At 68.9% G+C, this 54,916-nt stretch carries 53 protein-coding genes and 1 tRNA gene; 32 read left to right on the top strand and 22 right to left on the bottom strand.

What is annotated here, in order from left to right; genetic code table 11:
* Positions 1 to 60 precede the first annotated feature (60 nt).
* Complete coding sequence (locus VD964_RS13010) at positions 61 to 492, bottom strand: VOC family protein (RefSeq protein ID WP_324869002.1); 432 nt, start codon at positions 490 to 492, stop codon at positions 61 to 63.
* A 130-nt stretch (positions 493 to 622) separates the two neighbouring features.
* Between VD964_RS13010 and VD964_RS13005 the strand changes: the two genes are divergently transcribed.
* Entirely contained in the window at positions 623 to 1,507 is an 885-nt protein-coding gene (locus tag VD964_RS13005) for a LysR substrate-binding domain-containing protein (RefSeq protein WP_324869001.1), read from the top strand.
* Between the two features lie 4 nt (positions 1,508 to 1,511).
* Here VD964_RS13005 and pcp read toward each other — a convergent pair whose 3' ends face one another.
* The 3 genes from pcp to rpoH form a co-directional block, all read right to left on the bottom strand.
* A complete protein-coding gene (gene pcp, locus VD964_RS13000; protein ID WP_324869000.1) occupies positions 1,512 to 2,159 on the bottom strand; it encodes a pyroglutamyl-peptidase I in 648 nt (215 codons plus the stop codon).
* Between the two features lie 13 nt (positions 2,160 to 2,172).
* On the bottom strand, positions 2,173 to 3,033 hold the full coding sequence (locus tag VD964_RS12995) for an urea carboxylase-associated family protein (protein ID WP_324868999.1): 861 nt from the start codon (positions 3,031 to 3,033) through the stop codon (positions 2,173 to 2,175).
* A 126-nt stretch (positions 3,034 to 3,159) separates the two neighbouring features.
* Complete coding sequence (gene rpoH, locus VD964_RS12990; RefSeq protein WP_324868998.1) at positions 3,160 to 4,038, bottom strand: RNA polymerase sigma factor RpoH; 879 nt, start codon at positions 4,036 to 4,038, stop codon at positions 3,160 to 3,162.
* 233 nt (positions 4,039 to 4,271) lie between these two features.
* On the opposite strand from rpoH, the gene VD964_RS12985 reads away from it, so the two are divergent.
* Positions 4,272 to 4,661: a NifB/NifX family molybdenum-iron cluster-binding protein gene (locus VD964_RS12985; RefSeq protein ID WP_324868997.1), complete on the top strand. Its 390-nt coding sequence runs from the start codon at positions 4,272 to 4,274 to the stop codon at positions 4,659 to 4,661.
* Positions 4,662 to 4,672: 11 nt separating this feature from the next.
* Here the strand turns inward: VD964_RS12985 and VD964_RS12980 are convergent, their stop codons facing one another.
* The gene (locus VD964_RS12980) at positions 4,673 to 5,377 is read right to left on the bottom strand and encodes a sensor histidine kinase (RefSeq protein WP_149222947.1); all 705 of its coding nucleotides are present in this window, start codon (positions 5,375 to 5,377) and stop codon (positions 4,673 to 4,675) included.
* Between the two features lie 244 nt (positions 5,378 to 5,621).
* Here VD964_RS12980 and VD964_RS12975 point away from each other — a divergent pair, with 244 nt between their 5' ends.
* Both VD964_RS12975 and VD964_RS12970 read left to right on the top strand, forming a co-directional pair.
* A complete protein-coding gene (locus tag VD964_RS12975; RefSeq protein ID WP_324868996.1) occupies positions 5,622 to 6,674 on the top strand; it encodes an esterase-like activity of phytase family protein in 1,053 nt (350 codons plus the stop codon).
* A gap of 109 nt (positions 6,675 to 6,783) precedes the next feature.
* Positions 6,784 to 7,713 carry a DMT family transporter gene (locus VD964_RS12970; RefSeq protein ID WP_324868995.1) on the top strand — a complete coding sequence of 310 codons (930 nt, stop codon included), beginning with the start codon at positions 6,784 to 6,786 and terminating at the stop codon, positions 7,711 to 7,713.
* 21 nt (positions 7,714 to 7,734) lie between these two features.
* Here VD964_RS12970 and VD964_RS12965 read toward each other — a convergent pair whose 3' ends face one another.
* The 3 genes from VD964_RS12965 to VD964_RS12955 all read right to left on the bottom strand — a co-directional run bounded on the left by VD964_RS12965 (position 7,735) and on the right by VD964_RS12955 (position 10,084).
* Positions 7,735 to 9,540 carry a sensor histidine kinase gene (locus VD964_RS12965; RefSeq protein ID WP_324868994.1) on the bottom strand — a complete coding sequence of 602 codons (1,806 nt, stop codon included), beginning with the start codon at positions 9,538 to 9,540 and terminating at the stop codon, positions 7,735 to 7,737.
* Between the two features lie 125 nt (positions 9,541 to 9,665).
* Positions 9,666 to 9,788, bottom strand: coding sequence for a hypothetical protein (locus VD964_RS12960; protein WP_324868993.1), 123 nt, complete (start codon positions 9,786 to 9,788; stop codon positions 9,666 to 9,668).
* Between the two features lie 116 nt (positions 9,789 to 9,904).
* On the bottom strand, positions 9,905 to 10,084 hold the full coding sequence (locus VD964_RS12955) for a DUF3553 domain-containing protein (RefSeq protein WP_324868992.1): 180 nt from the start codon (positions 10,082 to 10,084) through the stop codon (positions 9,905 to 9,907).
* A gap of 122 nt (positions 10,085 to 10,206) precedes the next feature.
* Here VD964_RS12955 and VD964_RS12950 point away from each other — a divergent pair, with 122 nt between their 5' ends.
* Entirely contained in the window at positions 10,207 to 10,902 is a 696-nt protein-coding gene (locus tag VD964_RS12950; protein WP_324868991.1) for a histidine phosphotransferase family protein, read from the top strand.
* Between the two features lie 6 nt (positions 10,903 to 10,908).
* On the opposite strand, the gene VD964_RS12945 is transcribed toward VD964_RS12950, so the two are convergent.
* On the bottom strand, positions 10,909 to 11,082 hold the full coding sequence (locus tag VD964_RS12945) for a hypothetical protein (RefSeq protein WP_324868990.1): 174 nt from the start codon (positions 11,080 to 11,082) through the stop codon (positions 10,909 to 10,911).
* Positions 11,083 to 11,287: 205 nt separating this feature from the next.
* Here VD964_RS12945 and VD964_RS12940 point away from each other — a divergent pair, with 205 nt between their 5' ends.
* The 5 genes from VD964_RS12940 (at position 11,288) to VD964_RS12920 (ending at position 17,160) form a co-directional block, all read left to right on the top strand.
* On the top strand, positions 11,288 to 14,074 hold the full coding sequence (locus VD964_RS12940; RefSeq protein ID WP_324868989.1) for a chemotaxis protein CheW: 2,787 nt from the start codon (positions 11,288 to 11,290) through the stop codon (positions 14,072 to 14,074).
* A complete protein-coding gene (locus tag VD964_RS12935) occupies positions 14,071 to 14,571 on the top strand; it encodes a chemotaxis protein CheW (protein ID WP_111070250.1) in 501 nt (166 codons plus the stop codon). Before VD964_RS12940 ends, VD964_RS12935 begins: the two co-directional genes overlap by 4 nt.
* 90 nt (positions 14,572 to 14,661) lie before the next feature.
* The gene (locus tag VD964_RS12930; protein WP_014189670.1) at positions 14,662 to 15,027 is read left to right on the top strand and encodes a response regulator; all 366 of its coding nucleotides are present in this window, start codon (positions 14,662 to 14,664) and stop codon (positions 15,025 to 15,027) included.
* 130 nt (positions 15,028 to 15,157) lie between these two features.
* Complete coding sequence (locus VD964_RS12925; protein WP_324868988.1) at positions 15,158 to 16,324, top strand: chemotaxis response regulator protein-glutamate methylesterase; 1,167 nt, start codon at positions 15,158 to 15,160, stop codon at positions 16,322 to 16,324.
* The gene (locus tag VD964_RS12920; RefSeq protein ID WP_149222955.1) at positions 16,321 to 17,160 is read left to right on the top strand and encodes a CheR family methyltransferase; all 840 of its coding nucleotides are present in this window, start codon (positions 16,321 to 16,323) and stop codon (positions 17,158 to 17,160) included. Before VD964_RS12925 ends, VD964_RS12920 begins: the two co-directional genes overlap by 4 nt.
* Positions 17,161 to 17,217: 57 nt before the next feature.
* Here the strand turns inward: VD964_RS12920 and VD964_RS12915 are convergent, their stop codons facing one another.
* The 4 genes from VD964_RS12915 to ctrA form a co-directional block, all read right to left on the bottom strand.
* Positions 17,218 to 17,442: a hypothetical protein gene (locus tag VD964_RS12915; RefSeq protein WP_014189667.1), complete on the bottom strand. Its 225-nt coding sequence runs from the start codon at positions 17,440 to 17,442 to the stop codon at positions 17,218 to 17,220.
* 48 nt (positions 17,443 to 17,490) lie between these two features.
* On the bottom strand, positions 17,491 to 17,709 hold the full coding sequence (locus tag VD964_RS12910; protein WP_324868987.1) for a hypothetical protein: 219 nt from the start codon (positions 17,707 to 17,709) through the stop codon (positions 17,491 to 17,493).
* Between the two features lie 128 nt (positions 17,710 to 17,837).
* On the bottom strand, positions 17,838 to 18,047 hold the full coding sequence (locus VD964_RS12905; protein ID WP_012977930.1) for a cold-shock protein: 210 nt from the start codon (positions 18,045 to 18,047) through the stop codon (positions 17,838 to 17,840).
* Between the two features lie 267 nt (positions 18,048 to 18,314).
* Positions 18,315 to 19,055: a response regulator transcription factor CtrA gene (gene ctrA, locus VD964_RS12900; protein ID WP_324868986.1), complete on the bottom strand. Its 741-nt coding sequence runs from the start codon at positions 19,053 to 19,055 to the stop codon at positions 18,315 to 18,317.
* A 254-nt stretch (positions 19,056 to 19,309) separates the two neighbouring features.
* On the opposite strand from ctrA, the gene fliI reads away from it, so the two are divergent.
* On the top strand, positions 19,310 to 20,647 hold the full coding sequence (gene fliI, locus VD964_RS12895) for a flagellar protein export ATPase FliI (protein ID WP_324868985.1): 1,338 nt from the start codon (positions 19,310 to 19,312) through the stop codon (positions 20,645 to 20,647).
* A complete protein-coding gene (locus VD964_RS12890; protein WP_324868984.1) occupies positions 20,644 to 21,078 on the top strand; it encodes a flagellar export protein FliJ in 435 nt (144 codons plus the stop codon). Before fliI ends, VD964_RS12890 begins: the two co-directional genes overlap by 4 nt.
* A gap of 27 nt (positions 21,079 to 21,105) precedes the next feature.
* Here the strand turns inward: VD964_RS12890 and dnaE are convergent, their stop codons facing one another.
* Positions 21,106 to 24,597 (bottom strand): DNA polymerase III subunit alpha, encoded by a 3,492-nt coding sequence (dnaE, locus tag VD964_RS12885; RefSeq protein ID WP_324868983.1) that lies wholly within the window; start codon positions 24,595 to 24,597, stop codon positions 21,106 to 21,108.
* 134 nt (positions 24,598 to 24,731) lie between these two features.
* Between dnaE and VD964_RS12880 the strand changes: the two genes are divergently transcribed.
* From VD964_RS12880 to VD964_RS12850, 7 genes are all read left to right on the top strand, one after another.
* A complete protein-coding gene (locus VD964_RS12880) occupies positions 24,732 to 25,373 on the top strand; it encodes a hypothetical protein (protein ID WP_324868982.1) in 642 nt (213 codons plus the stop codon).
* An 83-nt stretch (positions 25,374 to 25,456) separates the two neighbouring features.
* A complete protein-coding gene (locus VD964_RS12875; RefSeq protein WP_324868981.1) occupies positions 25,457 to 26,338 on the top strand; it encodes an EamA family transporter in 882 nt (293 codons plus the stop codon).
* A gap of 144 nt (positions 26,339 to 26,482) precedes the next feature.
* A complete protein-coding gene (locus VD964_RS12870; protein WP_324868980.1) occupies positions 26,483 to 28,720 on the top strand; it encodes a hybrid sensor histidine kinase/response regulator in 2,238 nt (745 codons plus the stop codon).
* A 99-nt stretch (positions 28,721 to 28,819) separates the two neighbouring features.
* Entirely contained in the window at positions 28,820 to 29,143 is a 324-nt protein-coding gene (locus tag VD964_RS12865; RefSeq protein ID WP_324868979.1) for a DUF2892 domain-containing protein, read from the top strand.
* Positions 29,144 to 29,351: 208 nt separating this feature from the next.
* Positions 29,352 to 31,154, top strand: a complete 1,803-nt coding sequence (gene ggt, locus VD964_RS12860) for a gamma-glutamyltransferase (protein WP_324868978.1) — start codon at positions 29,352 to 29,354, stop codon at positions 31,152 to 31,154.
* A 219-nt stretch (positions 31,155 to 31,373) separates the two neighbouring features.
* Positions 31,374 to 31,769: a hypothetical protein gene (locus VD964_RS12855; RefSeq protein ID WP_324868977.1), complete on the top strand. Its 396-nt coding sequence runs from the start codon at positions 31,374 to 31,376 to the stop codon at positions 31,767 to 31,769.
* A 123-nt stretch (positions 31,770 to 31,892) separates the two neighbouring features.
* A complete protein-coding gene (locus tag VD964_RS12850; protein WP_324868976.1) occupies positions 31,893 to 32,321 on the top strand; it encodes a hypothetical protein in 429 nt (142 codons plus the stop codon).
* Positions 32,322 to 32,390: 69 nt separating this feature from the next.
* Here the strand turns inward: VD964_RS12850 and VD964_RS12845 are convergent, their stop codons facing one another.
* Positions 32,391 to 33,452, bottom strand: coding sequence for an HD domain-containing phosphohydrolase (locus VD964_RS12845; RefSeq protein WP_324868975.1), 1,062 nt, complete (start codon positions 33,450 to 33,452; stop codon positions 32,391 to 32,393).
* Complete coding sequence (locus VD964_RS12840; RefSeq protein ID WP_324868974.1) at positions 33,449 to 33,907, bottom strand: response regulator; 459 nt, start codon at positions 33,905 to 33,907, stop codon at positions 33,449 to 33,451. The genes VD964_RS12845 and VD964_RS12840 overlap by 4 nt, the downstream gene beginning before the upstream one ends.
* A gap of 298 nt (positions 33,908 to 34,205) precedes the next feature.
* On the opposite strand from VD964_RS12840, the gene VD964_RS12835 reads away from it, so the two are divergent.
* The 4 genes from VD964_RS12835 (at position 34,206) to VD964_RS12820 (ending at position 42,537) form a co-directional block, all read left to right on the top strand.
* The gene (locus tag VD964_RS12835) at positions 34,206 to 34,922 is read left to right on the top strand and encodes a response regulator transcription factor (RefSeq protein ID WP_324868973.1); all 717 of its coding nucleotides are present in this window, start codon (positions 34,206 to 34,208) and stop codon (positions 34,920 to 34,922) included.
* 203 nt (positions 34,923 to 35,125) lie between these two features.
* Positions 35,126 to 36,817, top strand: coding sequence for a hypothetical protein (locus VD964_RS12830; protein WP_324868972.1), 1,692 nt, complete (start codon positions 35,126 to 35,128; stop codon positions 36,815 to 36,817).
* A complete protein-coding gene (locus VD964_RS12825) occupies positions 36,817 to 40,269 on the top strand; it encodes a PAS domain S-box protein (protein WP_324868971.1) in 3,453 nt (1,150 codons plus the stop codon). The genes VD964_RS12830 and VD964_RS12825 overlap by 1 nt, the downstream gene beginning before the upstream one ends.
* 198 nt (positions 40,270 to 40,467) lie before the next feature.
* Positions 40,468 to 42,537 carry a methyl-accepting chemotaxis protein gene (locus VD964_RS12820; protein ID WP_324868970.1) on the top strand — a complete coding sequence of 690 codons (2,070 nt, stop codon included), beginning with the start codon at positions 40,468 to 40,470 and terminating at the stop codon, positions 42,535 to 42,537.
* Positions 42,538 to 42,645: 108 nt separating this feature from the next.
* Here VD964_RS12820 and VD964_RS12815 read toward each other — a convergent pair whose 3' ends face one another.
* Entirely contained in the window at positions 42,646 to 43,386 is a 741-nt protein-coding gene (locus VD964_RS12815) for a ChrR family anti-sigma-E factor (protein WP_324868969.1), read from the bottom strand.
* Positions 43,383 to 44,045, bottom strand: coding sequence for a sigma-70 family RNA polymerase sigma factor (locus VD964_RS12810; protein WP_324868968.1), 663 nt, complete (start codon positions 44,043 to 44,045; stop codon positions 43,383 to 43,385). Before VD964_RS12810 ends, VD964_RS12815 begins: the two co-directional genes overlap by 4 nt.
* A 215-nt stretch (positions 44,046 to 44,260) precedes the next feature.
* Here VD964_RS12810 and VD964_RS12805 point away from each other — a divergent pair, with 215 nt between their 5' ends.
* From VD964_RS12805 to VD964_RS12790, 4 genes are read left to right on the top strand one after another with little or no spacing between them, the layout of a single operon-like run.
* Positions 44,261 to 45,652 carry an NAD(P)/FAD-dependent oxidoreductase gene (locus VD964_RS12805; protein ID WP_324868967.1) on the top strand — a complete coding sequence of 464 codons (1,392 nt, stop codon included), beginning with the start codon at positions 44,261 to 44,263 and terminating at the stop codon, positions 45,650 to 45,652.
* On the top strand, positions 45,652 to 46,500 hold the full coding sequence (locus VD964_RS12800) for a DUF1365 domain-containing protein (protein WP_324868966.1): 849 nt from the start codon (positions 45,652 to 45,654) through the stop codon (positions 46,498 to 46,500). The genes VD964_RS12805 and VD964_RS12800 overlap by 1 nt, the downstream gene beginning before the upstream one ends.
* On the top strand, positions 46,497 to 47,744 hold the full coding sequence (locus VD964_RS12795) for a cyclopropane-fatty-acyl-phospholipid synthase family protein (RefSeq protein ID WP_324868965.1): 1,248 nt from the start codon (positions 46,497 to 46,499) through the stop codon (positions 47,742 to 47,744). Before VD964_RS12800 ends, VD964_RS12795 begins: the two co-directional genes overlap by 4 nt.
* Before the next feature lie 16 nt (positions 47,745 to 47,760).
* Complete coding sequence (locus VD964_RS12790) at positions 47,761 to 48,288, top strand: DUF3833 domain-containing protein (RefSeq protein WP_324868964.1); 528 nt, start codon at positions 47,761 to 47,763, stop codon at positions 48,286 to 48,288.
* Here the strand turns inward: VD964_RS12790 and VD964_RS12785 are convergent.
* From VD964_RS12785 to VD964_RS12775, 3 genes are all read right to left on the bottom strand, one after another.
* Positions 48,251 to 48,712, bottom strand: a complete 462-nt coding sequence (locus VD964_RS12785) for a nuclear transport factor 2 family protein (protein WP_324868963.1) — start codon at positions 48,710 to 48,712, stop codon at positions 48,251 to 48,253. The two genes, VD964_RS12790 and VD964_RS12785, sit on opposite strands and share 38 nt — an antisense overlap.
* Entirely contained in the window at positions 48,709 to 49,521 is an 813-nt protein-coding gene (locus VD964_RS12780; protein ID WP_324868962.1) for an SDR family NAD(P)-dependent oxidoreductase, read from the bottom strand. The genes VD964_RS12785 and VD964_RS12780 overlap by 4 nt, the downstream gene beginning before the upstream one ends.
* 71 nt (positions 49,522 to 49,592) lie before the next feature.
* Complete coding sequence (locus VD964_RS12775; protein WP_324868961.1) at positions 49,593 to 49,847, bottom strand: hypothetical protein; 255 nt, start codon at positions 49,845 to 49,847, stop codon at positions 49,593 to 49,595.
* A gap of 392 nt (positions 49,848 to 50,239) precedes the next feature.
* Here VD964_RS12775 and exbB point away from each other — a divergent pair, with 392 nt between their 5' ends.
* From exbB to VD964_RS12755, 4 genes are all read left to right on the top strand, one after another.
* Complete coding sequence (gene exbB, locus VD964_RS12770; protein ID WP_324868960.1) at positions 50,240 to 51,202, top strand: tonB-system energizer ExbB; 963 nt, start codon at positions 50,240 to 50,242, stop codon at positions 51,200 to 51,202.
* Between the two features lie 5 nt (positions 51,203 to 51,207).
* Positions 51,208 to 51,639: a TonB system transport protein ExbD gene (gene exbD, locus VD964_RS12765; protein ID WP_324868959.1), complete on the top strand. Its 432-nt coding sequence runs from the start codon at positions 51,208 to 51,210 to the stop codon at positions 51,637 to 51,639.
* Positions 51,636 to 52,508, top strand: coding sequence for an energy transducer TonB (locus tag VD964_RS12760; RefSeq protein WP_324868958.1), 873 nt, complete (start codon positions 51,636 to 51,638; stop codon positions 52,506 to 52,508). Before exbD ends, VD964_RS12760 begins: the two co-directional genes overlap by 4 nt.
* A 153-nt stretch (positions 52,509 to 52,661) precedes the next feature.
* Positions 52,662 to 53,939 (top strand): PepSY-associated TM helix domain-containing protein, encoded by a 1,278-nt coding sequence (locus VD964_RS12755; RefSeq protein WP_324868957.1) that lies wholly within the window; start codon positions 52,662 to 52,664, stop codon positions 53,937 to 53,939.
* A gap of 42 nt (positions 53,940 to 53,981) precedes the next feature.
* Here the strand turns inward: VD964_RS12755 and VD964_RS12750 are convergent, their stop codons facing one another.
* Entirely contained in the window at positions 53,982 to 54,560 is a 579-nt protein-coding gene (locus tag VD964_RS12750; protein ID WP_324868956.1) for a hypothetical protein, read from the bottom strand.
* Between the two features lie 217 nt (positions 54,561 to 54,777).
* Between VD964_RS12750 and VD964_RS12745 the strand changes: the two genes are divergently transcribed.
* Positions 54,778 to 54,853: transfer RNA gene (locus VD964_RS12745), tRNA-Asn, on the top strand.
* Positions 54,854 to 54,916: the final 63 nt, after the last annotated feature.

The following is a 54,916-nucleotide window of genomic DNA, read 5'->3' as shown; positions in this document are numbered from 1 at the left end:
CCCGGGGGAGGGTTCTTCCCGTTTGCTTCTTCCGTCTGCTTTTGCCGCTTAGTTGGCGACTTACTTGGCGAACAGCTGCGACATGTCGGCGAAGGCCTTGAACTCCAGGGCGTTGCCGGCGGGGTCGAGGAAGAACATGGTGGATTGTTCGCCCACCTGCCCCTTGAAGCGGGTGTAGGGCTCGATCACGAACTTTACCCCGGCGGCCTTCAGCTTTTCGGCCAGCGCGTCCCAGTCGGCGGGCTGCAGCACGACGCCGAAATGCGGCACCGGCACGTCGTGGCCGTCCACCGGATTGTGGTGGGCCGGAGCGGCGTTGGGGTCTCGCGGCTTCAGATGGGCGACGATCTGGTGTCCGAACAGGTCGAAGTCGATCCACTCGTCGCTGCTGCGCCCCTCCGGGCAACCGAGCACGGTGCCGTAGAAATGGCGGGCGGCGGCCAGATCGTCGACCGGGAAAGCGATGTGAAAGGGCGTCAGCGTCGTCGTCATGGGGGCGTGGCCTTTCGGGAACGGTTGGCACATGGCTGTTGGTGTCCCCAGCAGACCCGATCCCTCCAGACTTGACAAACGAGTTCTCAGGCGGAGATTTATGAGTTCAACTCATGAGTCGGTTCGCCCCATGCCAGACCGCGTCCTGCCGTCGCTCAACGCCGTCCGCAGCTTCGTCGCGGTGGCCCGCCATCTCAGCTTCACCAAGGCGGCCGACGAACTGGCGGTGACCCAGGGCGCCGTCAGCCGCATGATGCAGACCCTGCAGGCCGATCTGGGCGTGGAGTTGATCCGCCGTGTCGGCCGGGGCATCGAACTGACGCCGACCGGGGCCGCCTTCTATGGCGAGGCGTCGGCGGCGCTCGACCGCATCGCGGCGGCTGCCAGGGCGGCCCGTGCGCAGGACGGCGGGGTGCTGCGGGTCAGCGCGCTGCCGACCCTGACCCAGCGCTGGCTGATCCCGCGATTGAAGCGCTTCCAGGCCGAAAATCCGGACATCCAGGTCGAGGTCAGCATCGGCGAGCATCGCGTCGATTTCGCCAAGGAGCGGATCGACGTCGCCATCCGCTATGGCGTGGAGGACTGGCCGGGGGCGGAGATGGCGACGCTGATGCCGGAGACGATGGGCGTCTTCTGCGCGCCCTCGCTGCTGGAGCAGGGGCCGCCGCTGCGCCACCCGGCCGATCTGGCGCATCACCGGCTGCTGCAGCACACCACCCGGCCCGATTCCTGGCGCGTCTATCTCTCCGCCTTCGGATTGACCCTGCCGGAGGCCGCGCTGTCGCTGGCTTTCGAACATTTCTTCATGATCATCGAAGCGGCGTCGGCCGGCATGGGGGTGGCGCTGCTGCCGGTATTCCTGGTGGGCGACGATGTGGCATCGGGCCGGCTGGTCCAGCCGATGGCGGAGACCCTGCGCCCGCGCGGCTGCTACCTGATCGCCCACGCGCCCGGTGCGGAGCGGGCGCGCCGCGTGCGCCGCTTCAAGGACTGGCTGCTGACCGAGGTGGAGTAGGCCGTTACTCCAGGGTGCCCGCCACCTCGTACCGGTCCTCCGCCGTCGTCAGTATGGTCTCCACCGCTATGCGCAGGCCGGCCACCACCTGTTCGATCGCCATCGACGGGGATCCCGGGTGGCGCACCGCCTGTTCGGGGGCCAGCGGAATGTGCAGGAAGCCGACGCGCATGGCCGGGCGCCGGGTAGCCCGCAGATGACAGGCGCCGTAGAACAGATGGTTGCAGACGAAGCTGCCGGCGCTGTGCGACAGGGCGGCGGGGATGCCGGCGTCGCGCAGGGCGGCGGCGATGGCCTTCACCGGCAGGCTGGCGAAATAGGCCGCCGGACCGCCCGCCACCACCGGCGCGTCCACCGGCTGGTTGCCGGCATTGTCGGGAATGCGGGCGTCGTCCAGGTTGACGGCAACCCGTTCCAGCGACAGCTCCGCCCGGCTCTGCGCCTGCCCGACGCCGAGCAGGGCCAGCGGATCCGTCTCCGCCACCGCAAGGTCGAGCGCGTCGAGCGACGCGCCGAACACGCAGGGCATCAGCCTTGCGGCGACGCAGTGGCCCCGGCATTCCCAGCCGTCGAGTTGCCGCACCGCTTCCCAGGACGGGTTGACGGCCTCCCCTCCGAAGGGCTCGAAGCCGGTCAGCAGGATCGTCGGCATCGAGCCCCCTCCGTTACGCCGGGTCCTTCCGCTCCCAGGAGGGCGTCGGCAGCGTCATGCCGTGGTTGCCGCGATAGGCCGCGACCTCCGGGGAAGACCAGCCCTCCAGCAGGGCGGGGTCGAGCCGGTAGACCTCGACGCCCAGCGGGCGGCAGACCTCCAGCGGGTCGCGGGCGTCCGGCCCCCACAGCGGCACGCTGAGGTCGCCGCCGGGGCAGGTGGACAGGGCGCAGAGCAGGTCGATCTCGGCGAAGAATTCCAAGAAGTCGCCCTTTTTGGCCGGGCAGGCCTTCATGAAATATTTGTCCTCGGCGTTCAGCCCGGTGACTTGGAAGACGTTCAACACGTCATGCACGTCGAACTCGGTCAGGCCATAGGGGGCGACGGCGCGGGTCAGGTTGGAATGGCAATGGTGGTGGAAATCCTCGCCCGTCAGCATGCGGTTGACATAGGGATCGCAGCGCGTGCCCAGCAGGTCGTGGACCCGGCCGCCATACTCGTCGATGCCGTAATCGGCCAGCGTGTCGTGGGTGATGGTCGCCAGCGGCCGCAGATAGGGCAGCGTCGACCACAGCCGGTCGAAGGTGCTGACATGCGCCTGCTGGAGCTGCCGCGTGCGCGAGGCCCAAAAGCGTTCGCGCGGGTTGTGACGGTTCCAGATGTTCAGGTCCGCGACCTGCGGCCCCTCGACGGTGACGATGCGGAAGACATGGCCCGCCGGCACGGTCCAGGCACGGCCGGAGCGGATCGGCACCACGAAGCTGTCCACCACTTCCCGCCCCTCGGTCTGCGACCCGATGCGCCCGTAGAAGGCGCGGTCGACGTCGAGCGCAGACCCTTTGCTGGCTTGGTAGGCGGCGGGATAGCTGGGCATTGCGGTCTCCTCTGGGGTTGATCGGGCCGGTCGGGCTGGTCGGCGATCATGGCCAGGGAGGAGCACCGCGAGCAACAGCTGTTCGCACAGCCGCTCTTTGCACAGCAGCTCTTCGGACCGGCCCGCTCAGGCCGCGGCGGCGGCCAGGACGCGGGTCTGGCAGGCGACCTTCTCGAAGGCGCGTTCCTCGATCTGGCGGATGCGCTCCCGGCTGACGCCGTAGCGGACCGACAGGTCTTCCAGGGTCAGCGGGCTGTCCGACAGGCGGCGGCTGGTCAGGATGTCGCGTTCGCGGTCGTTCAGCACGCCCATCGCCTCGTGCAGCAGGGCGCTGCGCTGGCGGGCCTCGCTGCGTTCGACCAGCGAATCCTCGACCGACGGACGCTCGTCGGTCAGCAGATCCTGCCATTCGGCCGAATCGCCGTCGGCGCTCATCGGGGCGTTGAGCGAGGCCATGGGCGCCGACAGGCGGCGGTTCATGGCGACGACGTCGTCCTCCGGCACCGACAGGTCGGTGGCGATGCGGGTCACGCTGTCGGGCTGCAGGTCGCCGCTGCCGTATTCGCCCAGCTTCCGCTTCAGGCGGCCCAGGCTGAAGAACAGCTTCTTCTGCGCGGCGGTGGTGCCGATCTTCACGAGGCTCCAGGACCGCAGGATGTAATCCTGGATTGAGGCCTTGATCCACCACATCGCGTAGGTGGACAGGCGGAAGCCGCGTTCCGGCTCGAATTTCTTGACGGCCGTCATCAGGCCGAGATTGCCTTCGGCGATCAGGTCGGACAGCGGCAGGCCGTAGCCGCGATAGCCGCCGGCGATCTTGACGACGAGACGGAGGTGGCTGGTAACCAGCTTGTGCGCCGCATCGACGTCGCCATGCTCGGTCCAGGCCTTGGCCAGCATGTACTCGTCCTCGGCCGTCAGGACCGGGTAACGGTGCGTGTCGTTGATGTAGCGGGACAGCGATTCGCCGGAATCGGGCGAACGAAGGGCAACAGCGGTGCTCATGTCACATCCTCGTGCAAAGCGATATGACGGGTACAGGACCCCCGAAATGGCGAGTCCAAGCCTCTCCGGCGGAGCAGGCAGGCATATAGTACAAAATCGGTGCTGAAAGTCAAGCTTGGCAGTCGGGTATCGCACCGGGCGCAGCCGCCGATTGACCTTCCTCAGTGCGCGCGAAGCCGGAGCGTGGCAGGACCGAACCGTCGCCGGGCACCATCGCGAAGGAACCGCATGCCATGAAAATCGCTGTCGGCACCAAGGACTTCGAGACCATCGCCACCCATGGCGGCCGCACCCGCCGCTTCCTGGTCTATGAGGCGGAGGCCGGGGGCGACCCGGTCGAGACCGGCCGGATCGAACTGGCGGAGGAGGAGGTCCTGCACCTCTGCGGCGACGGCCGGCCGCACCCGATCGACGCGGTGCGGGTGGTCATCACGGGATCGTCCGGCTCCGGATTCGTCGCGCACATGAAACGCCGCGGCATCGAACCGGTGACGACGACGGAGATCGATCCGGTCCGGGCGATCCGCGGCTGGTTCGCCGGAACGCTGGCCCCTGCCGCCGAACCGGAGCACCCGCATGAGCACCATGACGGCCACCATCACGGCGACGGGCACCGCCACTGAGGGGCTGCGGATCAGACCGGGAAGCTGACGCTGGCGGTCGTGCCGGCGGCGTCGCTGTCGGTGGACAGCGTGTCGCCCAGCTGGCCGGCCAGCGCCTCGGCCAGCATCAGGCCGTCCTCGGCGGTGGTGTCGAAGCCGGCGGGCAGGGCGCGGCCGTTGTCCTCCACCGTCAGGCGGGCACGGCCGCTGTCGCCCTGCTGGCGCACGGTGATGCGGATCCAGCCGTCGTCGGGGAAGGCGTGGTGCAGGCAGCTGGTCACCAGCTCCGCGATGATCAGGCCGAGCGGCATCGCCTCGTACAGGCCGATCTGGATCGGGTCGGAATCGACCGTCACGGGCACGCGGGACAGGGCGCCCGGTGTGCCTTCGCGCACCGCCTCGCACAGGGCGGTGACGTAGCGGCCAAGGTCGACATGGGTGCCGGCGCCGCTCTCGTGCAACTGGCGATAGAGGATCGCCAGCGCCTCGATGCGCACCATCGTCTGTTCGTAGGCGGCGCGGGCATCGGGGTCGCGGATGCGGCCGGCCTGCAGCTTCAGCAGGCTGATCACCAACTGCAGGCTGTTCTTGGCGCGATGCTGGAGTTCCCGAAGCTCGGCTTCCAGCTCCTGGATGCGCGCCGTCAGCCGGTCGGCCGGGGACGCCCCCGACGCGACGCCGTCGCCCGGCTGGTCCGGAGGAGAGTAGGCGGCCTGGGACCGCGGAAGCATCGGCATGGGAACGGACTCGGCTCGGTCATCACAGGTAAGCATCGTCGAAAACATTCGTCAATCTAAGCGCTTGTCCGGCAGGCCCCACCGGTTCTGAGGGAGTAACCCGCCGCGCCTAACCGTTAAGTCCGAGGCGCCATGACGGTCGTGCCGCAACCCGCCGGCCCCGGACGGGCATGCGGATGGGAGCGGGCGGATGCCCGCCGAAAGATAGGTTGTATCCGTCGGTTGCACTGGCAAGAGTGACCGCATGACGATGCGAAAGATGTTGGTCTGGGGCCTGCTGCTGACGGCCCTGTCGGGCGGCTGCGCCGCCGTGGTCGGGGCCGGCGGCGGCTCTCGCAACCCGGAAATTGTCACCGCCAGGGAGGTGCCGCTCGACCGCGGCCGGCCGGAGAAGGCAGCGGTCGGGCCCTTGCGGTTCCTGGGTGGGCTCGAGATCGCCGGGGGTGACCGGGTCGGCGGGCTGTCCGGCCTGTGGGTCGACCCGGCCGGCGAGCGCTTCGTCGCCGTCGGCGACACCGGGCTGGTGGTCGATGGCCGGCTGCGGACCGACGCCGCAGGGCGCCTGGCCGGGATCGCAGAGGTCCGCGCCCGCCCGCTGCCGGTGGAGGAGGGAGCTTCCCGCCGCAAGCGCCGCACCGATGCGGAGGATTTGGCGCGTCTGGCCGACGGCAGCTGGCTGGTCTCGCTGGAGCGCGACCACCGCATTCTGCGCTATTCGGCCGGCGACCACGGACCGGAAGGGACACCGACGCCGATCCCTTTGCCGCCGGAGGCGGAGGACGGCCCGGAGAATGGCGGGTTGGAGGCGCTGACCCGCCTTCCCGACGGCCGGCTTCTGGTTCTGGAGGAGGGCGAGGACGACGGACGGCAGGAGCGCCGCGCCTGGATTACGGGGGTAGGGATTACGGGTGTCGGCTCGCAGAAGGACGCCGTCCCGCGCAACGCGGCGGACTGGCAGCCCCTTGCCTACCGTGCTGCACCCCGCTACCGGCCGACCGGCGTCGCCCCGTTGCCCGACGGCGGCGTTCTGGTGCTTGAACGGCGGGTGTCGCTTCTGGGCGGCTGGTCGTCGCGCCTGGTCCGGGTGGCGCCGCAACAGCTGAGCGCCGGCGCCGTCATCGAGGGGGAGGAACTCGCCCGGCTGGAGTCGCCCCTGCTGAACGATAATTTCGAAGGTATCGCCACGCGCCCCGGACCGGCGGGGGAAACGCTGGTCTACCTGATCTCCGACGACAATTTCAGCTCGCTCCAGCGCACCTACCTGCTGCAGTTCGCCCTGGACGGGCCGTCCTCCTGAAGGCCCCACCGCCTCCGACCAAAGTCGGACGGGGCGAAGCCTGCTGCGGATTTGACAGCACGGCGCCCTTGCGGCTAGCTGCCTCCGGATGCTTGCGGAGGAAACAATCATGGCGGCGAGCGATAAGCTGGGGGCGGGGCGGGCCGCTGCCGCACCGGCGGTTCCGGCGATGATCCCCGGGCTGAGGCAGGCGGCGCTGCTGACCCTGCTGGCGATGCTGGCCTTCGCCGCCAACTCCATCCTGTGCCGGCTGGCCCTGACCCGGACCGCCATCGATCCGGCCGGATTCACCCTGGTGCGGATCGCCTCCGGTGCCGCCAGCCTGTGGCTGATCGCCCGCGCGACCGGGCATGCGAAGCCCGGAGCGGGCAGTTGGCGCGGTGCGGCGGCGCTGCTGGCCTATGCGGCGGCCTTCTCCTTCGCCTACCTGACCATGACCGCGGGGACCGGGGCGCTTCTGCTGTTCGGGGCGGTGCAGGCCACCATGATCCTGGTCGGACTCTACCGTGGTGAACGGCTGGTGGCGCTGCAGTGGGGCGGTCTGGCTCTGGCATTCTGCGGGCTGGCGCTGCTGCTGGCGCCGGGCCTGTCGGCCCCCGATCCGCTGGGGGCGCTGCTGATGGTGGCGGCTGGTGCGGCCTGGGGCGTCTATTCGCTGCTGGGACGGGCCAGCCGCGATCCGATCGCCACCACCGCCGGCAATTTCCTGCGCGCCGTTCCGATGGCGGCGGCGCTGGCCCTGCTGTCGGCGCTGGCCGGGCCGTTCACCGGCGGCGGACTGCGCTGGGATGCGGGCGGGCTGCTCTACGCCGTCCTGTCCGGGGCGCTGGCGTCGGGGGTGGGCTATGCGATCTGGTACGCTGCGTTGCCGGCCCTGACCGCCGCCCGCGCCGCCTCGGTGCAGTTGAGCGTCCCGGTCATCACCGCGCTGGCCGCGGTGCTGGCGCTTGGCGAGCGGATCACGCCGACGCTGGCGGTCTCCTCCGTCGCGGTGCTGGGCGGCATCGCGCTGGTGATCGTCGGAAAGCGGCGGGCTTGAAGGGGGCTTCACCCCGCGAGGTCACACGGGGACCGTCTGCGTCCGTTCCAGCGCCATGAGGTCGGCGGGACGGCTGCGCAGGCGTCCCGGTGGAAAGAGCACGGTGGCGGTGGTGCCGCGCCCCAGCACGCTGGACAGCACGAATCGCCCGTCCTGCATCTCCACCAGCGACTTGACCAGCGGCAGCCCCAGCCCGGTGCCGGCATAGCGCCGGGTGTGGGAGTTGTCGACCTGATGGAACGGCTCCATCACCTGCTCCAACTCGACCGTGGGGATGCCGATGCCGGTGTCGCTGACCCGCAGGCGCAGGCTGCGCGCCGCCCGATCAGCCTCCACCGCGATCCGGCCGCCGGGCGGCGTGAACTTCACGGCATTGGACAGCAGGTTCAGCAGGATCTGCCGCACCGCGCGGGCGTCGGCGTACAGGATGGGCAGGGGATCGTCCAGCTTCGCAGACAGGGTCACGCCCTTTTCGAGCGCCAGCTGCTCCATCTGGCGCAGGCACTCGCCGATCAGGTCCTCCACCGCCAGTTCCTCCTGGTGCAGGACGTATTTGCCCGATTCGATCTTGGTGGTGTCGAGGATGTCGTTGATCAGGCTCAGCAGATGCTGGCCGGACCGGCGGATGTCGCCGACATACTCGGTCTGCTTGGGCGTCATCGCGCCGAAGATGCCGCTTTCCAGCGCCTCCGCGAAACCGATCACCGCGTTCAGCGGGGTGCGCAGCTCATGGCTCATGTTCGCCAGGAACTGCGTCTTGGCCCGGTTGGCGGCGTCGGAGACCTGCTTGGCGGCGATCAGCTCCGCCTCGATCCGATGGCGGGCGGCGATGTCCTGGATCAGCCTGTGCTGGCTGTCGCGCAGCGCCCGCTCGCTGCCCTGCAGGTCGGCCATCGCCCGTTCGCGCCGCCCGGCCTCGCGCAGCAGGGCCAGCATCATCAACCCGATCACCAGCGTGCCGGCGAGGCCGGCGGCGGCCAGCATGACGGCCTTGGACTGCCAGGGGGCGAGCACCGCATCGCGCGACGACGACACCGTCACCACCAGCGGCATTTCGGCCGAGGCGCGGTAGCTGAGGATGCGCCGGGGCCCGTCGGCCGGGCTGTCCAGCAACTCGGTGCCGGCCGGTGCCTCCTTCAGCAGGCGGGCGAACAGCGGCAGATGGCGGGCCGAGCGGCCGATATAGGTCTCATGGTCGGGAAAGCGGGCCAACACCGGCCCATCGGCATGATAAAGCGTCACCACGGCATCGCCGGGAAGTGCCAGCGTCCGGTAGAGGCCGCGGAAGGCCGTCGGTTCCATCACCGCGACCACCACCCCGGCGAAGCGCCCGTCCGGGGCGTTCAGCCGTCGGCTCATGCCGATGAACCAGTTGCCGGAGGTGCGCCCCCGCGCCGGATTGCCGACGAAGACCCCGTCCGCTCCGCCGGCGACCAGCCCGTCGCGGTGAGCCATCAGGTAGTCACGGTCCGACAGGTCGAGGTTGGCGGGGGTCAGCGTCTGGGTGTCGTGAACCAGTCTGCCGTCGGCGGCGACCACCAGCATGGCGCGGATCAGCGGCGACTGGCCGGCCTGACGGCGCAGCAGGGCATGCACGTCGGCATCGCCCCGTTCCCAACTGTCGCCGCGGACGGCCAGCACTTCCGCCACGCCGGCCAGGATTTTCGATACGCCCGAAAAGCTGTCGGTCGCATGGCGCTCCAGCACCAGCGCCATCGCCCCGTTTTCTTCCCGTGCGCGGGTGACGGTCTCGCTACGCTCATGCAGAAGGTCGTAGCCGATCATGGCGTTGAAGCCGACGATCAACGCCACACCGAAGGCACCCATTCCCCCTTTGAGACGCGAGATCAACCGACGGTCCGCCGTGTCCGATCATGGATCGACCGATGCTACACCGCGAACGGCAATGCCGGAAGTCGCCTTTTCGTGGAAGAGGTGATGGGCTTGTTCTCTTAAAGCCGGACGGTGGAGCTGGAGAAGCGCTCTGCGGTCGAATGGCCGATGGAGTTCAACGCCACCGCCGCGCCCAGCACGATCACCGCCGCGGCGGCAAAGCCGAGGATCATGGCCTTCATCTCTGGTCTCCCTCTTTTGGATTCGGCATGCTTGGATTCGGCGCATAAAAGCAAAGCGGCACCGGCGGCGCAATCCGCGGTTTCCCGGAGTCGGAATATCGAATTCCGGGCCGGCGTCAGACCTCGTCCGGATCCACAACCGAGAGCGAGATGACGTCGCTGTCGATCAGCACCTTGCCCGCATGCTCGAAATTCACGGTGATGCGGTTGCGGATGGCCGACTGCACCTGCCCCAGCCCCCAATCGGGCTGGTCGGGATGGCGCACCCAGGCGCCGGGCACCAGCGAATCGTCCATGTCGCGTTCCATCCGTCAGTCTATTGTACATAGGAAATGCGACCGCCTGTGCGGCGGGGCCGGGAAAGTATAGAATCGCCGGCACCGCGCCGTCGCCGTTCCTTTTTTCCGGAGTCTGCCTCGTGACCGAATCGTCCTCCCTCCCCATCAGCGTCGACATCCGCGTCCTGGAACTGCTGGCGTCGAAGCTGTGCCACGATCTGGTCAGCCCGGTCGGCGCCATCCGCAACGGCCTGGAACTGATCGAGGAGATGCAGGAGGACGAGGATGGCGGCGGGGCCGGGGGCGGGTTGGCCGGCGGCTTCCTGGGCGAGGCGGTGAAGCTGATCGACCATTCCTCCGGTCAGGCGGACCGCCGGCTGCGGGTGTTCCGGCTGGCCTACGGGGTGGCCGGGCGCGACCAGAAGGGATTCGGCGACGCCCGCAACGCCGCCGCCGGCTATCTCGAAGGCGGCCGCACCCGGCTGGACTGGCCGGAACGGGTGCCGCACGACATGACGGCCCAGCGCCGCGGCGTGGTGAAGCTGGTGCTGAACCTCATCCTGCTGGCGGACGAGGCGCTGACCCATGGCGGCCTCGTGTCCGTCGCGGCCGACGGCGACGAGACGGCCGGCCGCCTCACCGTGACCGCCGCCGGCCGCCCCGGCACCCTGAAGCCGGATGCCGCCGCGGCACTGGCCGGGACGGCGACGCCCGATGCGCTGACGCCCCGCACCATTCACGCCTATCTCGCCGGACGGCTGGCGGAGAGCGACGGCTTCCGCATCGCCGTCGCCACCGAAAGCAGCGAGCGGCTGGTCTTCACCGCGGAGTGGTGAGGCTCCTTACAGCTGTTTGAAAATCCGCGTTTCCACCACGACCTGCTCCACCCCGCCGGTGGTCTGGTGGGACGTGGTGCGCAGCGTGACGGCCAGATTGTGGCATGCGGCCTCCGCCAGGGCGGCGTTGAGGGTGTCCACGGCGTCGCGCACGGATTGGGCGAGTTCGGTGTCGGTCATCGATCCTCCCTGTGACAATCGGTCCCTTATCCTGCCGGTGGAAGCGCTCGGAAGACTCCCTATCGGAAGAGGTAAGGTTCTCTTAATCAGTGTTTGACAGGCTCCGACCCTACCTGGACTGGAGCGCAACCGGCGGCCCTCAGATGCTGCCCGTTCGAGCCGCAGGCCGGCGCGGACCATAAACATTGGGCCTGGGGAATGCGACATGGATGATCTGCTGTCCGAATTTCTGACGGAGACCAACGAAAACCTCTCGGTGCTCGACGTCGAGTTGGTGCGGTTGGAGCAGAATCCCAACAATCCGGAACTGCTGTCGAACATCTTCCGCCTCGTTCACACCATCAAGGGAACCTGCGGCTTCCTCGGCCTGCCCCGCCTGGAAAAGGTGGCGCACGCGTCGGAGAACGTGCTGGGCAAGTTCCGTGACGGCGAACTGACGATCAATCCGGAAGCGGTTTCGCTGATCCTGCAGGCTCTGGACACCATCAAGAGCCTGCTGGCGGTTCTGGAAGCGACCGAGGCGGAACCGCCCGGCGACGACCTGCCGCTGATCGAGCGGCTGAACCTGTGCGCCGAGGGCAAGCTGGGCGGGCCATCTCCGGCCGCCGCCGCTCCGCCGCCGCCGACCGCTCCCGCGGTCGCGGCATCGGACGACCGGCCGGCGACGCTGGACGAGCTGGAGGCGCTGTGGAACTCCATCCCGGGCCCCAATGACCCGCCGGCCGCGGCTCCCGCCGTTCCGGCGAGCACGGCGGTCGCCACCCGCGCGCCCGAACCGGCCGAGGAGCCCGCCCCGTCGCAGGACCTTGTCGTTCCCGATGCCGAGCCGGCCGCCGCCAAGGTGCCGGCGCCGGTCGCCCCGATGGCCGGCGGTTCGGCCGGCGGCAATGCGGGCGGTGCCGATGCGGGTGCCGAGGCCGCGACCAAGGAATCGGCGGTCGCCGCGCAGACCATCCGCGTGAACGTCGACCTGCTCGAAAACCTGATGACCATGGTCTCGGAGCTGGTGCTGACCCGCAACCAGCTGCTGCAGATCCTGCGGTCGCAGAAGGAGAGCGAGTTCGCCGCCCCGCTGCAGCGCCTGAACCATGTGACGTCGGAGCTGCAGGAAGGCGTCATGAAGACGCGCATGCAGCCCATCGGCAACGCCTGGGCCAAGCTGCCGCGCCTGGTGCGCGACCTGGCGCATGAACTGAACAAGAAGATCGACCTCCAGATGCTCGGCGCCGACACCGAGCTGGACCGCCAGGTGCTGGAGCTGATCAAGGACCCGCTGACCCACATGGTGCGCAACAGCGCCGACCATGGCCTGGAGATCCCGGCGGAGCGCCTGAAGTCCGGCAAGTCGGAGACCGGCCGCATCACGCTGAACGCCTATCACGAAGGCGGTCACATCATCATCGAGATCCAGGACGACGGTAAGGGACTTGCCATCGACCGGATCAAGCAGAAGGCGATCCAGAACGGGATGGCGTCGGAGATCGAGCTGGCCTCGATGACCGACCAGCAGATCATCCAGTTCATCATGAAGCCGGGCTTCTCCACCGCCGCCAAGGTCACCAACGTGTCGGGCCGCGGCGTCGGCATGGACGTGGTGAAGACCAACATCGAGAAGATCGGCGGCACGATCGAGATCAAGTCGGCCCAGGGCAAGGGGTCGACCTTCGTCATCAAGATCCCGCTGACGCTGGCCATCGTCTCGGCCCTGATCGTGGAATGCGCGGGCGAGCGCTTCGCCATCCCGCAGATCAGCGTGGTCGAGCTGGTGCGTGCCGCCGCCGACAGCGAGCACACGATCGAGCGCCTGAAGGGCACGCCGGTGCTGCGCCTGCGCAACCGCCTGCTGCCGCTGGTCTCGCTGCAGCAGCTGCTGCGGCTGGACGACAGCGAGGACGCCAAGAAGCCGGCGGACGAGACCTTCATCGTCGTCACCCAGGTCGGCACCTACACCTTCGGCATCATGGTCGACCGCGTGTTCGACACCGAAGAAATCGTGGTGAAGCCGGTGGCGCCGATCCTGCGCCACATCGAGATGTTCTCGGGCAATACCATCCTGGGCGACGGCTCGGTCATCATGATCCTGGACCCCAACGGCATCGCGTCGGCCACCGGCGAAATGGCGATGGGCGAGGCCGCCGGCAAGGAGACCACCGCGGTCCAGACCCAGCGCCAGGAGGACAAGATGGCGCTCCTGCTGTTCCGTGCCGGCGAGGGCGCGCCCAAGGCGGTGCCGCTGTCGCTGGTCGCCCGCCTGGAGGACGTCGATCTCGCCACGGTCGAGATGTCGAACGGCCTGCCGGTGGTTCAGTACCGCGGCAAGCTGATGCCTCTGGTGCCGATCGACCCGAACTTCGCGCTCGCCAACGAAGGCCGCCAGCCGGTGCTGGTCTTCGCCGACGGCGACCGCTCGATGGGCCTGATCGTCGACGAGATCGTCGACATTGTGGAGGAGAAGCTGAACGTCCAGCTGGCCGCGGAGCGTCCCGGCCTGATGGGGTCGGCCATCATCGCCGGCAAGGCGACCGAGGTGATCGACGCCGGCTTCTTCCTGACCCAGGCCTACAAGGACTGGTTCGGCTCCTCCGCCCAGGAGGGGTTCGAGGAGGAGAAGCTGCAGCGTGTGCTGCTGGTCGACGACAGCCCCTTCTTCCGCAACCTGCTGACGCCGCTGCTGTCGGTCGCCGGCTACGACGTGACGGCGGTGGAGAATGCCGGCGACGCGCTGGCTCTCTGCGAGGCGGGCGAGGACTTCGACGTCATCGTCTCCGACATCGAGATGCCGGGCATGAGCGGCTTCGACTTCGCCGAGGCGGTTCGCCACGGCAGCCGCTGGCAGGGCGTGCCGATGGTGGCGCTGTCCAGCCATGCCAGCGCCCGTGACCTCGACCGCGGCCGGATTGCCGGCTTCAACGACTATGTCGCCAAGTTCGACCGTGACGCGCTGCTCTTCGCGCTGCAGCAGACGCTGACCGACCAGAAAGGTGCCGCATGAGCAACGCCAAGCTGCCGTCCACCGTCCGGAAGTCGAAGGGCGACGACATCGTCGTCTCCGGCAACCAGGACTATGTGACCATGACGATCGCCGACCAGATGTTCGGCATCCCGGTCCTTCAGGTGCAGGACGTGCTGGGCCATCAGCGGATCACCCGCATCCCGTTGGCCCCGCCGGAGGTCGCGGGATCGCTGAACCTGCGCGGCCGCATCGTCACCGCCATCGACGTCCGCCTGCGGCTCGGCCTGACCGGCCGGCCGAAGGACAAGCCCGGCATGTCGATCGTCGTCGACCTGCGCGGCGAGCTGTACAGCCTGATGGTCGATTCGGTCGGCGAGGTGCTGAGCCTGACCAAGGAGGACTTCGAACGCAACCCGGCGACGCTGGATCCGCGCTGGCGCGAGGTCTCTACCGGAATTTATAGGCTGAACGGCCAGTTGATGGTTGTGCTGGACGTGCCTCGTCTGCTCAACTTCACAACCATCGAGACGGCCTGACGGTCCGCGGCGTCTTCCCGTCGGGGAAAGGCGCCGCTCCTTCCGGCCGGCTTTTCCGCCGACGAACAGATGACCTGAGGCCCTGCCGCAATGAAATCCTGCCTGGTGGTCGACGACAGCCGCGTGGTCCGCAAGGTCGCACGCAAGATCCTTGAAGAGCTGAACTTCACCTGCACCGAGGCGGAGGACGGCAAACAGGCGATGGAGGCCTGCGCGGCACAGATGCCCGATGCCATCCTGCTGGACTGGAACATGCCGGTGATGACCGGCATCGAGTTCCTGCGCCGGCTGCGCAAGATGAGCGGGGGCGAGCAGCCGAAGGTGGTCTTCTGCACCACCGAGAACGACCTCGCCCACATCCAGGAGGCGCTGTCCGCGGGGGCCAACGAGTACATCATGAAGCCCTTCGACAGCGACATCATCCAGACCAAGTTCGCGCAAGTCGGCTTGCTGTGATCTCCTGCCCGTGCCGGACATGACCGTCCAGCACACGGCCGCCGGGGCATGGGCCGGTCGGGACAGGCTCCCTGTCTGAACGCTGGACAAGCCGCGTTGAACCAGTCGAGTTGAAAGGCGAATCGCCGATATGTCGGACAGTTTTGGCAGAGGCCCCCTCACCACCGCGCGACCGGCCAATCCGGATCCCGTCCGGGTCATGGTGGTGGACGACTCGGCCGTCATCCGCGGCCTGCTGACCCGTGCGCTGGAAGGAGACCCGGACATCCGCGTCGTCACCTCCGTGGGCGACGGTCAGATGGCGGTGAATTCGCTGCAGCGCAACTCGATCGACGTCATCGTTCTGGACATCGAGATGCCGGTGATGGACGGGCTGACCGCCATCCCGAAGCTGCTGGCGGTGGCGCCGCAGGTGAAGATCATCATGGCCTCCACGCTGACGCTACGCGGGGCCGACGTCTCCATCCGCTGCCTGTCGGCGGGTGCGGCCGATTACATTCCGAAGCCGACCTCCACCCGCGAGATCGGCGGGGCGGAGGACTTCAAGCGCGAGCTGGTCGCGAAGGTCAAGGCGCTGGGCGCCGCGGCGAAGCGCGCCGGGTCGCGCACCCGCGGTGAAATCCGCCCGCTGACCCCGGCGGCTCCGGTCGGGCTGCTCAAGCGCGAGGTCGGGCCGATCACCACCCGCCCGGCCCCGGTCGGCGCCATGGCGGTGAAGCCGGACGTGATCGCCATCGGCAGTTCCACCGGCGGCCCGCAGGCCCTGTTCGAGGTGCTGTCGCACCTGAAGGCCGGCATCAGCCAGCCGATCCTGATCACCCAGCATATGCCGGCGACCTTCACCACCATCCTGGCCGAGCACATCACCCGCCAATGCGGGATCGATGCGCGCGAGGCCAAGGACGGCGAGCCGATCGTGCAGAACCGCTGCTACATCGCCCCCGGCGACTTCCACATGCTGGTGGCGCAGCGCGGCGGGGCCAACGTGATCACGCTCAGCAAGGATCCGCCGGAGAATTTCTGCCGCCCGGCCGTCGACCCGATGATGCGCTCGATCCTGAAGGCCTTCGGCGGCCGCAAGATCCTGGCCTGCATCCTGACCGGCATGGGGCAGGACGGGCTGAAGGGCTGCACCGACGTCGTCAACGGCGGCGGCATGCTGATCGCCCAGGACGAGGCGTCGAGCGTGGTCTGGGGCATGCCGGGTGCCGTGGCGCAAGCCGGCATCTGCAGCGCCATCCTGCCGCTCAAGGAAATCGGTCCCCACATCCGCAAGCTCGCTTCGAGGGCAGCATGAGAGTCGAAGATTTCGACATGTTCTCCACGCTGCTCAAGCAGCGTTCCGGCCTGGTCCTCACCCGCGACAAGGCCTACCTGCTCGAATCCCGGCTGATGCCGGTGGCGCGCAAGTGGAACATGAAGGGCCTGGAGGAGCTGGCGACCACCGTCCGCACCCGCAAGGACGAAGCGCTGCTGCGCGACATCACGGAAGCGATGACGACCAACGAGTCGTCCTTCTTTCGCGACCAGAAGCCTTTCGACCAGTTCAAGCAGCTGGTGTTGCCGAAGCTGATGGAAGCGCGGGCGGCCAAGCGCAGTCTGCGCATCTGGTCGGCCGCCTGTTCTTCGGGGCAGGAAGCCTATTCGCTGTCGATGATCCTCAACGACGAGGCGGCGAAGCTGGCCGGCTGGCGCATCGAGATCGTAGGCACCGACATCTCGGCCGAAATGGTGGAGCGGGCGAAGTCCGGCGTCTACACCCAGTTCGAGGTGCAGCGCGGACTTCCCATCACCATGCTGGTCAAGCACTTCAAGCAGAACGGCGACAAGTGGCAGATCAGCCAGCAGCTGCGCCAGATGGTGTCGTTCCGCGAATGGAACCTGCTGGGCGATTTGTCGGCGCTGGGCCAGTTCGACATCGTCTTCTGCCGCAACGTGCTGATCTATTTCGACCAGCCGACGAAGGCGAAGGTTCTGGAGTCCATCTCCCGCCAGATGCCGCAGGACGGCGTTCTGTATCTGGGCGGTGCGGAAACGGTGCTGGGCATCACCGACAAGTTCAAGCCGGTGGAAGGCCAGCGCGGCCTGTACAGCCTGGGCGGCTTTTCCGCCGCCGGCGCCAAGGTGGCGTGAGAGCCTTCCGGAGAGCGACGGGGGCGGGAGAGCCGCCCCCACTCGATCACTGTAGCTTCAGGCCGACGGCGTGATCGACTTGATGGGCCCGCGCGGGTTGCCGGACATCTCGGCGATCTTGCGGTCCTGCGCCTCGATGAAGGCGCGGATGGAATTCTCGCGGTCGAACTGGTCGATGTCGGACGTCGGCACCTTGCGGTTCGAGGTGCGCGCACCGTCCTGGTAGATCACATCGAACAGTGCAAAGGCGTTTTCGACGGGTTGTTTCTTCTGACGGGCCATGGCCTGTCCTCCGTATAATCGCGGTCGGCCGTAGGATCGGCCTTGCGGTCAAGCATTGTTGATATCGGTCTTGGTCTCGGTGTCGGTCGAAACGGCGTCATCCTGCACGTCCGTATCGTCCTGCCCGGTCTGTTCGCCGTCGATCTGAGTGCCGGCACGGCGGGCGGCGACCTCTTCCTCGCGGCGCTGAAGCTTTTCCTGCTTCTTCTGTTCCTTGGCCCGGTTACGCTCGGCCCGCTGCTGGTTGTAGTTCGGTTTGAAAGCCATAGCGGTTCTCCTCTGGGCAGGTCCCGGCGGGGCATAGGCCCGGCGTATGGGCGGCACTGAATGCGCAACACGGAAAAAGGGCACCGGTTTCCCGATGCCCCTCTTTCCGCAGGTCGGCGGTCAGGCGGTCAGACCGCCTTCAGATTTTCCGCCGAGGTCTTGCCGCGCTTGGGATCACGCTGCTCCTCGTAGGAAATCTTCTGGCCATCGACCAGGCTGCGCAGCCCGGCGCGTTCGACAGCGGAGATGTGAACGAACACATCCGGGCCGCCGCTTTCCGGCTGAATGAAACCGAAGCCCTTGGTGCTGTTGAACCATTTGACGGTGCCGACGGGCATGTCTGTCTCCCATAACGCGAAGGGCGCCGCACCACCGGTGCGGCGCATCAGACTGGATGTGGGATTGGCGGCCCCCGAATGCCCGCAAAGGCATGCTCGCAATGGCGAAAAAAGGGGGGCTGAGCGTGGGGGCGTTTGAACGTCCCGCAGTCCGTAGCAGAATGACCCGCTTTACATGGGAACGCCCGGTCCGGCTTTCAAGGTGAAAGACGTCCGGGCGTTCGATTGTGAGAGCGACAGTGCCGCTCCACCTTTTTCAGTTGGTGGTCAGCCGGCCGCCTGCTGCTGCGGCACGCGCGGCGGCGGCGGCGGATTCGCTTCCGCGATTTCCTCGTGCGGGTCGCGCAGCACGTAACCACGGCCCCACACCGTTTCGATGTAGTTGTCGCCCTGGGTGGCGGCGGCCAGCTTCTTGCGCAGCTTGCAGACGAAGACGTCGATGATCTTCAGTTCCGGCTCGTCCATCCCGCCATAGAGATGGTTCAGGAACATCTCCTTGGTCAGCGTCGTGCCCTTGCGCAGGCTCAACAACTCCAGGATGCCGTATTCCTTGCCGGTGAGGTGCAGCGGCGACTGGTCGACCTCCACCGTGCGGGTGTCGAGGTTGACGGTCAGGCGGCCGGTGCGGATGATGCTGTCGGAATGGCCCTTCGACCGGCGGACGATGGCCTGGATGCGGGCGATCAGTTCGCGCTTGTCGAACGGTTTGGTCAGGTAATCGTCGGCGCCGAAGCCCAGCCCCTTGATCTTGTTGTCCATCTCGGTCAGGCCCGAGAGGATCAGGATCGGGGTGGTCACGCGCGCGGCGCGCAGGCGGCGAAGAACCTCGTACCCGTCGATGTCCGGCAGCATCAGGTCGAGAATGATGATGTCATAATCATAGAGCTTGCCGATCTCGAGACCGTCCTCACCCAGGTCGGTAGAGTCGACGATGAATCCTTCCGTGTTCAGCATCAGTTCAATGCTTTTGGCGACGGAGGAATCGTCTTCAACCAGCAGAACCCTCATGGCGATATCCCGACGTTTGATGGCGCGCTTTCGCTACCCGACCCCCGACATGGTCCCCGATCCTTGATGACCGATTTCAACCATCCCGTTTACACAAGTTAACAGACGATTCAGCTTAACGCCAGTGCCAAGCGCTTACACAACGTTAATCCTTCCATCGCAAGATGCGATCATGGTGGTTAACGTCGCCTCCGTCCACAGAACTACCACTTAATAGGAGCGCGTCCCGTCTTGGGGATGTCGGTATCCGACCCATGCCGTTCGATTTCGACCAGCTGATCCGCGACATCGACCAGATTCCAGATTGCAGCCGCTATGGCCGCGTCACCGCCGTGTCCGGCCTGATGGTCGAGGTCGGCGGGATAGAGAAGGAATTGTCGGTCGGCGGCCGCTGCATCGTGGAGACGCGCGACCGCCGGCAGGTTCCCTGCGAGGTGGTGGGGTTCCGCCAGGGCCGGGCGCTCGCCATGCCCTTCGGCGCGCTGGACGGGGTGGGGCTGGGCTGCCGCGCGCTGGTGGCGGGCGACCAGGCGATGATCTACCCAACCGATGCCTGGCTCGGCCGTGTCGTCAACGCGCTGGGCGAGCCGGTCGACGGCAAGGGGCCGCTGCCCAAGGGACCGCAGGGCACGCCGATCCGCAACAGCCCGCCCAACGCCCATTCCCGCGCGCGGGTGGGAGGGAAGCTGGATCTGGGCATCCGCGCCGTCAACGCCTTCCTCACCTGCTGCCGCGGCCAGCGCATGGGCATCTTCGCCGGCTCCGGCGTCGGCAAATCGTCGGTCATGTCGATGCTGGCGCGCTTTTCCGCCGCCGAAGTGGCGGTGATCGGGCTGATCGGCGAGCGCGGCCGCGAGTTGCAGGAGTTCATCACCGAGGATCTGGGCGAAGAGGGTCTTGCCCGCAGCGTCGTCGTCTGCGCCACCTCCGACGAGGCGCCGCTGATGCGCAAGCAGGCGGCCTACATGACGCTGGCGGTGGCCGAGCATTTCCGCGACCAGGGCCGCGACGTGCTGTGCATGATGGACAGCGTCACCCGCTTCGCCATGGCCCAGCGCGAGATCGGCCTGTCCGCCGGGGAGCCGCCGACGACCAAGGGTTATCCGCCGACCGTCTTTGCCGAACTGCCGCGCCTGCTGGAGCGCGCCGGGCCGGGATTGGTCGGGTCGGGCACCATCACCGGCCTGTTCACCGTGCTGGTGGATGGCGACGACCACAACGAACCCATCGCCGACGCCGTGCGCGGCATCCTGGACGGCCACATCGTGATGGAGCGCCAGATCGGCGAGCGCGGGCGCTATCCCGCCATCAACATCCTGCGCAGCGTGTCGCGCACCATGCCCGGCTGCAACACGCCGAACGAGAACGAGCTGGTCGGCCATGCCCGGCGCCTGCTGTCGTCCTACGACAACATGGCCGAGATGATCCGGCTGGGCGCCTATCGCCGGGGCTCCGACCCGCAGGTGGACGAGGCGATCCACTTTCAGCCGGCGCTGGAGGCTTTCCTGAAGCAGGGCAAGCGCGAAGCCACCGATCTGGAGACCAGCTACGCCATGCTGGCTGAAATCTTTGGGGTGCAGTGGCCGCAATGAGCCTGAAGACGATCATCCGCCTGCAGAAGCTGCAACTGGACGAGAAGCGTCGCGTCCTGGCGGAACTCCACACGCTGGCCGACCGGCTGCGCAACGAGATCGAGAAGGTGAAGCAGGAGATCGCGCACGAACAGGAAACGGTTCGCGACGACTTCTCCGTCTCCTTCACCTATTCCAACTTCGCCCAGGCGGCGCTGGAGCGCGGCCGCCGGCTCGGCCAGTCGCTGGCCCAGGTGGAGGCGCAGATCGAGATCGCCACCGACGAGATGGCCGAAGCCTTCCAGGAATTGAAACGCTACGAATTGGCGGAGGAGGAGCGGCAGAAGCGCGAGCGCGACAAGCAGAAGCGCAAGGATGCCGCGATGCTGGACGAAACGGCCCTGGTCGGCTTCCGCCGCCGTCAGGCGGAGGAGGAGGCGGCCGGCGGGTGAGTGCCCCGCCGGCCGCTTCGGAACTCCTTACAGTTCCGCCACCTCGACCACGCCCGGCACCGCCTTCAGGGCCGAGCGGCTCTGCGCGGTGATGGTGTAGCTGCCGGGCAGTTCGATCTCGACCTCCTTCAGCGGGTCGATCTCCACCAGTACGTTGATGCGGCTCTTGCCACGCGACAGCCGGTCCAGCGTGGCGCGCAGATGCTCGATGGGTGTGGGGTCGCGCAGGACGACGCGCAAGCCCGCGCTGACCGAGGCGACGGCCTCCTCCAGCGGCTTGATCTCCTGGCAGGTCAGGCGGACCTCTTCGCCGTTCAACTGGGCGTCCACCGTCATCAGCACCGGGCGGCCGGGCTCCAGCAGGTCGCGGTTGGCGGCCAGCACCTCGGAGAACAGCGTCACCTCATAGCCGCCGGTGGCGTCCGACAGTTCGACGAAGGCGAAGCGGTTGCCGGACTTGGCGGTCTTCTCCTTCTTCGAGACGACGATGCCCGCCATCTTGTAGCGGGTGGAGCCGCCCTTCGCGATGGCGGTCTGCAACTCGGCGGAGCGCACCACCTTCATGCGGCCGAGCGGGCCGGAATAGGCGTCCAGCGGGTGGGCCGACAGGTAGAAGCCGATGGCGCCGAACTCGTGCTTCAGCTTCTCCAGCGGCTCCCAATCCTTCACCTTGGGCATGTCGGGTTCGGGCAGGCCGCCACCGCCGCCACCAAACAGGTTGCCGATGCCGCTGTCGCGCTCCGCCGCTTCCGCCTGGGCATAGCGGATGATGGTCTCCAGCGCGGCGTGGACCTGGGCCCGGTTGGGGTTCAGCCCGTCGAAGGCGCCGGCGCAGGCCAGATTCTCAAGTTGGCGCTTGTTGATGGTCTTCAGATCCAGACGGCGGGCGAAGTCGAACAGGCTCTTGAAGGGGCCGTTCTTCCGCCGCTCCTCCACCACCGCCTTCATGGCGGGCAGGCCGACGCCCTTGACGGCGGCCAGCGCGTAGCGCACCGCCTTGGTCCCGTCGGGCAGCTGCTCCACCCCGAAGATGGAGTCGGACCGGTTGATGTCCGGCGTCAGCAGCTTGACGCGCAGGCGGGCCAATTCCTGCCGGAAGACGTTCAGCTTGTCGGTGTTGCCGAGGTCGAGCGTCATCGACGCCGCCATGAACTCCACCGGGTGGTTGGCCTTCAGATAGGCCGTGTGGTAGGCGACCAGCGCATAGGCGGCGGCGTGGCTCTTGTTGAAGCCGTAGCCGGCGAACTTCATGACCTGATCGAAGATCATGCTGGCCAGATCGGCCTTCACGCCGCGGGACTCCGCGCCGTCGCAGAAGATCTTGCGCTGGTTGTCCATCTCCTCCTTGATCTTCTTGCCCATGGCGCGGCGCAGAAGATCGGCGCCGCCCAGCGAATAGCCGGACAGCACCTGGGCGATCTGCATGACCTGTTCCTGGTAGATCATGATCCCGAAGGTCTCCTTCAGGATGCCTTCCAGGCTGTCATGCATGTAGTCGGCTTTTTCCTCGCCGTTCTTCACCCGGATGTATTTCGGGATGTTGTCCATCGGGCCGGGACGGTAGAGCGACACCAGCGCGATGATGTCCTCCAGCCGGTTCGGCTTCAGCCGGCGCAGCACGTCGCGCATGCCCGAGCTTTCCAGCTGGAACACGCCGGTCGCCTCGGCGCGGCTGAGCAGTTGGTAACTTTTCTCGTCGTCGAGCGGGACGGTGGTCAGGTCCGGCTTCTCGGGGATCAGGTCGACCGCCGTCTTCAGCACGGTCAGCGTCTTCAGGCCCAGGAAGTCGAACTTCACCAATCCGGCCTGTTCGACATACTTCATGTTGAACTGGGTGACCGGCATGTCGGAGCGCGGGTCGCGGTACAGCGGCACCAGTTCCTGCAACGGCCGGTCGCCGATGACCACGCCCGCGGCGTGGGTCGAGGCGTGGCGGTAGAGACCCTCCAGCTTCAGCGCGATGTCGATCAGGTGGCGCACGGTGTCGTCGCCGTCGCGCGCCTGCCGCAGCATCTCCTCGCTGTCCAGCGCCTGCTGCAGCGTCACCGGGTTGGCCGGGTTGTTCGGCACCATCTTGCAGATCTTGTCGACCTGACCGTAGGGCATCTGCAGCACGCGGCCGACGTCGCGCAGCACGGCGCGGGCCTGGAGCTTACCGAAGGTGATGATCTGGGCGACGCGGTCGTAGCCGTACTTGTTCTGGACGTAACGGATGACCTCTTCGCGGCGGTCCTGGCAGAAGTCGATGTCGAAGTCGGGCATCGACACGCGTTCGGGGTTCAGGAAGCGTTCGAACAGCAGGCCGAAGCGCAGCGGGTCGAGGTCGGTGATGGTCAGCGCCCAGGCGACGACGGAGCCGGCGCCCGACCCGCGGCCCGGCCCGACGGGGATGTCGTGGTTCTTCGCCCATTTGATGAAGTCCGACACGATCAGGAAGTAGCCGGGGAACTTCATCTTGACGATGACGTCCAGCTCGAACTCCAGCCGCTCGAAATAGGTCTTGCGGGTCTCCTCCCGCTGTTCCGGCGTCATCTCGGGCGTGAAGACGACCTTTTCCAGCCGCATCTCCAGGCCGGCGCGCGACTGGGCGCGCAGCTCGTCATCCTCGGTGCGGCCGCCTTCGCAGGCGAAGGGGGGCAGGATGGGCTTGATCGGCTTCAGCAGGAAGGAGCAGCGCCGGGCGATGGCGACCGTGTTGTCCACCGCCTCCGGCAGGTCGGCGAACAGCAGCCGCATCTCCTCCGCCGACTTGAAGCGATGGTCGGGGGTCAGGCGGCGGCGGTCCTCCTGGCTGAGATAGGCGCCCTCGGCGATGCAGAGCAGCGCGTCGTGCGCCTCGTACATGTCGGCGGTGGCGAAATAGCAATCGTTGGTGGCGACCAGCGGCAGGTCGTGCTTGTAGGCAAGGTCGATCAGCGCCGGCTCGATGGCGTTCTCGATGGTGGCGAAATGGCCGCGCCCGCCCTCGTGCCGCTGCAGCTCGACATAGAGGCGGCCGGGGAAGAGGCGCTTCAGCCGCTCCAGAACCTCCAGCGCCAGATCCTTCTGTCCCTCGTGCAGCAGCCGGCCGATGGAGCCGCCGGGGCCGCCGGTCAGCGCGATCAGCCCTGCGGACCGGCCCTCCAGCGCGTCCAGCGTCACCTGCGGGCCGGCCAGCGGGTCCGATTCGAGGAAGGCCTTGGACACCAGCGCCGTCAGGTTGCGGTAGCCCTCCTCGTTCTGGCAGAGCAGGACGAGCTGGTCGGGGGTGGCCGCCGCCTTGCCGGGCAGGCCGGGCTTCGTCTGGGCCGGGCCGACGCGGGTGATGCCCAGAACGGTGCCGATGATCGGCTGCACGCCGGCATCCGACGCCGCCAGCGCGAATTCCAGCGCGCCGAACAGGTTGCCGGTGTCGGTGACCGCGACGGCCGGCATCTGCTGCTTGAGGCAGAGCTTGACCAGCTCCTTCACCTTGATGGCGCCTTCCGACAGCGAATAGGCGGAATGGACGCGCAGGTGGATGAAGTCGGCGTGGGGCATGGCAACCGGGGGCTTGCTGCGACAGGGCCCCCGGTTCTAGCACAGGCGGGGCGGTCGCCGCGACGGTCGCCGGATGCATGCGAACGTGGTATGCAGATCGCCGCATCACGTTCAGGGATGGGGAGGACGCCGCGATGGATCGGCCGCACCTTGCATCCGTCGTCCGACTGCGGCCGGCCTTCATGAGCCGCCGCGCCGTCCGGGCGGCGACGCCTTTGGCCCTGCTGACCGGCCTCGTGCTGGCGCTCGCCGCCTGCGAGACGGTGCCGCCGCCTCCGGCCCCGCCGCCGCCCGCCGCAGGGTTGCCGGACGGACCGGCCAAGCCCTTCAGCGCCGGCAAGGGCTGGACCGTCACCATCCACACGCCCCCCGGCGGCAAGGCCTTCTGCGTCGCCGAGCGCGGGATTGCGGTCGGCCAGGATGCCGCTCCGCGCCTGACCTTCCGCACCGCCTCGACCGAATCGGGTTTCATCCTGTCGGGCTTCGCCCCGTCGGACAGCGGAGCGGCGGTGAAGCCCGGCGAGCGTTACGATCTGGCGGCCAGCCTGGACCAGGGATCGCGGATGTCGCTGAGCGCCCGCGGCCTGCCCAACGGCAGCCTCTATGTCGCCATCCCGACCAAGAGCTTCCTGGAGGATCTGGAGCCGCTGGCCCGCGCCCGCCGCGTCAGCTTCCGCAGCAGCGGCCTCGGCGATATCGGCACGATGGTGCTGGCGGGGTCGTCCTGGGCGATCAACGCGTCGGACGAATGCCGGATTCTGCACGCCGATCCCTGACGGGACCGCGCAGGTCAGCCCCGCGACGGGAACGCCCAACCTTCGATTGACCGGCTCGTCCGCACCCGTTTAGCCTGCGCATCATGCGTGCTTCCCACATTTTGCTCGCGGTGGCGGTCGCCGCCGTCTGGGGCTTCAACTTCGTCGCGATCAAGGTCGGATTGCGCGATTTCCCGCCGCTGCTCTTCTCCTGCCTGCGTTTCGCGCTGGCGGCGCTGCCGATCCTGGTGCTGGGCTGGGCCAAGGGGCCGCCGGTGCCCTGGAAATTCGTGATCGGAATCGGCGTGATGCTGGGCGTGGTGAAGTTTCCGCTGCTGTTCCTGGGAATCGACGTCGGCATGCCGGCCGGGCTCGCCTCGCTGGTTTTGCAGGCGCAGGCATTCTTCACCGCAATCTTCGCCGCCCTGATGCTGGGCGACCGGCCTGGACCGCGGCAGATCGCCGGCATGATCGTCGCCTTTGCCGGAGTCGGCCTGATCGCACTGGAGATGCCGGCGGGCGACTCGCTGCTCGGCCTTGCCCTGACGATGGCGGCGGCGGCGGCCTGGGGCGTGTCGAACATCGTGATGAAGCAGGCCAAGGCGCCCGACCTGTTCAGCCTGATGGTCTGGGTCAGCCTGATCCCGCCGTTGCCGCTGCTGGCGATGTCGCTGGCGCTGGAGGGGCCGGAGCGCATCGTCCACGCCTTCACCACCCTGACGATCGTTGGCGTCGGCTCGCTGGTTTACATCGCGGCGGGGGCGACGCTGTTCGGCTTCGCCGCCTGGGGCTTCCTGATGCGGCATTATCCGGCCAGCCTCGTCGCGCCCTTCTCGCTGCTCGTGCCCATCTTCGGCATGAGTTCCAGCGCGCTCCTTCTGGGCGAGACCTTCACCGCGGCCAAGCTGGCCGGCGGGCTGCTGGTCTTCGCCGGCCTTGCCCTGTCGGTGCTGAAGCTGCCGGGGCCCATGCGGGCGCGGGCCTGATCCGGCGGCTTGCCGGTTTGGCGGTTGCGGCCGTCAAGGTCCTATTAGCCTTGACGGTCTTGACGGGACGGTACGGCGTCCGGATCATTCCAGTCGATAAGTTAGACACTACACCATAGGCGTGCCTTGATCTCTTCCGACAGGATGGCGCGACCGGACGGCGGGCTGCCGAAGTCCCCGATCGGGCAGTGGCTGGCCCATCTGCGCGCCAGCCGGCCGCTTCGCCTCCTTCTGCTGATCGGCGGGCTGTCGGTCGCCGTCCTGCTGGCGGCGACGGTCCACTATATCGGCAGCATGCACGAGCGCGAGATGGAGGGGGCGGAGCGCGAGCTGTCGACCCTGAACCTGTCGCTGGCCGAACAGACGACCCGCGCGATGCAGAGCGTCGATCTGGTCCTGACCACCATCATCGACCAGATGAAGTCGGAGGGGATCGCCACGCCCGGCGACTATATCCGCCGGATGGGCGGGCGCGACACCTACCAGATGCTGCGGGCGCGGATCTCCGGCCTGCCGCAGCTGGACGCGGTGACGATGATCGCGGCCGACGGGCACCTGATCAATTTCTCGCGCTATTACCCGATTCCGCCGGTCAACGTGGCCGACCGCGATTACTTCGCCTATCTGCGCGACCACGACACCGCGGAGCCCTTCATCAGCGAACCGGTGCAGAACCGCGGCAACGGCAGCTGGACCATCTATCTGGCCCGCCGCATCAGCGGGCCGGACGGCAGCTTCGTCGGCCTCGTGCTGGGCGCCATCGAGCTCAGCTATTTCGAACGGCTCTATAAGGCGCTGCAGCCCGACGGCGACGGAAGCATCAGCCTGTGGCGGCGCGACGGCATCCTGCTGGCCCGCTATCCGTTCCTGCCCGACATCGGCCGACCGCTGGGCCAGCGCCTCTTCCTGGAGGTGCTGCAGAAGGCCCGGTCGGGCGTCTATCTCGCCCCCGTCGGGCTGAATGACGGACCGCGGATGGTGGCGACGCGGGCGCTTGCCGATTATCCGCTGGTCGTCAACGTCACCCGCAAGCTGGAGGCGGTGCTGAGCGAGTGGCGCATCCAGGCCTGGACCATCGGGGCCGCCGGCACCATCGGCGTCGCCGCGCTGCTGCTGTCCTTATGGGCGCTGGCCCGCCAGTTCAGCGCCTACGAGGCGGCGACGCAGGCGATGGACGCCGCCCGCCTTGCGGTGGAGGGGCGCGAACAGGCGGAGCACGCCCTGCGCCAGAGCCAGAAGATGGAGGCGATCGGCCAGCTGACCGGCGGGGTCGCCCATGATTTCAACAACCTGCTCCAGGCCATCGGCATCAACCTGCACGTCATCGACAGCCGAAGCGACGACGAGCGCATCACCGGCCCGGCCCGTCTGGCCCTGCAGGCGGTGGAGCGGGGCGCCACCCTGACCCAGCATCTGCTGGCCTTCTCGCGCCGGCAGCAGCTTCGGCCGATGCCGGTCGACGTCGCCGGGCTGGTGGAGCGGGTCAGCCGCCTGCTCGGCCGCACGCTGGGCCAGTCGGTGCGGATCGAGGTGGAGGTCGCGCCCGGCCTCTGGCCGGCGATGATCGACCCGACCCAGCTGGAAATGGCCCTGCTGAATCTCGCACTGAACGCCCGCGACGCCATGCCCGGCGGCGGCATGCTGTGGATCACGGCCGCCAACCGGACGGTCGCCGCCGATGCGGTGCCCAACCTCTCTGCCGGGGACTATGTGGTGCTGAAGGTGTGCGACACCGGCACCGGCATGCCGGCCGAGGTCGCTGCCCGCGCCTTCGAACCCTTCTTCACCACCAAGGAGGTCGGGCGCGGCACCGGCCTGGGGCTCAGCATGGTGCATGGGCTGGCGACCCAGTCGGGCGGCGGGGTGGAACTGGACAGCCGGCCCGGGCGTGGCACCACGGTGACGCTCTACCTGCCGCGCGCCCTGACGGAACCGGCCGCCGCGCCGGCTGGGGGAACGGGGGAAACTGCCGCGAACGAGATCGGTAGCGGGGGCGATGTCGCTGCCGGGAGCGGCTGCGCCGTCCTTCTGGTGGATGATGAGGAACTGGTGCGCACCGCCACCGCAGAATATCTGGCGCAGGCCGGCTTCTCGGTGCGGGAGGCGGCCGACGCGGCGGCGGCGCTGTCCCTGCTCGACCACGGCTTCCGGCCGGACGTGATCGTCACCGACCACATGATGCCGGGAATGACCGGGCTGGACATGGCCCGCGCCCTGCGTGCCCGGCAGGACGCCACGCCGATCCTGATGGTCACCGGCTATGCCCAGGATCTGACCACCACCGCCGCAGCCCAGGAAGTGGCGCTGACCGTGCTGTCCAAGCCGGTGGAACCGTCGCGGCTGGCCCGCTCCATCCGCCACATGGCGGCGGCCGAGGATTGAACGCCCGCCGGGGCCTCACGGCGACGGCAGGGGAGGGAACAGACGGGGATGTACCGCGTTGGAAGGGGCATCCCACCCCCAATGTCCTCCGGAGCAGCCATGAACGCCCAATCCTCGATCCGCCATGCCTATGACAGCGTCTTCGAAGGCCACACCAACATGGGCATGGGTGAGCGCATCGTCTCGACCGGTCTCGGCCTTGCCGTCGTGGCGGGCGGCCTGCGCAAGGGCGCCAGCATTCCCGGCGCCATCATGGGGCTGGTCGGGGCCGCCCTGGTCGCCCGCGGCATGAGCGGCCACTGCCCGGTGAAGGAGCGTCTGTCCGGCGACCACCAGGACGCGCTGGGGCATCATGGCTCCCACGGCTCCTACGATGCCGGCTCCGGCAGCATGAGCCGGTCGCGGATGGCGGAGACCTACTGACGGCAGCGGCGGCCGCGCCCTGAACCGCGTCGCAATCCATTCACCGGCCGTCACAGTCCATTCACGGGAATGAGCGACGCCATTAACCCTGATGGTGAATTGTTGGGCAGACCAGCGACGGGGTGAAGACCGGGCGCCGCGGGTGTGACATCCTGCGGGACCCGGGTTGCAGCCCCCGACCTGTCGTCCCGCTCAGGAGATTCACCGCATGTGGTTTCCCGCTTTACGGTCCCGTTCCTCCATCGCGGCGGTGGCTGCGCTCTGCGTCGGCTCGGCCCTGGTCCTGCCGGCTCCGGTCCTTGCCCAGAAGGCTCCCCAACAGGCTCCGGCAGCCGCCCCCGCCGCCACCTCGGCCCCGGCATCGGTCCGCTACGACCTCGGCTACGACATCTTCTATCCCGTCCGTTCGCAGAACGGGATGGTGGCCTCGGAGCACAGGCTGGCGACGGAGATCGGCGTCGATATCCTCAAGCGCGGCGGGAACGCGGTCGACGCGGCGGTCGCCGTCGGCTTCGCGCTGGCGGTGGTTCTGCCCAACGCCGGCAATGTCGGCGGCGGCGGATTCATGATCGTCCATGACGCGGCCAGCGGGAAGGACATCGCCATCGACTTCCGCGAGATGGCGCCGGCCAAGGCCTTCCGCGACATGTATCTGGACGCGCAGGGCAAGGTGGTCCCGGACCGCTCGCTCTACACCCATCTGGCGGTGGGCATTCCCGGCACGGTCGCCGGGCTTGCCCACGCGCTGGAGAAATACGGCACGATGCCGCTGGCCGACGTGCTGGCCCCGGCGATCAGGCTGGCGCGCGAAGGCCACACCGTCACCCCGCAGCTTGCCGGCCTGCTGGAGGTCGAACGCGACCATCTGGCCAAATGGGACGCCACCCGCGCCGTCTTCTTCAAGGGCGACCGCCCGCTGACCGCCGGGGAGACGCTGGTCAACGCCGACCTCGCCACCTCGCTGGAGATGATCGCCCGGCAGGGGCCGAAGGCCTTCTACGAGGGGGAGATCGCCGAGAAGATCGCGGCGGAGATGGCCAAACACGGCGGCGCCATCACCAAGGAAGACCTGAAAGCCTACAAGGTGGTGGAGCGCGAGCCGGTCAGCGGCAGCTATCGCGGCTATACGGTGAAGTCGATGCCGCCGCCCAGCTCCGGCGGGACGCACATCATCCAGATGCTGAACATGCTGGAACGCTGGCCGCTGAAGGAGTACGGCCCGGCCAGTGCCCGGTCGATCCATCTGATGGCTGAGTCCATGAAGCTCGCCTATGCCGACCGCTCCGAATATCTGGGCGATCCCGACTTCACCAAGGTGCCGGTGAAGGGCCTGACCTCGCGCAAATATGCCGACGAGCTGGCGGCGAAGATCGATCCGGAAAAGGCGACCCCGGCCAGCAGCATCAAGCCCGGCAAGCCGGCCCCCTACGAGAGCGACCAGACCACCCATTACTCGGTGGCGGACAGCCGGGGCAACGTGGTCAGCACCACCTACACGCTGAACCTCAATTTCGGCAGCGGCATCGTCGCCGCGGGCACCGGCATCCTGCTGAACAACGAGATGGACGACTTCTCGGCCAAGCCGGGCGTGCCCAACGCCTTCGGGCTGATCGGCGGCGACGCCAACGCCATCCAGCCTTTCAAGCGGCCGCTCAGCTCCATGTCGCCGACCATCGTGCTGAAGGACGGCAAGCCCTGGCTGGTCACCGGCAGCCCCGGCGGCAGCCGCATCATCACCACCACCATGGAAACGGTGATCGACCACATCGACTTCGGCATGAACCCGGCCGAGGCCGCCGCCCTGCCGCGCGTCCATCACCAGTGGACCCCCGACGAGCTGCGGGTGGAGAAGGGTCTCAGCTCCGACACCGTCCGCCTGCTGGAGCAGATGGGCCACAAGGTCGCGGTGAAGCCGACGATGGGCCGCACCCAGACCATCCAGCTGCGCGAGGACGGGCTGTACGGCTATTCCGACCCGCGCAACCCCGACGGCATGACGCTGGGATACTGACGAGAGGGCTGCGGACGGCAGAATGGACGCCCGGCGCAGGCCGGGCGTTACAATTCCCGTGTACAAAGAAAAAGCGTCGTGCTTTGGTAACCTTTGATCCGCCGTGCCGGGGGGCACGGGGTCGCGAGGGCTCGTGCTCGTTCGGATAAGGCAACGGAACAGTTGGCTTAAGGCGGGCCGGTCGGTTAGCCTTTGCAGGAGTGAACCGGAGCATTTGCCGTGGACAAGGCCTTGGTCGAAAAGAACTGCGAGTGGACCTATCAGCGTGAGGGAAAGCAGCCCGTCACCATCCGGGTCGCCGATTTCGAACGCGAGGGGAAGCGCATCGTCGCCTTCCTGGAACAGACCGACATCGCCAAGGCGGCCGGGTCGCCCCAGCCGGCCGTGAACGACTGGCCGGGCATCGCCGAAGCCTATGCGAAGGAGCAGGGCGTCGCGCTCGGCGACATCTATTGGTACGAGCTGCACCCGCGCCGCTTCGCCAACGGCCGTCCCAATGTGTCGGAATACCGTCCGGGCACGGCCGAATGGCGGTTCGAGACCAGCATCCCGCTCGCCCGCGCCATCGTGGAGCAGCTGGGCTTCGACCCCGACAACCTGCCGCTCGACATCTGATAGGTCCGATCGTCCCGCATACGCCCCCGCGCGCAGCCCCTGTGATGCGCCGCGGGGTCGGTGTATGATGCCCTGTCGGGCATGTCGGCGGCGGGGCCGCCGGGGGTCGCGACCGGGAGACACATGATGAAGACGGTGCGGAGGGCGCTCGCCCTGGGTGCTGTGATGCTGGCGACCGCGGCTGCCGCTGCGGTGGCCGTGGTTCCTGGACCGGCGCAGGCGCGCACGTCGGTGTCGGTCGGCATCGGCTTCGGGCCGTTCTTCCCGGGTTACGGCTATTACCAGCCCCACCGCTACTACGCGCCGCCTCCGCCGGTGGTGCAGTACTACGCGCCGCCGCCGGTGGTCTATGCGCCACCGCCTCCGGTGGTGCAGTATTACACCCCGCCTCCGGCCGCCATCGGCGTCGATCCGGCCGGTCCGGCCTATTACTCGCGCAGTGGCCAGCAGTGCCGCGAATACCAGAGCCGCGCCATGGTCGGCGGCCGGTCGCAGCCGGTCTACGGCACCGCCTGCCTGCAGCCCGACGGCACTTGGCGCATCGTCAATTAGGGGCGCATCGTCAATTAGGGGCGCATCGTCAACTGAGGGCGCATCGCCAACCGAGGCTTCCGCCGGGGGTCACGCATCCTCCGGCACGATCTCCGGCAGGTCGTCGGCATTCTCACGGTGAATGGTGCAGACCTCGTCCCAGCGCGACAGGAAGGCGTCGAGCAGGGCGGGGTCGAAGTGGCGGCCGCGCTGCTCGATCATGAAGCTGCGCGCCTCCTCCAGCGTCCACGACCGTTTATAGGGCCGGGTGGAGGTGAGGGCGTCGAACACGTCGGCGATGGCGACGATGCGGCCGGACAGCGGGATGGCGGTGCCGGCCAGACCGTTGGGATAGCCGCTGCCGTCGTACTTCTCGTGATGGCTGAGCGCGATCTCCGCCGCCAGCCGCAGCAGCGGGATGTCGCTGTTCGCCAGGATGCGATGGCCGATGGCGGCGTGCTGGCGCATCACCGTCATCTCCTCCGGCGTCAGCCGCCCCGGCTTCAGCAGGATCATGTCGGCGATGCCGATCTTGCCGATGTCGTGCATCGGCGCCGCCTTCTGCAATTCCTGGGCATAGGCGCCGCCGCAGCCCGCCGCTTCGGCGATGAGGCGCGAATAGAGCGCCATCCGCTCGATATGGGCGCCGGTTTCGGGGTCGCGGTATTCGGACGCGCGCGACAGGCGGTTGACCAGCTCCTCCCCCTGGCGCTGGAGGGCGGCGGTCACCCGCTCCACCTCGTCGGCCAGCAGGGCGGCGCGGTCGCGCAGCAGGGCGCGGCTCTGGCGCAGGGCCAGCAGGTTGCGCAGGCGAGCCTGCACCTCCGGCACCACGATCGGCTTGGTCAGGAAATCGCTGCAACCCTCGTCCAGCGCCCGCACCCGGATGTCCACCGCCGTGTTGGCGGTGATCATCACCACCGGAACATTGTCCAGCCGCGAATCCTCGCGGATGTGGCGCAGCAGATCCATGCCGTCCATGTCCGGCATCATCTGGTCCAGCAGGATCAGGTCCGGCTCGTTCCCGCGCAGCCACTCCATGGCGTCGAGCGGGTTTTCCATGGCGATGGGCTCCGCATCGTCCAGACGGCGGACGATGGCGCCCATGATGAACAGGTTGGTGCGGTCGTCGTCGACGATAAGGATGTTCATCCGGCGGCGTCCCCCTTGCGGGCGGCGATCAGCCGGCCGGCTTCCGCCAGCAGGGCCGACAGGTCGACCGGCTTTTCGAACGCCGCGTCGGCCCCCAGCAGGCGGGCCATGCCCGGCAGCTCCATGCGCAGCCGCAGGCTGCCGCCGGTGACCGCGATCAATGGCGGGCGCGATGGTTGTTCCTTCAGCCGCAGGATCACCTCGTATCCGTCGGCCTCGGGCATGATGATGTCGGTCACGACCAGATCGACGGTCTGGCCGGCCAGGATCGCCAGGGCGGCGTTGCCGTTCTCGGCCTCGTGGACGGCGTAGCCGGCGCGTGTGAAGGCGATGCGGGTCATGCCGCGGAAGTCGGGATCGTCATCGACCAGCAGGATGGTGCCGGGCTTTGGGTCGGCGGCGGTCGCGGGGGAGGAAGCGGGATGCGCCCGCAACTCGTAAAGGGTCATGTCCATGGTCGCCGCTTCCGTCGTCCGCCTTGATGCCGGCGGGCTGCGCTGGATAGGATCGCTGAGCCTTCACCATAACCGGATGCGACCCTCCGCGGCGGTTGAGTCTGGGATAGCAGGATCAGGAAATGGGATAGTGGGGATATTATCCCGCGCGCGGCAAGGAGTGGCTTCACTGAAGCATGTTCCAATGTGACCGACGTGAAATATACCGAAGCCACGAAAACTTAAGATTTCGACCGGCATAAGGGGGAATGCTGATATAAAGAGTCGGGCGGGAGCCGAGGGTGGCGGAGGCTGTTTGATGAAGATCTTGGTGGCAGACGACCATCCCCTGTTCCGGGATGCGCTTGAGCTGTCGGTCCGGCAGGCCTGGCCGGATGCCGAGGTTGGCTGCATCGGTTCGCTGCTGGAACTGCCGGCGGTGCGGCAGCTTTCCGACGGCGCGCCTGCCGTGGCTCTCCGCTACGACCTGATCGTGCTGGACTGGCGCATGCCGGGTGCCGAGGGAAGCAACCCGGTCAGCGTGCTGCGCCAAGCCGGGATTCAGGGGCCGGTCGCCGTGGTGACGGGGGCGGAGGATCCGCTGACCGCGCTGGAGGTGCTGCGCTGCGGTGCCGAAGCCTATCTGCCGAAGACCACGCCGCGCCGTATCCTGGCGCAGGCTCTGCGGCTGGTGGCGGAAGGCGGCAGCTTCGTGCCGAAATGCGTGGCGCTCGACCTGATGCACATGACCGACCTGTCGCTCGACATCGACGAGGCGGAGGAGGCCGACGATCCCGTGCCGGAGGGAGCGCTGTCGTCCCCCCTGACCGACCGGGAACAGCAGGTGCTGTCCATGCTCGCCACCGGTGCGACCAACAAGGAGATCGGCCGCCATCTGAGCCTGCAGGAGGTGACGGTCAAGCTGCACACCCGCCGCATCCTGCGCAAGCTGGGTGCGCGCAACCGTACCGACGCCGTCCGCCGGGCCCAGCAGGCGGGACTGCTGTCGCGCAGCCTGGACGAGGCGTCGTCCTGACCGGCGGGGCCGTCGCTGGACGCGCTTTTTGGACCGCCTTTGGGGTGGCGGCCAGGGTGACGCATAGGGCTGGTCCCAGCAGCGCGACCCCGACCCTTCTGGTATAGTCCTTCTCCATCCGGTCGCCTTTCCTGCCCCGTCCGCTGTCAGGTCCGCCGCAAGGCGGGGGCGCAATCGCAAATGGCCGCACTCCCGAGTCGCCGATGAGCCCATCCGACCATTCCCTGCCACGGCCGGCCGTCCCGCCGGCCCCTGCTCCTGCCGGCCGGGATGCCTCCGGCACTGCCGTCGCGGCGCCGGCATTGGCCGCTCTGGCGGGTTCGGCGGTGCTGCTCCTGCCCGTGCTCGACCCGCTGGGCGGTGCTGCCCCCTGGGCGCTTCCCTTGATTGCCGCCGGCACCGGCGCGGCAGCCGGGCTGGCGCTTTTCCGTGCCTGGGCCGCGCACCGCCGGCCCGCGGGACCGGAGCCGCAACGCCAAGCACCTACCACGCCGCACGCCGCGTCCCCGTCGGCCGAGCAAGGGGGCGGAGGTGCGAGAAGCGCCGCGGACGCCGCCCGGATCGCCGCGTTGGAGGAGGCGCTGCACGAGGTGCGGCGCCGGATGTCGGCCCAGCTGCGCGCCCAGCAGTTGGCGGCAATGGACGCCCGTGCCGAACTGGCCTGCACCATCGTCCACGACCTCAACAACGCGCTGGGTGCCGTGGCCGGTTATGCCGATTTCCTCGCCGCCGACCTGCCGGCCGACTCGCCCCAGGCCGACTATGCAGGCCGGATCCTGCTGGCCCTCGACCGCGCACGTCCGGGATTCCGCCGTCTGGTGATGGCGGCGAGGATGGAGCCGGCCGCCGTCGTCCAGCAGCGGGCGGCCAGCGTGCTGGACGAGGCCGCGGCCCTTCTGCGCACCGCGTCGGCGACGCCGGCCAGCTTGGCGGTCCGGCACGACCCCGCCACGCCCGACCCCCTCTGCGATGCCGGGCTGCTGGCGCGGACGCTGGCCGGACTGGCGGCGGAGATCGTGCTGGCGACCGGCTCAGGCTCCGATTTGCGGTTCTGCCTGCGGGCCGGCTCATCCGGCGTCCCTGGCGCCGCGCCTTGCGGAGGTTCCCACAGGGAGGCTGCCGGCGGAGACCAGGATTCCGGTGAGGGCGAGGACGCGGCGGGCGCCGGCTGGCATGTGCGCCAGCTCCTGCAGCCGCGGGAAGGCCCGCACACCCTGTTCGAGCTGCGCGTCAACGGTGCGCCGCTGGCCGACGACCTCCTGTTCGCCCTGGTCGACCCGCTGCTGTCCGTCCGCACGCGCTACCGGCGCGGCCAGCCGGCGCGGGAGGATGCCGACTGGCCGGCGGCCCTTTCGACGGCGCGGCGCCACGATGGCGGTCTCAGCCTGCTGACCCATCCTGTCGAAGGCACGGCCATCCGCCTCTACATTCCCGCCGTTTCACCCCCCCGGCCGGTGCCCGCGCCTGCAGCCCCCGCACTCCCATCGCAGCAGCGCAAGGCTCCGGTGCTCCAGGTTCTGGTGGTGGAGGCCGACCCGGCGTCGGGCGACCGGTTCCAGACCGGTCTGGAACGGCAGGGCTTCGAGGTGTCCGTCTGCGACGATCTGCGCGATGCGGTGGACGTGGTCGCCGAGGAGCCCGGCTTTTTCGATGCGGTGGTGATCGGGCCGGGCTTGAGCGCGCTGCCCGCGGGCTTGGCGCTGGCTGGACGCCTCAAGGAATTGCGCGGTGATCTGCCCTGCGTGCTCTACGGCGGGGACGCCCCGTGCGGACCTGCCGGGCCTGCCGACCTCGTGCTGCCGACGCCGGTGGACCTGCCGCGGCTTGCGCGTGGGGTGGCGGCGCTCGCCGCGGGCGGGCCGGACGGAGCCCGGACCGGCGGAGAGCGCAGTTGATGGGGGAGCGGCTTCAGCAGCATGGCTTCATCGCGGCCGTCTGGGCGGCGACCCTGGTGATTGCCGCCGGGCTATGGGCGGCATCCCTGATGCTGGTCCATTACGACGATGCGGAGGCCATGGAGCGGGCCGAGCGCGACGGCGGCAATCTTGCCCGCGTCGTGGCCGAACAGGCGAACAGGACCATCGCCGAGGCCGACCAGATCCTTCTGTTCATGATCGACGATTTCCGCGAGCATGGCGATGTCTGGAGCCATGGCGTGTCGCGGATGCTGCGGCAGGCGGTGGATCGGTCGGGCATCCTGGTCCAGCTCGCGATCATCGACGAACATGGCGACCTCACCTACACCAGCGTGGAGGATGCCCCCGCCCGCGTCCATCTGGCCGACCGCGAGCATTTCCGCGTCCACGCCAACAATCCCAAGACCGGCCTGTTCATCGGAAAGCCGGTGTTCGGCCGGGCGTCCGGCAAATGGTCGATCCAGCTGACACGCCGCATCGACCGCACGGACGGCAGCTTTGCCGGCGTGCTGGTCGCGTCGATGGATCCCTTCTATTTCAGCCGCTCGCTGGAGGAGCTGGACGTCGGTCCGAACGGTGCCGTGGCGATCATCGGCACGGACGGCATCCTGCGCGCCCGTTCCCTGATGAACGACCGCATCATCGGCCGCGATGTGAACGATTCGGCGACTCTGGCCATGGCGCGCCGCCAGCCCACCGGCTTCCTGCGCACCGCCAGCGTGATCGACGGCATTCTGCGCCTGCAATCCTACCGCACCCTGTCGGCTTATCCGCTGATCGTCACCGCCGCCTTCGACGAGGCGTCCTTCATGGCCGACACCCGGCGGCGGCAGCGGATCTACCTGCTGGGAGCGACGGTCTGCAGCTTCGGCCTGTTCGGGCTTGCGCTGCTGGCGACGCGGCAGACGGCGCGGCTCACCGCGCTCGCCCGGCGCCTCGCCCAGAACGAGGAGCGGTTCCGCGACCAGGCGGAGACCGCTTCCGACTGGTTCTGGGAGATGGATGCGGATCTGCGCTTTTCCGGTCTTGCCGGTCCGCTGGTCCCGCACATCGCCAACGGTTCTCTGCCCATCGGGCTGCGGCGGGAGGATATCGCCCTGCGCGAGCCGGGGGATGGCGCCAAGTGGGAGGAGCATCGCCGCGTCATGGAGCGGCGGGAACCGTTCCGGAACTTCCGCTACCGGGTGATGACGGCGGCCGGGCCGCGTTACTTCAGCGTCAGCGGCCGGCCGATCTTCGACCGGCGCGGTGACTTCCGCGGCTATCGCGGCTCCGCCACCGACATCACCGAGCGGGAGACGGCCGCCAACCGGCTTGCCTCAAGCGAGGCGCGCTACCGCGCCATGTTCGAGGCGGTCGGCCAGCCGATCGTCACCATCGACGAACACGGCACCGTCGACGCCTTCAACCGGGCGGCGGAGCGGCTGTTCGGCTATCGGGCGGCGGAGGTGGTGGGGGGGCCGATGACCCGGCTGATGCCGGCCGCGGTCGGGGCGGTCCACGACGGGCTGCTGGCCACCTATCGCGACGGCGGCGGCGACACCCCGCGGTCGGAGGTGCAGGAACTGACGGGGCGGCGCAAGGACGGCAGCGAGTTCCCGTTGGAGGCGTCGCTGGCCGGCTGGCGGGAAGGAGAGCGCCGCTATGTCACCGGCGCGCTCCGCGACGTCACCGCCCAGCGCGAGATCGAGGCCAGCCTGCGCCGCGCCAAGGAGGCCGCCGATCAGGCCAACCGCGCCAAGGGCGAGTTCCTGGCCACCATGAGCCACGAGATCCGCACGCCGATGAACGGCGTCCTCGGCGCGCTCGCCCTGGTGGACGGCCCCAACCTGGACGAGGAGCAGCGCCAGTTGCTGGACGTCGCCAACCGGTCGGGCAAGGCGCTGCTGCAGATCATCGACGACATCCTAGACCTGTCCAAGCTCGAGGCCGGCAAGGCGGAGGTGGAGCCGGCGGATTTCGAACTGCGCGTCGTGATGCGCGACTGCATCGACCTGCTGGAACCGACGGCCGGCGGACGCGGCCTGATCCTGACGCGGGAGGTGGCTCCGGCGGTGCCGGACCGCGTGCGCGCCGACCTGCGGCGCATCCGGCAGGTGCTGGTCAATCTGGTCGGCAACGCGCTGAAATTCACCCAGCGCGGCGGCGTCGCCGTGCGGGTCGGGCTGGAGGGGGAGGCCGTGCCGGGCCGTCCCTTCTTCCTGCGGTTCGAGGTGGCCGACACCGGCATCGGCATTCCGGAGGACGTGCAGCCGACCCTTTTCCGCCGCTTTACCCAAGGCGACAGCTCCACCACCCGGCGCTTCGGCGGAACCGGGCTGGGGCTGGCGATCAGCCGCGAACTGGTGACGCTGATGGGCGGGCGGATCGGCGTCGTCAGCGCCGAGGGCAAGGGCAGCACCTTCTGGTTCACCGTGCGCTGCGAACCCGCCGCCGACCCGTGCGACGGCGTCCCGACCGCGCCTTGCGCCCCGGAACCAGCGCGGCCGGGCGGGCGGGGGACGGAAGAAGCCGGCGCCCTGCGCGTGCTGGTGGCCGAGGACAACGAGATCAACCGCGACATCGTCGTCACCATGCTGCGCCGCGCCGGCCACCGGGTGACGGCGGTGGAGGACGGGCTGCAGGCCGTGCGGCTGGTGGAGGAGGATCGGTTCGATCTGGTCCTGATGGACGTGCAGATGCCGGTGATGGACGGCGTCACCGCCACCCGCCACATCCGTGCCATGCCGGGTCCGGCATCCCGCCTGCCCATCGTGGCGCTGACCGGCAATGTCATGCCGGGCCACCGCGCCGAGTATCTCGCCGCAGGCATGAGCGCCTACCTGACGAAGCCCATCGTATCGGCCGACCTGTTCGAGATACTGGGCAGCGTGTCGGCATCCCTGACGGAGGAGCCATCCGGCACGGGTTCCGCCGGTCCTCGGCAGTCCTCTTCGGACGCAAGGGCGAGGGAGACCGTCGCCGCGCCGGCGGGTCCATCGCCGGCTCCGGTTCCGGCGGTTGCCGAACTGTGGCGGACCGCACCGCTTCTCGACGCCGGGCAGGCGGAGTCCCTGCGTGCGGTGATCGGCGAAGAGACTTGGGCGAGGACGGTGAGCGCCTTCCGGCAGACGGTGGACGACAGCATCGCCGCGATCCGGGAAGCCAACCGGCTGGCCGGGCAGGGCGGTGCGGGAGATGCGCCCGGCAATTCCCCGGCCCATCTCCCTCGCATCGCCCACACGCTGAAGGGGACGGCGGCCAACATCGGCGCCGTGCGCTTGAGCCGTCTGGCCTCGCTGATGGAACAACGGCTGCAGTCGTCCGGCACCTGCCCGCCCGACGACCCGCTGTACGAGGCGCTTGGGGAGGTCGCCGCCGCCACCAAGGAGGTGCTGACGTCGCGCCTGCAGCCTGTGGCAGGCCCTGAAAGTCGAAGCGAATTGGTTTGAAGCAATAGAAATTCAGTAGTTAGAATTTTTGTTGCTCAAAGGTGAAAATCAAAGAACTCAAGAGTATTTCCTGCAGTTCAGCCCGAGGCTCGCCCGATTTAGACTGTTTGCCGTGACGAAGGTGGCGAAACGGTTTAGAGTGCTTGTACGTCGAATGGCGTAAATCATTTGTACTCTTAACGTGCGAAGTGCCTGATCATGGTCGCTGCCGGCAACATTCTCCACGTCATTTCAATCCGGGCGAAGGTTGTGGCTGTCGCGGTGTTCGTGTTCGCCGCGGTCGGCTTGTCCTCGGTCCTCACCATGCGCGACATGGGACGGCAGACCGAGCATCTGTCCGATGTCCAGCGTGAAACCGGCGACGTGGTCGGCCGGATCATACCCCTCGTGTCGCTGGTGGCGGAGATTCGGCACGACGTGGTGCAGACACAGCAATGGCTGACCGACCTGTCGGCCACGCGCGGGCTGGACGGTCTGGACGACGGCGGGGCGAAGGCGGCCGATTTCGCCCGCCGCTTTGGGGAGCACACCGCCAGAGCCGCCGATCTTGCGCGCGAGCTGAAGCTTCCGCAGGTGGTCGCCGAGATCGAGAAGACCCGCACCGCCTTCGGTCCGTTCTATGAGACGGGCCAGCGCATGGCAAAGGCCTATGTCGCCGGCGGACCGGCGGCCGGCAATCCGATGATGGGGCAGTTCGACAGCGTCGCCGAAACGATGGGCGCCAGCCTGGAGGCGCTGGGCGCCAGCGTGGTCGCCGTCAGTTCCGACCGGTTGACGGAGCTGACCGCCGGTATCGTGGAGGTGCGGGCGACGGCGGACGGGCTGCGCCTGACGCTGATCGGTGCCGGTCTGGCCATCCTGCTGATGGCGTCCGCCTGCGTGGTGTTCCTGGAAGCGGCGATGATCCGGCCGATGGAGCGGCTGCGGCGCGCCATGGTGGCGCTTGCCGGCGGCACGCTGGACGTGGAAATCGGACTGACGGACCGCCGGGACGAGGTCGGCCACATGGCCGACACGGTGCGTGTCTTCCAGCAGAGCGCGCAGGAGAACGCCCGGCTGCGTGCCGCGCAGGAGGAGACCCGCCGGCGTGGCGAGGAGGATCGGCGTCATGCGCTGGAAGCGATGGCGGAGAAGGTGGAGCAGGAGACCCGCGTCGCCGTCGACCATGTGGCGGAGCGCACCAGCCGCATGAGCAGCAACGCCGGCGCGATGGCCGAATCGGCGGTGCAGGTCAGCGACAATGCCCAGTCCGTCGCGGCCGCCGCCCAGCAGGCGTTGAGCAACGCCGAAGCCGTCGCCGCCGCGACGGAGGAACTGTCGGCCGCCATCGCCGACATCGGGATGCAGGTGTCCACCGCCGCCGAGGTCACCGGCCGGGCGGTGGACCGCGCCGGCCTCGCCCGCTCCACCATCGAGCGGCTGTCGGTCTCGGTGGAGCGCATCGGCGCCGTCGCCCGGCTGATCGGCGACATCGCCAGCCAGACCAATCTTCTGGCGCTGAACGCCACCATCGAGGCGGCGCGGGCCGGCGATGCCGGGCGCGGCTTCGCCGTCGTCGCCAACGAGGTGAAGAACCTCGCCAGCCAGACCGCGCGCTCCACCGAGGAGATCGGCTCGCTGATCGCGGAGGTGGAGGCGGTGACGGCGTCGGCCGTCGGCGCGGTCGGCGAGGTGTCGGAGACCATCGACGAGGTGGCTGGCATCTCCTCCTCCATCGCCGCGGCGGTGGAGGAACAGGCGGCGGCGACCCACGAGATCGCCCGCTCCGTCGGCCAGACCAGCGAGGCCGCGAAGGAGGTGTCGCTGCGCATCGGGCGGGTCTCCGCCGAGGCGAGCTCCACCCAGGACCGCGCCGGCGAGGTGCGGACCGTCGCCGTCGACGTGGCCGGCGGCATCGACGCCCTGCGCAACGTGCTGATCCGGGTCGTCCGCACCGCCACCACCGACGTCGACCGCCGCCAGCTTCCGCGCTTTGCCGTGTCGATCGACTGCACGGTCGAGGGCGTCGGCGCGCCACCGATCCGCGCCACCGTCGCCAACCTGTCGTCGGGCGGCGCCATGCTGACCGGCGCTCCCGACCGGCCGGCCGGCGCGCCGCTGGTCCTGCGCATCGACGGCGTCGCCCGGCCGCTCGCCGCCCGCATCAAATCAAGCGAGCAGGGCCGCCTGCATGTGAAGTTCGACCTGTCGGACGCCGACCAGGTCGCCTTCGAGCGCGAGGTCGAACGGCTGACCCGCGGGCTGACTCCGTTGGAAGTGGTGGCGTGACGGTACGCTACAGTGTCGTGCGTTTAATGTGAAACGCACGACACTGTAGCTTTATGTTTGGCGATCGGATTCACGCTCCAAATCGATTCCGATTTTACGCGATCCGATCTAAAGCCCGATGAACGGCTGCATCAGCCGTCCCATCAGCCCGGTGAAGCGCAGCGGCGCGTCGGTCGCGATCAGGCAGATGCAGTCGCGGTGGCTGTCGGCTATGGGCTGGTGGTCGGTATCGCCGTCCGCCTCGGCCAGATCGCCGGGACCGTAGCGGCCGAGCTCGTCGGCGAAATGGCCGCTCAGCACAACGGTCAGTTCCAGCCCGCCATGGCCGTGGTGGGGCAGGGCGGTTCCCGGGGCGATGCGCAGAAGCTGGGCGGCACCGCCCGCCGCGCTGCGCGGCATCAGTTCCACCCGCCGGACGCCGGGTGCCAGACGCTGCCATGTCAGCCCGTCCAGGTCGGTCGCCCGGGGCACATAGGGCCGCAGCGGCGCGGGAAGAGCCGGGCCGGATCGTGGCCCCGGACCGGCCGGCCGGCGGCCGCCCCACAGCGGGCCGGCCCGTCCGGCCTTGCACGGGTTGGCGGGGGCCTCCTCCAGATCCAGGCGGGCCAGCGTGGCCGACAGCGACAGGGCTTCGAGCGGGGCGGGCGGCAGTTCATCCAGCAGGGCGCCGCCCAGCGCCTCCACCTCCGCCAGAGCGGCGCGGCAGTCGGGGCAGTGGGCGAGATGGACGGCGACCGCCAGCGACAGCCCCTCTGCGAGGCTGCCGGCGCCATAGGCCACCAGCAGGGCGTCGCTGGGGTGGTGGTTCGGCAGGAGGGCCTGGGCGGCGGTGGCTTGTCGCGCTGTCATCGGTCGTCGTCTCCCAGCGCCTTGCGGATCTTGACCATGGCCAGACGCAGGCGTGATTTCACTGTGCCCAGCGGCACGTCCAGCCGTTCGGCGATGGCCGGGTGGGCGAGGTCGGCGAAGAAGGACAGCTGCACCACCTCCGCCTGTTCCGGCGTCAGCGCGGCCAGCGCGCCGCGCAGGCGGCTGGCGCGGCGGTCGCCGTCCAGCAGTTCGTCGGCGCGCGGGCGGTCGTCCTCATGCTCCAGCAACTCGTCGTCCGACACCTCCGGGTGGCGTTCGCGGCGAAGCGCGTCGATGCGCAGGTTGCGCGCGATGGTGAAGACCCAGGTCGCCGCCTCCGCCTTCGCCGGGTCGTAGAGCGAGGCCTTCCGCCACACCGACAGCATGGTGTCCTGCGCCAGATCCTCCGCCCGCTGTGCCGGCATGCCCAGCTTCAGCATGTAGGCCTTCACCCGCGGGGCGAAGTGGCCGAACAGCCGGGCGAAGGCCGCCCGGTCGCCGGAGGCCACCGCCACCAGATCGTCCGACAGCCGTGCCGCCAGCGCATCGTCTGGAGACCGGGCTGGCGATGGCTGGGCAGCGAACGGCCGGGCTGGCCCGGTCCTGGTCTGGTCCGGGCCGGTGGCATGCGACAGCAGTGAGGCCAGCGGTGCGATCATGGCCAAGATACGCCAGCGCTGCCGCTTCGGATCACCGCCGGTGAGACATTTATCGGTGCGCGTTTCGTCCACTCGACCGGAGCGCCGGAAAGCGCCAGCGTGGCATGATCCAACCGCGGCCGACCGCCGTATCTGCATCATTCGCGCCGGACCTACCCATTTCGGATAGGGTCCGGACCCGATCACGACAAAGACCCCGAGAAGGGCCGTCCGCCATGCCGCTTTCCGAACCCGCCCTTCCGCCATCCGCCCCGCTCGACATCGCCGTGATCGGCGCCGGCATTGCCGGGCTGTCGGCGGGCTGGCTGCTGTCGAAGGCGCACCGCGTCACCCTGTACGAGAAGGAGGACCGGCCGGGCGGCCATGCCAATACGGTGGAGGCCGACGGAGCCGGTCCGGTCGATACCGGATTCATCGTCTACAACGAGCCCTGCTATCCCAATCTGGTGGCGCTGTTCGACCGGCTGGGCGTGCGAACCCGTGCCACGGACATGAGCTTCGCCGCCTCGCTCGACGGCGGGCGGGTGGAATATGCCGGCAGTTCGCTGGGCACGCTGTTCGCGCAGAAACGCAACCTGCTGCGCCCGCGCTTCTGGCGGATGCTGGCCGACCTGCTGCGCTTCTACCGCGAGGCGCCGGGGCTGCTGGCCGAGTTGTCGGAGGGGCCGGCGGCGGAGACGCTGACGCTGGGCGATGTCCTGGACCGCGGCGGCTATTCCGACGCCTTCGTCCGCGACCATCTGCTGCCGATGGCCGCCGCCATCTGGTCCAGCCCGGCCGAGGCGATGCGCGATCATCCGGCCGCCGCCTTCATCCGTTTCTGCGACAACCATGGCCTGCTGAAGATCAAGGGCCGCCCGGTCTGGCGCACGGTGGAGGGTGGGAGCCGCAGCTATGTCGAACGCATGCTGGCGGACATGCCCGGCGCGCTGCGCCTGAACTGCGCGGTCGAGGGGATCGCGCGCGAGGAGGGGCGCGTCCTGGTGCGCGACCGCCGCGGCGACCTGCGCGCCCATGACCACGTCGTGATCGCCACCCACGCCGACCAGGCGCTTGCCCTGCTGGAGGATGCCGGCGAGGAGGAGCGCCGGCTGCTGGGCGCCTTCGGCTACGAGCGCAACCTCGCCATCCTCCACACCGACGCCGCCCTGATGCCGAAACGCCGGGTCGTGTGGTCGAGCTGGAACTATCTCAGCCGGCAGAGCGACGGCGATGGTGACGACGCGGTCTGCGTCACCTACTGGATGAACCGGCTGCAGGGCTTCCTGCCGCGGGAGCGCGACCTCTTCGTTACGCTGAACCCGTCCCATCCGCCGCGCGAGGGCAGCATCCTGCGCAGCGTCCTCTACGACCACCCCATCTTCGGGATGGAGGCGCTCGCGGCGCAGAAGCGGCTGTGGACCCTTCAGGGGCAGCAGCGGACATGGTTCGCCGGCTCGTATTTCGGTGCCGGGTTCCACGAGGACGGCGTGCAGGCGGGGCTGGCGGTGGCGGAGGCGCTGGGCGGCCTGCGCCGGCCCTGGACCGTGCCGAACGAGTCCGGCCGCATCCATCTTGGGCCGTCACCTGCGCCGGCCGCGCCCGTCGCCCGATTGGAGGCCGTGTGATGGAGCGCCATCAGGAAGAGCGGCGCTTCGCCTCCGGCCTCTATGTCGGCACGGTGATGCACCACCGGGTGAAGCCGGTGCGCCACCGCCTGTCCTACCGCGTGTTCAGCCTGCTGGCCGATCTGGACGAACTTCCCCGGATGGACCGCGAACTGCGGCTGTTCGCCCACAACCGCTTCGGCCTGACCGGTTTCCACGACCGCGACTTCGGGCCGCTGGGCGAGAACGCCATCGCGTTGAAATCCTGGGCCGAGGCGCAGTTGGCCGCGGCCGGGATCGAGGCGGGCGGGCCGGTTCGGCTGCTGTGCTTTCCGCGGGTACTGGGCTTCGTCTTCAACCCGCTCTGCGTCTGGTTCTGCCACCGGCCCGACGGGACGCTGGCCGCCATCATCCACGAGGTCAACAACACCTTCGGCCAGCGCCACGCCTATCTGATCCCGGCGGAGCGCGGAGCGGACGGGCTGGTGCGCCAGAGCTGCGACAAGCGGTTCTACGTGTCGCCCTTCATGGACATGGAGACCGCCTATCACTTCCGCATCCGCCCGCCGGCGGGGGAGGAGGGGGAGCCGCTGTCCGTCTCGATCCGCCAGACCGATGCAGCCGGGCCGGTCCTGCATGCGTCGCTCGCCCTGCGGCGGGTGGAGTTGACCGACGGCGCCATCCTGCGCGCCTGGGCCCGGCACCCGCTGATGACCGCCAAGGTGGTCGTCGGCATCCATTGGGAGGCGCTGCAGCTCTGGCGCAAGGGGCTGGCGATCCGACCGCGCCCGCCCGCGCCTGCGGATCCGGTGACCGTCGTCGCCGGCACCACCGCTTCCGACCGTTCCCGAGAAGGCCTTCCCGCATGACCGACATCGCTGCGCCCGCGCTTCGCCGTCACCCCCGATGGCTGCGGCTGGTGACCGGACACGACCTGTGGACCGGCGTGCTGCTGAGGATGGCCGCCCGCATCCGCGTCGGCGAATTGACCTTGCGCCTGCCGGACGGGCGGACGATGCGGTTCGGCGACGGGACGACCGGCCCCAGCGCCGATCTGGCATTGCTCGACGGGGCGGCAGCGCGGCGGCTGGTGCTGGGCGGTGGGATCGGCATGGCGGAGGCCTATGGCGACGGGCTATGGCACAGCGGCGACCCGTCGGCGCTGATCGAACTGGCGATCCGCAACGAGGAGGCGCTGAAAGGCGTGCTGAAAGGCACCCTGGCGGCGTCCGCGATCAACCGGCTGTTCCACCGCAGCCGAGCCAATTCCCGCCGCGGCAGCCGCCGCAACATCGCCTTCCATTACGACCTCGGCAACGAGTTCTACCGGCTGTGGCTCGACCCCGGCATGACCTATTCCTCCGCCCTTTACCAGAACGAGCGGCAGAGCCTGGAGGATGCGCAGGACGCCAAGATCCGCCGCGTCGCCGAGCTTCTGCAACTGCAGCCCGGCGACCGGGTGCTGGAGATCGGCTGCGGCTGGGGCGGCATGGCGGAGCATCTGGCCGGCCGCTGCGGCGCCTCGGTCGTCGGGCTCACCCTGTCGGCGGAACAGCTGTCCTTCGCCCGCCACCGCATGGCGGAGTCCGGGCTGGCCGGCACGGTGGACCTCCGTCTGATGGATTATCGCGATGCCGGCGGCAGCTTCGACCGCATCGTCTCCATCGAGATGATCGAGGCGGTGGGGGAGGAGCATTGGCCGCGCTATTTCACCAGCCTGCGCGACCGGCTGGTTCCCGGCGGGGCGGCGGTGGTGCAGGCGATCACGATCGACGATGCCCGTTTCCAGCGCTACCGCCGCAACTGCGACTTCATCCAGCGCCACATCTTTCCCGGCGGGCTGCTGCCCTGCCCATCCGCCCTGCGGGCCGAGGCGGAGCGGGCCGGGCTGGTGGTGGAGCATGTCGAGACCTTCGGCGCCTCCTATGCCCGCACCTGCGCCGAGTGGCGGCACCGCTTCCATGAGGCCGCGCCGCGGGTCGCCGCCATGGGCTTCGATCCGCGGTTCCGCCGGCTGTGGGACTATTATCTCGCCTACTGCGAGGCGGGATTCCGCGCCGGCACCATCGATGTCGGGCTCTGGCGCTTCCGCCGGCCCGGACCGGCGCCCTGAACGGAGGCCTCCCGCGATGAAGGTCGAGGATTTCTCCGGGACGGGTCCCGAACTGCGGATCGAGCGGTATTTCGCCGGCCGCACCCATGCCTGGGGCCTGTTCGAGGACCGGTTCGGCACCTTGCGCCGCAGCTTCACCGTCGTCATCGACGGGCATTGGGACGGGCGGGAGCTGACGCTGGACGAACGGTTCGAGTATGCCGACGGCGAGACCGACCGCCGGATCTGGCGCATCGCCAGGACCGGGGAGGGCCGGTACGAGGGGCAGGCCGACGACGTGATCGGCAAGGCGGTCGGCCGGTCGGCCGGCAACGCCCTGAACTGGACCTACGAGATGGCGCTGAAGGTCGGCGGCGGACGCTGGCGCGTGCGGTTCGACGACTGGATGTGGCTGCAGCCGGGCGACGCGCTGATCAACCGGGCCAACGTCTATCGCTGGGGATTGTGGATCGGCACCGTCAGCCTGTTCTTCCTGCCCGAAGGGCGGATGATCCGGCCGGGTGCCCTCAACGCGGCGGTGCCGCCCCCAGCCGCCGCCGAATGAGGCGGAGCGGCGCGCCCAGCACCGGCAGGCGCAGGTAGACATGCTCGCCGGAATCCCAGTGGTCGATGTGCTCGGACACCCGGCCGTCGGGAGCCTGCCGGATCTCGCTGGTGCCGACGACATCCATCCGGCCGATGCCGGTCACCGTCGCCTCGAACCGCCAGCGCAGGATCGCCAGATCGGCGGCAGGCAGCCGGTGCGTGACGGTGAAGCGCAGATCCCGGCAGCCGTTCAGCGTGTGGAGCAGGGCCGCGCGCACCGCGTCGCGCCCGCGGGCGTCGTTGAAGGGATCGCGGAAGCGCACCTCCGGCACCGTCAGCGCGCTCAGCCGGTCGAGCGTGCCGTGGCTCAGCGTCTCGAAGAAATCGGCCCAGGCGTCGAGGCCGCGGCTTTTCGCAGCGTCCACCATGTTCCCAGCCATCATGCCCCCGTCACCTTGCGGACCAGCGGGAAGTAGGCCCGATAGGGAAGCAGGCGCGCCAGCTTCAGCTTGCGGGTGAAGCGCTTGGGGAAGGCGATCTCGAAGCCCCCGCCCTCCAGCCCGTCGGCCAGTTCCCGCGCCGCATCCTCAACCTGCATCAAATTCGGCATGGGAAAGCCGTTGCGGGCGGTCAGCGGCGTGTCGACGAAACCGGGACAGACCAGCTGGAGCCGGATGCCGGCGCGGTCGCAGTCGGGCTTCAGCGATTCGCACAGGTTGATCAGCGCCGCCTTGGTCGGGCCATAGGCCGCGGCGGTCGGCAGGCCGCGGTATCCGGCGACGGAGGCGACCACCGCCACATGCCCGCGGCCACGGGCGCGCATCCGCGGCAGCAGCGCCTCCAGCCCATGGACGACGCCCATATAGTTGACCTCCATCAGCCGGCGGGCGGTATCGGCCGAGAAGTCCTCCAGCGACATCGGGGTGTGGGTGCCGGCATTCAGCACCGCCCGGTCGATCGGACCCAGCCAGCGTTCGATGGCTGCAACGGCGGCGGCGGTCGCCTTGCGGTCGGTGACGTCCAGCGGGAAGATCCGCATGCGCTCAGCCGACAATTGGGCGGTTGCGGCCAGATCCTCGGTGTTGCGGGCGGACAGCGCCACCCGCTCGCCCGCATTGGCGAGATGGATCGCCAGCGCCCGGCCGATGCCGCTGCTGGCGCCGGTGATCCAGGTCAATGGCTGGGTGAGTGGCCGAGTTGGCGATGCCCCGCCATTCGGATCGGCCTTTTGGCCGTTTTCCTCGCCGTGCATGGTGCGCTCCGCAGCTTTTCCCGCTGGCCCCCTACGCAGCCATGGTCTTGGCGGATCACCCGATCTCGGCCCTACCAGATGCGGCGGGCCAGCTGGTCGCCGCGCTGGGACAGGTCGCGCATCAGCGCCCGCGCCTCGTCCTCGCCGGTCCATTGGGCGACCGATTCGATGCCCTCGGGGCCGTCGGCGGCACCATCGCGGCCGCCGTCGCGGTCCTGCGGCATGCCGAAGACCTGTCCGGCCCGCGCCTCCACGACGGCGAAACGGCCGTCGCAGGCGACCAGCCGGAAGCTGCCCTTTTCCTCCACAACCGAAACGCGGTTCATCGGCTTCCTCCTCGGGACTGTGGCCACTGCCGGTTCAACCGCGGGCGGCGTCTGATTGTTGCGCGGCGGCGGATCATTTCGGTCGGCCTCGCCTGCCGGGAAGAATGCGAGATTCCCCGCGACAGGGTGGCTGTTTGGTGGTATTGAGACTTAGTCGCAGTATCGAGTCTTCACCGTTTTCCGGGTCTTGTACAGTTCGCAAGGCAAACGGAGCGGCAGTCGAGCTGTTTGATATTCCCACAAAAAATGACCCGATCGCGTGCCGCGGAGGTCGATTTTCCGTGCGAGTGCGACTCATTCGCACTATAACCGCGGTGGGGGCTTTGCTCTGGAGTGTCATCGGGTTTTTGCATCGCGCGTGCCGGACACGCGTCGAGGGGAGTTGGACCGCCATGCCGACATCGTTTCGCCACCGTCCTGTTCTGGCTGCCGTCCTTGCCGGTGCCGGGACGTTGATGGCCGGCGCCGCCGCCCGCGCGCAGCAGGCTGCCGCACCCGCCACCGTCGCGCCCGCCGCGCCGACGGTGCCGGAGGCGGTGCAGAGTGCGGTGCAGGGCACGGTGCCGGATGTGGCGCAGGGCGTGGCTCCCGCCGCCCAGGGTGCCGCGGACGCGGCCGCCGCGTTGGCCACTCTTCCGCACGACCTGTCGCCCTGGGGCATGTTCATCGCCGCCAGCCCGGTCGTTCAGGCGGTGATGGTGGGTCTGGCGCTCGCCTCCGTCGTCACCTGGACCATCGCCATCGCCAAGGCGGTCGAGTTGTCCTCGGCCAAGCGCAGGGCGCGCGCCGCCCTGGAGATGCTGGAGGAAGCGCGGTCGCTGTCCCAAGCGGCGGAGCGGGTCGGCTTCAGCCAGGGCACGGCGGCGGCGCTGGTCCGCGCGGTGATCGCCGAGACCCACCTGTCTGCCGATGCGCCGTCGCGCGACGGCCTGATGGACCGAGCCGCCTCGCGGCTGGAGCGGATCGAGGCGGCGGCCGGCCGGCGCATGGCGCGCGGCACCGGGATCCTCGCCACCATCGGTTCGACCGGTCCCTTCATCGGCCTGTTCGGCACGGTGTGGGGCATCATGACCAGCTTCATCGGCATCTCGAAGGCGCAGACCACCAACCTCGCCGTGGTGGCGCCCGGCATTGCCGAGGCGCTGCTGGCGACCGCCATCGGCCTTGTCGCCGCCATTCCGGCGGTGGTGGTCTACAACGCCTGCACCCGCGCCATCGGCGGCCACAAGGCCCAGCTGACCGACGCGTCGGCGGCGGTGCTGCGCCTGCTGAGCCGCGACATCGACCGCCATGCGCTGCCCCGTGCACAGGGTCATGCCGCGCAGGCCCACGGCAATTCCCGCGCGGCGGAGTAACGGCGATGGGTGCGCGCCTCGGCTCCGGCAGCAACGACGACGAACTGACCGAAACTCATGAGATCAACGTCACGCCCTTCATCGACGTCGTTCTCGTCCTTCTGATCATCTTCATGGTGGCCGCGCCGCTGGCCACGGTGGACGTGCCGGTGGACCTGCCGGCCTCCACCGCCACGCCGACGCCGCGTCCGGACAAGCCGCTGTTCCTGACCATCCAGGCCGACAAGACCCTGTCGCTGGGCGAGACTCCGACCACCAAGGAGTCGCTGGGTGCCGCGCTCGACGCCGCCACCCATGGCGACAAGAGCCAGCGCGTCTTCCTGCGCGCCGACAAGACGGTGGATTACGGCGCCTTGACCGAGGTGATGAACAGCCTGCGCGGCGCCGGTTACCTGAAGATCGGCCTCGTCGGCCTGGAAACGGCCCCCGCCCCATGAGTGCGGCGTCCGATTACGGTGCGGCGGACTGGTCCGCTGATGGCGGCGAGCGTCCGGCCCGCGGCTTCGCCCGCTGGGGCGGCAGCCTGCTGCTGGCGCTGGGCGTTCATGCCGCGGCCGGCGTCGCGATGGTGGCGTGGCATGTGCCGATCACGCCGTCGGAAGCGGAACCGCCGGCCGTGCTGCTGGAACTGGCTCCGCTGCCGGTCGCGCCGCCGGAACCTGCCCCGGCCATCGACATCCCCCTGCCGGAGCCGATGCCCGAGCCGGTCATCGAACCGCTTCCCGAACCGCCGCCGCCGGAACCCGAACCGGTGGTCGAGGAACCGCCCCCGCCGCCGGAACCGCCGCCCGTGGTGGAGCCGGAGGTGGTGCTGCCCAAGCCGCCGCCCGAACCGCCGAAGCCCAAGCCCGAGGTGAAGAAGGAAGCGCCGAAGCCCAAACCGGAGAAGCCGAAGCCGCCGCCCCGCCCGGTGGCCCAGCCGGTCCAGCAGGCGCAGCCCGCGCCCGCCGCCGCCCCGCCGGCTCCGGCCGCGGCACCTGTCCCCGCGGCCCCGGCGCCGTCGGCCGCCCCCAGCCGCGCGATTCCGACCTGGCAGGGCCGCGTGCTCGGCCATCTGGAGCGGCACAAGCGCTACCCGCGCTCCGCCCAGGCCCGCCGGCAGGAAGGGGTCGCCCAGGTCCGCTTCACCATCGACCGCGAGGGGCGCGTGCTGTCGGTTCAGCTCGACCGCAGTTCCGGCCACGGCGTGCTGGACGAAGAGACGGTGGAGATGGTCCGCCGCGCCTCGCCGCTGCCGGCCCCGCCGGAGGAGATGGCTCAGGACCGCATCGAGCTGGTCGTTCCGGTCCAGTTCTTCATCCGATAGGCCGCTTTCCACGGTCCGAGTGACTGGTCTTTGAGGTGCGCGTGCCCGCGTAACTCGCAAACTGCCGGGGCTGCTCCCTTGTTGACGCTCCCTTGTCGACGGGCCGGTCCCGGCATCCTTTCCCCGCCCGCCATCTCCCTCAAGGTCGTCGCCATGGCCAACGCCAGCAAGCCGCGCAGCCAGCGCCTGTGGTACCGCACGCTTCAGAACATTCACCTGTGGGTCGGCCTGATCCTCTGCCTCCCGCTGGTCCTTCTCGGCATCACCGGTTCCATCCTGGTGGTGGAGGACGAGCTTCGCGCGCTGACCGGCGACACGCCCGCCCAGGCGATGGCCGACGGGCCGATGCAGCCGGTGTCGGCGATCCTGGCCGCTGCCCGCGCAGCCGCTCCGGCCGGCACCCAGCCCGGATTCCTGATCCTGCCCGAGGAGCCCGGCCGTCCGGCGGTCGTCCGTCTGGTCGCGGCGCGCGGCGGAGAACGGGGAGGTGAACGGGGAGGGCAGCAGGGCGCACCGCAAGGTGGCGCCCCAGGAGGCGCTCCCCAGGGCGGTGCTCCCCAAGGCGGGCCGCCGCAGGGGCCGATGGGAATGCTCAGCATCGATCCGGTGTCGCTTGCCGTGGTCGGGGATGCCAATCCGGCCCAGGCGTCCGGCGGCTTCCTGCGCACGGTTCACATCCTGCACGGCAACCTGCTGATCCGCGACCGCAGCGGGCGCGAGATCGTCGGCTGGCTGGGCGTCGCGATGCTGGTGCTGGGCGTCAGCGGTCTGGTGCTGTGGTGGCCGCGGCCTGGCCGCTGGAAGGCCGCCTTCACCGTAAAGGCCGGCGCCCGCGGCGTCCGCCTGCACCGCGACCTTCACGGCGCGGTCGGCATCTGGTCGCTGGTGATCTTCATCGTCGTCACCTTCTCCGGCGTCTATCTCGCCTTTCCGCAAACCTTGGGAGCGGGGATGTCATCGGTCCTGCCTGCCCGCGACCTGCGCGCCGCCGTGACGGTCCAGCCGGTGAAGGGCGCCACCCCCATCGACGTCGACCGCGCGGTAGCCCTGGCGCGGGAGGCCCTGCCGGGCGCCGAACTGCGGTCCGTCTCGCCGCCGGCCCGGCCGGACCAGGCCTATCGGATCGGGCTTGCCCCGGCCGGTCAGGCGCATGGTGCGCCGGCCGCGACGGTCTTCGTCGATCCCTGGGCGGCCCGCGTCGCCGAAGTGCGCGATCCCGCAACCTACAGCGCCGGCGAAACGGTGATGGCGTGGCAGCGCCCTCTGCATGCCGGCGAAGGGCTGGGACCGCTGTGGAAATGGGCGGTCTTCCTGTCCGGCGTCCTGCCGCCGCTGTTCGCCGTCACCGGCACGCTGATGTGGTGGCTGAAGCGCAAGGCCCGCCGGGCCAAGAACGCGGAGCGCGCAGCGGCGCTCGCCACGGCGGGGTGACGGTTATCGAGGGGGGCGTCGGCGACGATACCCCCCCGTCTGTCACCGCCGCAGCGGCACCGCCCGCTTCACCAGCCGGCGGTCCATGTCCGCGGCGGTCACCGTGGGTTCGCCCTGGCTGCGCATGACGAAGGCGAAGGTGTCCATCACCCGGTCCAACACGATCTCCTGGTCGTCGGGGCGGCGGCTGACCGACACCACGGCATAGCCGGCGGCGCGCGCCACCGCCGGGTCGCCGCGCAGGCCGCGCACGCCCCAGCCGGCCAGCGCGTCCTTGCAGCGGAACAGTTCGGCGGCGAACCCGCCCGCCGACTGGGTGCGGCCGACCACATAGGCGGCGGCGACCGCCAGCGGCGCCAGCAGCCCGTCCCAATCCAGGCAATCCTCCCGGCTGACCCAGACGCCGCCGACCGAGCAGGCGGCGGCGCCGATCGCCTCGCCCAACCCGGCGCGGAAGGCGCGCAGCGATGCAACCGCGTCCGCCGACGGCATCGGTTCCACCCGTCGTCCGTCCGGCATCAGCATCAGCCGGCCCGCCCATTCCGACGAGGGCGGAAGCTGTTCGGTCAGGCGCGCGAGCAGCGCCTCGCGGGCGGCGGCGAAGGGAACGACCTCGGACATCGGGGCCTGCGGCAATGGTGAGGAGGGGAGCGCGAGAAAAAGACTGAGAAGGCCCGAACTGTCAAGAGCAAGCCTGGACGAGGGCAACCCATGGCTGCGCCGGGTGTGCGTTGTCACAGGCAAATGGCGCGAAACCGGCCTTCTCCGGAAAAAATGCGGAGCTTTGCATTTTTCCGCTTGCCAGGATCCGCCAGCGCTTTTATAAGGCGGCCTCTGTTCCCGGTTAGCTCAGTTGGTAGAGCAGCGGACTGTTAATCCGCTTGTCGCTGGTTCGAGTCCAGCACCGGGAGCCATCGCGCGGGTGTAGCTCAGTTGGTTAGAGCGCCGGCCTGTCACGCCGGAGGCCGCGGGTTCAA

The organism is Azospirillum sp. (genome assembly GCF_035628975.1).
GTDB lineage: Bacteria > Pseudomonadota > Alphaproteobacteria > Azospirillales > Azospirillaceae > Azospirillum.
This window is presented reverse-complemented; position numbering and strand designations above follow the sequence as displayed.

Coding starts and splice junctions, on each gene's coding strand:
- VD964_RS13010 (WP_324869002.1), bottom strand. CDS start 492: ATGACGACGACGCTGACGCCCTTTCACATCGCTTTCCCGGTCGACGAT.
- VD964_RS13005 (WP_324869001.1), top strand. CDS start 623: ATGCCAGACCGCGTCCTGCCGTCGCTCAACGCCGTCCGCAGCTTCGTC.
- pcp (WP_324869000.1), bottom strand. CDS start 2,159: ATGCCGACGATCCTGCTGACCGGCTTCGAGCCCTTCGGAGGGGAGGCC.
- VD964_RS12995 (WP_324868999.1), bottom strand. CDS start 3,033: ATGCCCAGCTATCCCGCCGCCTACCAAGCCAGCAAAGGGTCTGCGCTC.
- rpoH (WP_324868998.1), bottom strand. CDS start 4,038: ATGAGCACCGCTGTTGCCCTTCGTTCGCCCGATTCCGGCGAATCGCTG.
- VD964_RS12985 (WP_324868997.1), top strand. CDS start 4,272: ATGAAAATCGCTGTCGGCACCAAGGACTTCGAGACCATCGCCACCCAT.
- VD964_RS12980 (WP_149222947.1), bottom strand. CDS start 5,377: ATGCCGATGCTTCCGCGGTCCCAGGCCGCCTACTCTCCTCCGGACCAG.
- VD964_RS12975 (WP_324868996.1), top strand. CDS start 5,622: ATGACGATGCGAAAGATGTTGGTCTGGGGCCTGCTGCTGACGGCCCTG.
- VD964_RS12970 (WP_324868995.1), top strand. CDS start 6,784: ATGGCGGCGAGCGATAAGCTGGGGGCGGGGCGGGCCGCTGCCGCACCG.
- VD964_RS12965 (WP_324868994.1), bottom strand. CDS start 9,540: ATGGGTGCCTTCGGTGTGGCGTTGATCGTCGGCTTCAACGCCATGATC.
- VD964_RS12960 (WP_324868993.1), bottom strand. CDS start 9,788: ATGAAGGCCATGATCCTCGGCTTTGCCGCCGCGGCGGTGATCGTGCTG.
- VD964_RS12955 (WP_324868992.1), bottom strand. CDS start 10,084: ATGGACGATTCGCTGGTGCCCGGCGCCTGGGTGCGCCATCCCGACCAG.
- VD964_RS12945 (WP_324868990.1), bottom strand. CDS start 11,082: ATGACCGACACCGAACTCGCCCAATCCGTGCGCGACGCCGTGGACACC.
- VD964_RS12940 (WP_324868989.1), top strand. CDS start 11,288: ATGGATGATCTGCTGTCCGAATTTCTGACGGAGACCAACGAAAACCTC.
- VD964_RS12935 (WP_111070250.1), top strand. CDS start 14,071: ATGAGCAACGCCAAGCTGCCGTCCACCGTCCGGAAGTCGAAGGGCGAC.
- VD964_RS12930 (WP_014189670.1), top strand. CDS start 14,662: ATGAAATCCTGCCTGGTGGTCGACGACAGCCGCGTGGTCCGCAAGGTC.
- VD964_RS12925 (WP_324868988.1), top strand. CDS start 15,158: ATGTCGGACAGTTTTGGCAGAGGCCCCCTCACCACCGCGCGACCGGCC.
- VD964_RS12920 (WP_149222955.1), top strand. CDS start 16,321: ATGAGAGTCGAAGATTTCGACATGTTCTCCACGCTGCTCAAGCAGCGT.
- VD964_RS12915 (WP_014189667.1), bottom strand. CDS start 17,442: ATGGCCCGTCAGAAGAAACAACCCGTCGAAAACGCCTTTGCACTGTTC.
- VD964_RS12910 (WP_324868987.1), bottom strand. CDS start 17,709: ATGGCTTTCAAACCGAACTACAACCAGCAGCGGGCCGAGCGTAACCGG.
- VD964_RS12905 (WP_012977930.1), bottom strand. CDS start 18,047: ATGCCCGTCGGCACCGTCAAATGGTTCAACAGCACCAAGGGCTTCGGT.
- ctrA (WP_324868986.1), bottom strand. CDS start 19,055: ATGAGGGTTCTGCTGGTTGAAGACGATTCCTCCGTCGCCAAAAGCATT.
- fliI (WP_324868985.1), top strand. CDS start 19,310: ATGCCGTTCGATTTCGACCAGCTGATCCGCGACATCGACCAGATTCCA.
- VD964_RS12890 (WP_324868984.1), top strand. CDS start 20,644: ATGAGCCTGAAGACGATCATCCGCCTGCAGAAGCTGCAACTGGACGAG.
- dnaE (WP_324868983.1), bottom strand. CDS start 24,597: ATGCCCCACGCCGACTTCATCCACCTGCGCGTCCATTCCGCCTATTCG.
- VD964_RS12880 (WP_324868982.1), top strand. CDS start 24,732: ATGGATCGGCCGCACCTTGCATCCGTCGTCCGACTGCGGCCGGCCTTC.
- VD964_RS12875 (WP_324868981.1), top strand. CDS start 25,457: ATGCGTGCTTCCCACATTTTGCTCGCGGTGGCGGTCGCCGCCGTCTGG.
- VD964_RS12870 (WP_324868980.1), top strand. CDS start 26,483: ATGGCGCGACCGGACGGCGGGCTGCCGAAGTCCCCGATCGGGCAGTGG.
- VD964_RS12865 (WP_324868979.1), top strand. CDS start 28,820: ATGAACGCCCAATCCTCGATCCGCCATGCCTATGACAGCGTCTTCGAA.
- ggt (WP_324868978.1), top strand. CDS start 29,352: ATGTGGTTTCCCGCTTTACGGTCCCGTTCCTCCATCGCGGCGGTGGCT.
- VD964_RS12850 (WP_324868976.1), top strand. CDS start 31,893: ATGATGAAGACGGTGCGGAGGGCGCTCGCCCTGGGTGCTGTGATGCTG.
- VD964_RS12845 (WP_324868975.1), bottom strand. CDS start 33,452: ATGAACATCCTTATCGTCGACGACGACCGCACCAACCTGTTCATCATG.
- VD964_RS12840 (WP_324868974.1), bottom strand. CDS start 33,907: ATGGACATGACCCTTTACGAGTTGCGGGCGCATCCCGCTTCCTCCCCC.
- VD964_RS12835 (WP_324868973.1), top strand. CDS start 34,206: ATGAAGATCTTGGTGGCAGACGACCATCCCCTGTTCCGGGATGCGCTT.
- VD964_RS12830 (WP_324868972.1), top strand. CDS start 35,126: ATGAGCCCATCCGACCATTCCCTGCCACGGCCGGCCGTCCCGCCGGCC.
- VD964_RS12825 (WP_324868971.1), top strand. CDS start 36,817: ATGGGGGAGCGGCTTCAGCAGCATGGCTTCATCGCGGCCGTCTGGGCG.
- VD964_RS12820 (WP_324868970.1), top strand. CDS start 40,468: ATGGTCGCTGCCGGCAACATTCTCCACGTCATTTCAATCCGGGCGAAG.
- VD964_RS12815 (WP_324868969.1), bottom strand. CDS start 43,386: ATGACAGCGCGACAAGCCACCGCCGCCCAGGCCCTCCTGCCGAACCAC.
- VD964_RS12810 (WP_324868968.1), bottom strand. CDS start 44,045: ATGATCGCACCGCTGGCCTCACTGCTGTCGCATGCCACCGGCCCGGAC.
- VD964_RS12805 (WP_324868967.1), top strand. CDS start 44,261: ATGCCGCTTTCCGAACCCGCCCTTCCGCCATCCGCCCCGCTCGACATC.
- VD964_RS12800 (WP_324868966.1), top strand. CDS start 45,652: ATGGAGCGCCATCAGGAAGAGCGGCGCTTCGCCTCCGGCCTCTATGTC.
- VD964_RS12795 (WP_324868965.1), top strand. CDS start 46,497: ATGACCGACATCGCTGCGCCCGCGCTTCGCCGTCACCCCCGATGGCTG.
- VD964_RS12790 (WP_324868964.1), top strand. CDS start 47,761: ATGAAGGTCGAGGATTTCTCCGGGACGGGTCCCGAACTGCGGATCGAG.
- VD964_RS12785 (WP_324868963.1), bottom strand. CDS start 48,712: ATGATGGCTGGGAACATGGTGGACGCTGCGAAAAGCCGCGGCCTCGAC.
- VD964_RS12780 (WP_324868962.1), bottom strand. CDS start 49,521: ATGCACGGCGAGGAAAACGGCCAAAAGGCCGATCCGAATGGCGGGGCA.
- VD964_RS12775 (WP_324868961.1), bottom strand. CDS start 49,847: ATGAACCGCGTTTCGGTTGTGGAGGAAAAGGGCAGCTTCCGGCTGGTC.
- exbB (WP_324868960.1), top strand. CDS start 50,240: ATGCCGACATCGTTTCGCCACCGTCCTGTTCTGGCTGCCGTCCTTGCC.
- exbD (WP_324868959.1), top strand. CDS start 51,208: ATGGGTGCGCGCCTCGGCTCCGGCAGCAACGACGACGAACTGACCGAA.
- VD964_RS12760 (WP_324868958.1), top strand. CDS start 51,636: ATGAGTGCGGCGTCCGATTACGGTGCGGCGGACTGGTCCGCTGATGGC.
- VD964_RS12755 (WP_324868957.1), top strand. CDS start 52,662: ATGGCCAACGCCAGCAAGCCGCGCAGCCAGCGCCTGTGGTACCGCACG.
- VD964_RS12750 (WP_324868956.1), bottom strand. CDS start 54,560: ATGTCCGAGGTCGTTCCCTTCGCCGCCGCCCGCGAGGCGCTGCTCGCG.